This window comes from Mesorhizobium sp. M0227, from assembly GCF_040321855.1.
In the GTDB taxonomy this organism is placed as follows: domain Bacteria; phylum Pseudomonadota; class Alphaproteobacteria; order Rhizobiales; family Rhizobiaceae; genus Mesorhizobium.
Window position 1 is genome coordinate 1 of the sequence record NZ_JAMYSJ010000031.1, and the last position, 54,953, is coordinate 54,953.

Below are 54,953 nucleotides of genomic sequence, written 5' to 3' on the forward strand. Positions count from 1 at the left end.
GGAAGCCAGAGGCCTCCAACAGAGCATGTCACGCAAAGGCAATTGCCTCGACAACGCCCCAATGGAGAGCTTCTTTGCCATCCTCAAATCCGAGCTCTTCCATCCCGGAACCTTCGACACCGTTCAAAGCCTGGACGACGCCATCACGGACTACATCGACTATTACAACCACCGCCGCATCAAACTGAAACTGAAAGGGCTGGCCCCTGTGCAATACAGGAACCAGCCCTTAAACCTACCAACTCAATGAACCGTCCAACTTTATGGGGTCAGTTCATTTCCGGGGCTTTTTTCGACTTTCGTCAAGGTCAGTTCTTTCGGGGCAGTTGCGGCACGAGGCTGCGCTTGCCGCCGTCCTTGCCCTTGGCTTCGGGCTTCTGCGCCACCAGCTTCTTGGCCGCGGGCTTTTTCGTCACGGCCTTTCTGGGCTTCGTTGTTTCTTCCGGCTCTTCCTTCTTCGGCTTCACCGGCGCCTCGTCGGCGAGTGATTCGAGCTTCAGGCCGGTCTCGCCGGTTTCCTTCTTCTCGACGGTGACACGCACCGTGCCGCCCTTCTTGAGCTTGCCGAACAGCACCTCGTCGGCCAACGGTTTCTTGATGTGCTCCTGGATTACCCGGCCGAGCGGCCGCGCTCCCATGCGCTCATCATAGCCCTTGTCGGCGAGCCAGGCGATCGCATCCGCCGACAGGTCGAAGGTGACGCCACGCTCGGAAAGCTGGGCCTCGAGCTGCATGACGAACTTCTGCACCACCTGATGAATGACCGGCACCGGCAACGAGCCGAACGGGATGATCGCATCGAGACGGTTGCGGAATTCCGGCGTGAACAGCCGGTTGATCGCCTCGACATCGTCGCCTTCGCGCTTGGTCGAGCCGAAGCCGATCGCCGCGCGCTGCGCATCCGACGCGCCCGCATTGGTGGTCATGATCAGGATCACATTGCGGAAGTCGATCTGCTTGCCGTTGTGGTCGGTCAGCTTGCCATGGTCCATAACCTGCAACAGGATGTTGAACAGGTCCGGATGTGCCTTCTCGACCTCATCGAGCAACAGCACGCAATGCGGATGCTGGTCGACGCCGTCCGTCAAAAGACCGCCCTGGTCGAAGCCGACATAGCCGGGAGGCGCGCCGATCAGCCGCGAGACGGTGTGGCGTTCCATATATTCCGACATGTCGAAGCGGATCAGCTCGACGCCGAGCGACGCGGCCAACTGCTTGGCCACTTCGGTCTTGCCGACGCCGGTCGGGCCGGAGAACAGGTAGGAGCCGATCGGCTTCTCCGGTTCGCGCAGGCCGGCACGCGCCAGCTTGATCGCCGAGGTCAACGCGGTGATCGCGGTGTCCTGGCCATAGACGACGCGCTTCAGCTCGATATCGAGACCCTGCAGCACCTTCTCGTCATCGGCCGAAACCGTCTTCGGCGGGATGCGGGCCATGGTGGCGATCGTCGCCTCGATCTCCTTGATGCCGATCGTCTTCTTGCGCTTGGCTTCCGGAACCAGCATCTGCGAGGCGCCGGTCTCGTCGATCACGTCGATCGCCTTGTCCGGCAGCTTGCGGTCGTTGATGTAACGTGCCGACAGCTCCACCGAGGCCTTGATCGCCTCGTTGGTGAACTTCACCTTGTGGAACTCCTCATAATAGGGCTTGAGGCCCTTCATGATCTCGATGGCGTCCGCGATGGTCGGTTCGTTGACGTCGATCTTCTGGAAGCGCCGCACCAAAGCACGGTCCTTCTCGAAGAACTGGCGGAATTCCTTGTAGGTGGTCGAGCCGATGCAGCGGATCGCACCCGATGACAGCGCCGGCTTCAACAGGTTGGACGCATCCATGGCGCCGCCTGAAGTAGCCCCTGCGCCGATGACCGTATGGATCTCGTCGATGAACAGCACGGCACCGGGATAGTCCTCGAGTTCCTTGACGACCTGCTTCAGCCGTTCCTCGAAATCGCCGCGATAGCGCGTGCCGGCGAGCAGCGTGCCCATGTCGAGCGCGAAGATGGTGGCGTTGTGCAGCACTTCGGGAACGTCGCCCTCGACGATGCGCTTGGCCAGACCCTCGGCGATCGCCGTCTTGCCGACGCCGGGATCACCGACATAGAGCGGGTTGTTCTTCGAGCGGCGGCACAGCACCTGAATGGTGCGGTTGATCTCGGACTCGCGGCCGATCAGCGGGTCGATCTTGCCGGCCTTGGCCTTGTTGTTGAGATTGACGCAATAAGCCGTCAGCGCATCCTGCTGCTGCTTCTTCTTGCCGCCTTCCTCTTGTGGCTCGGCGCCGTTCTGGCCGCCCTGCTCGTCATCGGCACCGCGCGGCGAGCGTGTCTCCGATGCGCCCGGACGCTTGGCAATGCCGTGCGAGATGTAGTTGACCGCGTCGTAGCGGGTCATCTGCTGTTCCTGCAGGAAATAGGCGGCATGGCTCTCGCGCTCGGCGAAGATGGCGACGAGGACGTTAGCGCCCGAAACCTCCTCGCGGCCAGACGACTGCACATGGATCACCGCGCGCTGGATGACGCGCTGGAAACCGGCGGTCGGCTTGGAGTCCTCGTCGTAACCGGTGACGAGGTTGTCGAGCTCGGTGTCGATATAGGTGAGAACCGTGTGCTTGAGCTCATCGAGATCGACATTGCAGGCGCGCATGACGGCGGCCGCCTCGGTGTCGTCGATGAGCGCGAGCAGCAGATGTTCTAGGGTTGCATATTCATGGTGCCGCTCATTGGCGAGCGTCAGCGCCTGGTGAAGCGCCTTTTCCAGGCCTTGGGAGAAAGCCGGCATGTTACCTCACTTCTTCTCCATCACGCATTGCAGCGGATGCTGATTCTGTCGGGCGAAATCCATGACCTGGGACACTTTGGTCTCGGCCACCTCGAATGTATAGACCCCGCACTCGCCCACTCCATGATTGTGAACATGAAGCATGATGCGTGTGGCGGCTTCGCGATCCTTCTGGAAAAAACGCTCCAGCACGTGAACCACGAACTCCATCGGAGTGTAGTCGTCGTTGAGGATGAGGACCCGATAAAGGCTGGGCTTCTTGGTCTTGGTTTTGGTGCGCGTGATGACGGCCGTCCCACGGCCGGCCCCATTGCCGTTACCGTCGCCGTCTTGCATCCGCACCACTCGTCTCGTGGCAGTCAAACCGATCGTCACGTATTCCTGCCTCTTTCGATTCCCCATGCGAGTTCGACATGTAGGTGTTCGATGTACGATTTTAAGCCCTTCTGGTTAGCTGACAATATGGCTAGGTCACCAAACTTGGACGATTTTCGCAATCGTGAAGGGGCGCGAGGCTCTGGAACGGAAATTGACACGAAAAAGCCGGGCCGCGTTTCCGTGGCCGGGCTTTTTCTCGGGTTCAAAGGCTGAATCTGGGGTCACGTCAGGCGAAATCAGTTCGCCCGGGCAAAATTACTTTGCCTTGGCAACGATCGATTCGAATGGCTTGTAAGCTTCCTTGGCGAGTTCGGCATAGAGATCGCCGATCTTGGTGGCCTCGGCGACGAACGCCTCATAGGACTGCTTGGCGTAATCCGACTGGATCTCGATCGCCTTTTCCAGCGACTTGGCTGAAAACAGCTTCTCCACCGTGGCGCTGCCGGTTTCAAAACTCTTCTTGGTGTATTCACCAGCTTCGGTGGCAATCGCCTGCGCGCCCTTGGACAGCGACGCAAAGCTCTTCAATCCGGTGTCGGCGAACTCTTTGCCGTATTTGCTGAAGTCCTCATAGGTCTGGGTCATTTCACGATTCCCTTGACGGTTGAAGCGTCCTTCTTCGGGGCGCCCTTGTGCAATGCAAGATAATATATTGTGCGCCGCACAAAAGTCAAGATTTCGCGGGCTTGCGGACCCGCCTGCGCAGCCAATGGCTAAAAATCGAATAAAGAGAGCCACAAGCCCGAAGAAAATGGTGAACGCGGCGGTTACCATAAACGGATTGGTAACGCTGCGCCGGTAGCTTGGCCGGAAGCGAGGCAGGACCCTTTGCCGCCTCCAACGCAACGAAGAAATCCAAGGGAAGTACCAGTGCGTAAGGCGTTGTTGGGCATCGTTTCCAAATCTACCTCCCCTCTCAAAACGATGATGATCATCGCCCTGGCGATGACATTCGTTTTTGGCGACGTTGCCTCGTCGCTGGCGGCCAGGCAGGCGGCCATCGTCGTGGATGCCAAGACCGGCAAAGTGCTCTACTCCGCCGACGCCAACGGCAGGCGCTATCCGGCTTCGCTGACCAAGATGATGACGCTGTATCTGACCTTCGAAGCGATGGCGAAGGGCGAGATCAGCAGGAACACGCCAGTGGTGTTTTCCGCCAAGGCCTCCGCCGAGGCGCCGACGAAACTTGGCGTGAAGCCGGGCGGTTCCGTCACGGTCGAGACCGCGATCCTGTCGATCGTCACCAAGTCGGCGAATGACTCGGCCACCGCGCTCGGCGAAATGCTCGGCGGCAATGAAACCACTTTTGCCCGCATGATGACCGCCAAGGCGCGTGCGCTGGGGATGAACGGCACCGTGTTCCGCAACGCCAATGGCCTGCCCGACCCCGGCCAGTTCACCACCGCGCGCGACATGGCGACGCTCGGCATCGCGCTGCGCGAGCATTTTCCCCAGTATTACGGCTATTTCTCGCAGCGCTCCTTTCTCTATGGGCGCCAGCGCATCAACGGCCACAACCGTCTGCTTGGACGCATCAAGGGCGTCGACGGCATCAAGACTGGCTACACCCGCGCCTCCGGCTTCAACCTCGTCTCATCGGTTTCCGATGGCAATCGCCGCATCGTCGGCGTGGTCATGGGCGGCACCTCGGGCGGCAGCCGCGACAATCAGATGGCCAGCTTGATCAACACCTATCTGCCGAGGGCGTCGACTCGCGGTGGTGGCGATCTGGTCGCCAAGGCCGGTGGCAACAACCCGATCACCGCCCTTGCCAAGGTTCTCCTGCCCAAGCATGACGCTCCGACACCGGACGACAAGCCTGTCATAGCGCAGGACGATGTCACCGTTGCCGAGGACGCCACGGTCGCGGAAGACGATACCGCGCAGGCCGAAGAAGCAGCCCCCGTCGTCAAGACCAGAAAGGTCAAGACCGTCATCGTTTCAGCCCCCCAAGTCGCGACGGCCCAGGTTGTAGCGGCCTATGCCGAGCCGACGCCGGCGGCTGTCGACCCGGTCAACACCGCGTCGGTGCCTTCGGGTTGGGCCATTCAGGTCGCCTCGTCGCCCAAGCAGTCCGAGGCCCAGGCCTTTCTCGACAAGACCACCAAGCAGGCGCCCAAGGTGCTGGCGGACGCTTCCGGTTTCACTGTCGCCTTCGACAAGGATGGCGTCACCTACTACCGCGCCCGCTTCGGTGGCTTCGGTTCGAAGACCGCCGCCTGGAAGGCCTGTACCGCTTTGAAGAAGAAGAACATCGAGTGCTACGCCGTCCAGCAGTAGGACGGCGTGCAAGCCATCTCCCGGAAAAATTCTGCGTCGAAGGAGACTAGTTGTGATTGGAGAGCAAGACGTCCTTGGCTTCGTTAATCCGCGCCGCCAGGAAAGACGTGCCGCCGACATCGGGGTGCAGGCGCTGCATCAGGCGGCGGTGCGCCTTGCGGACATCCGCCGCGGCGGCCCCCGCTTCAAGACCAAGGACCTTGTAGGCCTCCTCCTTAGTCATGGCGCCCGGACCTGGCGCAACACCCAGCCCTTCGCCACCGTTCGTCTCAGCGTTTTTGCGCCAGACGGGAAATCTGCCGTCAAGATACGTCTCTAGCAGCTGTCGGCTCTCCGGATCGCCGGAGAGTTCGCGGTAGAGGTGTTGCAATTCCGCCAGCCCCATCGCGCCAAGCATCTTGCCTTCGTGGCGGCCAGCCAGGACCAGTCCTTCGAGGCCGCCGGTATCGTGATCGAGTTCCATTTCCAATGCCGCTGTGCGCACCGTCGAGCGTTTGCCCGGTGCAAGCCCGGCCGGCTGGCGTTTCATGCGCATGGAACCATACCAGGCAATTGCGCCGGTGAGAATCATGCCGCCGATGCCTTCCCGGCCGACCACAAGCACGGCGACGCCGACAAGTGCCAGAAGAGCCGGCCCGAGCGTTCGCAGCGTGCTCGCCAGTTTCGCCGGCTCGGCACGCAGAAAGATCGTCACCGCGCCGAGGAGCAGCAGAAGCAACGCTCCAAAAGCGATGATCGCGCCCATTATTTTCCGCCGCCCCGCAGATACTCGATCATCAGCCGGTCTTCCGGCCTGCCCCTGGCTTCGAGCGCCTTCAACCCGCCGGTCGCAAACACGGCGACGGCCGAAAGCAGTCCTGCCAGGGTCGCGGCAGCCCGCCGATCAAATCTAAACCAAGCCCCCTTGGACAGCCGCGCAATCTCTTTGAACGCCTTTTCTGCGCCGGAATCATGGCTTTCCTGAAACACGAAGACGGGAACGCCATGAAGGCCGAGGCTGCCGGCCTTTTCGGCCAGATCGTCGATATTCTCTTCCATCGCGTCGCCGATGTAGACCAGCGCATTGACCTTGGCGGCCGCCGTCTGTTTCAACGCATGCGTCAGGACCTTGCCGATCTGGGTGTGGCCGCTGCGGCATTCGATCCGCGTCATCAGCTGCTTCAAGGCATTGGTGTCGCTCACGAAAGCGGACGAACGGCACTCGCCGAGACCACGAAAATAAACCAGTTGCACGCTGAGGGTTCCGGCCTTGCCGACAGCGTCGAACATCTGGCCCTGCAGCTCACAAGCCAGATCCCAGGTCGGCTGGCGGCTCATTGTTGCGTCGAGAGCAAGGATCAGCCTGCCCGAATCGGTCGCCGACGCGGCAAGTGTCCTCGCCTGACGAATGAAGGCGTCGATCTCGCCGGCGTTGGATTGAGGCTTGATCGGCGCAGGATTGGTCCCCGCTGGCACAGGCTGCTTCTTATCGCTCATGAAAAACAAGATGTGGCGTTGCCACATCGCTTGCAAGCCCCACATCGGGCAGTGCAAAGGGCCAGGCGGTGATGCCACCTGGGGTCAGAGCAGACCGAGATCGGCCAGCTCGCGCCTGAGTTTCGGCGGCATCTCGATCAATCCGGCCTTGCCCTTACCCAGATCGAGCGGCGCGTCCGCCGGCTTCAGGTAGCGCCAGCCCTGAAAAGCCCGGCGTGGCTGCCAGTCGGTGCGTACAACCTCGGGGTCGAGTATCAGATGGCAACGGCCTATGCCTTCACTGTCGGTGAACGGCCGGATTTCGGTGATCAACTGGCGGCACTGCACATTGCCTTTGATCACCCAATAGAGCGAACCGCCATCGGTAACCTCGGCGCCGCGCGTCGGCATCATACGGGTGGTGTGATACTGCTCGACCGGCTCACCGGCGCGCCGCCGCTCGTCGAGGCGGAAGGCGATCCACTCTTCGAGATCCTCGACGCTGTCGCAGCCGACACAGAGTTTTATGAGATTGAGAGACATCGCTTAAGGTTAGTCCTGCACGCGAACGCGTCAACGACCGGATCGACTTCTCCACAGTAGCGGTTTAGGCCAGCCTTCAGCACTCCACGACGTTGACTGCAAGCCCGCCAAGGCTGGTTTCCTTGTACTTCTCGTTCATGTCGAGGCCGGTCTGGCGCATGGTCTCGATCGCCGCATCGAGCGGTACGAAATGGATGCCGTCGCCCTTGATGGCCAGTGACGCTGCCGTCACCGCCTTGACCGCGCCCAGCGCATTGCGTTCGATGCACGGCACCTGCACCAGCCCGCCGACCGGATCGCAGGTCATGCCGAGATGATGTTCGAGCGCGATCTCGGCGGCATTCTCGACCTGCTCGGGCGTGCCGCCCATGACGGCGCACAGGCCGGCCGCCGCCATCGCCGATGCCGAGCCGACCTCGCCCTGACAGCCGACCTCGGCGCCCGAGATCGACGCGTTGGTCTTGATGATGCCGCCAACGGCGGCAGCCGTCAGCAGGAAATCACGAATGCTCGGCTGGTCCGCCTCGGGATGGAAATGCAGCCAGTAGCGCAGCACCGCCGGCAGCGTGCCGGCAGCGCCATTGGTCGGCGCGGTGACGACGCGGCCGCCGGCGGCATTTTCCTCGTTCACGGCCATGGCGTAGATCGACAGCCAGTCATTGGCGAGCAAAGGATTGGGCTTGTTCTGCTGCCACTGCTCCTGCAGCTTATCGTGCAGCATGCGGGCACGGCGGCGCACCTTCAGCCCACCCGGCATGATGCCATCCTGCGACAGGCCACGGTCGATGCAGCCCTTCATGGCGCTCCAGATTCCGTCGAGGCCGGCGTCGAGCTCCTCGCGCGTCATCTGCGTCTCCTCGTTGACGCGTTTCATGTCGGCGATGGAAAGGCCGCTTTTGCCGGCCATGGCCAGCATCTCGACCGCATTCTTGAACGGATAAGGCACTTTCTTGCCTTCGGTTGTCACCGAACCTTTGGCTTTCATCCGCTGCAGTTCTTCTTCGGAAACCACGAAGCCGCCGCCGATCGAATAATAGATGCGCTTGAGCAGCAGGCGGCCGCCGGAATCATAGGCGTAGAACGCCATGCCGTTGGCGTGACCGGTGAGCGGCGTTTTGCGGTCCAGCACCAGATCGGTGGCCGGATCGAAGCGATAGGCGGGATGGCCGGGCGGCGAAATGCGCTTTTCGGCGGCGATGCGGCTGGCAATGCCATCGGCCTGGTCGGGATCGACCGTCTGCGGCGTCAGGCCGGCAAGGCCGAGCATGACGGCGCGATCACTGCCGTGGCCAATACCGGTGTAGGCGAGTGACCCGTGCAGACTTGCGCCAAGCCGATCGACCTTGACGCCCGCCGGACGCGGCCAGTCATTTCCCGCGACCTCGTCGAGAAACCGCGCAGCGGCTGTCATCGGCCCCATCGTGTGCGAACTCGAGGGTCCTATGCCGATCTTGAACAGGTCGAAAACCGAAAGGAACACGCGGCGTTGTCTCCTGGCGTCAGGTCGATGACTACATATAGGAATTCCCACGATGTTTCCGCTCTTTTGGAAATCGCGGCGCTGCACCCGCCGACCTTGTTTGCTCCGGCAGCGACATTGGTGCCTTATCGCTGTAGGCGGACATCGAAGCGATCGCGCTGAATGTGCTAAATTCAGGCCATGGGCGATTCCCTCGATCTTTCGACAGCCGATCTCGCGGCGCTGGCCTTCTTCCTCGTCGCGTGGCTGCTGCACACGTTCGCCTCCGACGGCAAGCTGGTCAGCCGCATGTCACTGACGACGGCGATGAATGCACAGCGGCAAGCCTGGATGCGGACCATGGCCGAGCGCGAGATCCGCATCGTCGATACCGCCATCATGAGCGGGCTGCAGCAAGGCACCGCCTTCTTCGCCTCCAGCTCGCTGATCGCCATCGGCGGCTGTTTTGCCCTGCTCGGCGCATCCGACCGGGTTCTTGAAGTGCTCAGCGACCTGCCCCTGGGTGGCGCGCCGTCGCGCGCGGCCTTCCAGATAAAGGTGTTCGGGCTGGTGCTGATCCTGGCGTTTTCGTTCTTCAAATTCGGCTGGGCGTACCGGCTGTTCAACTATTGCACGATCCTGATCGGCGCCGTGCCGATCCCGCATGGCGAAGCCTCACGCAATCCGGTCACCGAAACGGCGGTGTGGCGTGCGGCGCAAATGAACATGCTGGCCGGAAAGCACTTCAACTCCGGCCTGCGCGGCGTGTTCTTCTCGATCGGTTATCTCGGCTGGTTCGTCGACCCAATGGTGTTCGTGTTGTCGACGCTGTTGCTGCTGGCCGTTCTGGTGCGGCGCCAGTTCTTCTCGGCCGCCAGGCAGGCGGTGATCGGTCAGCCGCCTGGAAAAGGCTGATCGATCCGGCCTGACAGCCAGTAGGCAAAAAGCCCGATCCATTCGCGGATGGCCATGGTGGCGGCCTGCAGCGAATCGGCTGGATTGTCGCGGAACAGGCCGATGCCTTCTTTGCCCGAGGTGCGATAGTCGACCGGCCAGGGAACAGTCGCAAAGCCAGCCTTGTCGAACAGCGCCTTGGCGCGCGGCATATGGAAGGCCGAAGTCACCAGCAGCCAGGTCTCGCCGGGCTTCGGCGTTAGCAACTCCTTGGTGAAGACCGCGTTCTCATAGGTGTTGCGGGACTTGTTCTCCAGGATCAGACGATCGGCGGCCACGCCAAGCGCGGTGAGCAGGCGCGGCGCGGTTGCGGCATCGCCCTCGCCATCGAGAAACAACGCGCCGGTGCCGCCGGAGACGACCACCTTGGCGGTAGGAAAGCGCCGGGCCAGAACTGCGGTCTCGACCATCCGATCTCCGCTGCTGTTCAACTCATAGCCGCCGCGCGCCAGATTGATGGCGCCCTCGAAGCCGCCGCCGAGCACGACGATGCCGTCGACCTTTGCCGGCAGCGGCGGGCGCGCGAAGCGCTCTTCCAGCGGATTGAGCATCATGGCGCCGAGCGACGTCCACGCTGACAGCGCAAGGACCAGAAATGCCAGCACGCTGCCGGTAGCCGCCAGCCGCCGGCGCCCGATCATGGCCGCGAGCAATCCCGCCAGCAGCAGAAAGATCGCCAGGTTCAGCGGCTGGATGAAGAACCAAAAGATCTTGGACAGGTAGAAGAACATCGCTCACCCCATTGCAGCGCCGCGCGGGCGTGCGCGCTCAAAGGACGCTAACACTTTGATTTTGCGCAGGATCCTTCCGAAAATCGATTCGACTTTCAGGGCATGCGCTAGACGAGCGACGTCCCTACCACCACTTCTCCGGCTGGAACGTGCCTGCGGCCTGCTCGATGACGGCAGCGGTCTGGAACAGGGTTTCCTCATCGAACGGCCGGCCGATCAGCTGCAGGCCGAGCGGCAGGCCCTTGGCGTCGAGCCCGGCGGGCACAGCGATGCCCGGCAGGCCCGCCATGTTCACAGTGACGGTGAAGATGTCGTTCAGGTACATCTTGACCGGATCGGCAGCCATGTCCTCGTCGGCGATGCCGAAGGCGGCGGACGGCGTTGCCGGGGTCAGGATGACATCGACGCCGGCGGCGAAGACAGTCTCGAAATCCCGCTTGATCAGATTGCGCACCTTCTGCGCCTGCAGATAGTAGGCGTCGTAATAGCCGGCCGACAGCACATAGGTGCCGATCATGATGCGGCGCTTGACCTCGCGGCCGAAACCCGCGGCGCGGGTCTTCTCATACATGTCGACGATATCCTTGCCCGGCACGCGCAAGCCGTAGCGGACGCCATCATAGCGGGCGAGGTTGGACGAAGCCTCGGCCGGCGCCACGATGTAATAGGCGGGCAGCGCGTATTTCGTATGCGGCAGGGAAATGTCGACGATCTCGGCGCCGGCGTCCTTCAGCCAGGCAATGCCCTTCTGCCACAGCGCTTCGATCTCTTCGGGCATGCCGTCGACGCGGTATTCCCTGGGAATGCCGACCTTCATGCCCTTGATCGGCTTGCCGATCACCGCCTCATAATCCGGCACCGGCCGGTCGACCGACGTCGTGTCCTTCGGATCGACAGAGGCCATCGATTTCAACAGGATCGCGGCATCGCGTACGTCGCGCGCGATCGGGCCGGCCTGGTCGAGCGACGAGGCGAACGCGACGATACCCCAGCGTGAGCAGCGGCCATAGGTCGGCTTGATGCCGACCGTCCCGGTGAAGGCGGCCGGCTGGCGGATCGAGCCGCCAGTGTCCGTCGCGGTCGCGCCGGCGCACAGGAAGGCGGAGACTGCCGTGGCCGACCCGCCAGAAGAGCCACCCGGCACCAACTGCGCATTGTCCAGGCTGCGCACGGTCCTCGTGCCGCCGGCCGAAACGAAGCCGCCGTCGCCCTGATGCGTCGTGGGCATCACCGCAGTATCGAGGCGCGAGCGCCGCCACGGATTGATGACCGGGCCATAGTAGGACGTCTCGTTGGACGAGCCCATGGCGAACTCGTCCATGTTGAGTTTGCCGAGCATAACGGCGCCGTCGGCCCACAGATTTGACGTAACGGTCGATTCGTAGCGCGGCTTGAACCCGTCGAGCACATGGCTGCAAGCCTGCGTGTGGACGCCTTCGGTGCCGAACAGGTCCTTGATCCCCAACGGAATGCCTTCCAGCGCACCGCCCTCGCCCTTGACCAGCCTGGCGTCGGACGCCTTGGCCATGTCGCGCGCCTTGTCGCCGGTCACGGCGACATAGGCATTGAGCGCCGGATTGGCGCGCTCGATAGCGCCGAGATAGGCCTCGGTGATCTCGGTCGCGGTGATTTCCTTGTCGCGCAGCTTGGCGCGGGCCTGTGAAATCGTCAGCTGGGTCAGGTCGCTCATCAAAGGCTCTTTTCGTAAAACACCGACCACTCAGAATCGGGATAATCCAGCACCGGGCCGCAGCGCGAAAACCCGGCGCGTTCGTAGACTGTCCACGCCGCGGGATGACGATCGCCCGTCTCCAGCACCAGGCGCTTCAGCCCCTCGTTGCGCGCCAGCGATCCGACCCGCTCAACGATTTTCGCGCCGATCTTCTGCCCGCGATGCGACGGCCTGATATACATGCGCTTGACCTCGCCAATGGCGCCGTCATGACGCTTCAGCGCGCCGCAGCCAATGGCCAGGCCATTATCGCGGGCGATGAAAACCGTCGTGTCCTCACCGGCCATCTGCTCGACCGTCAAATGGTAGCAATGCTCCGGCGGCGTCAGTTCGAGCAAGGTCTCGTTGAGTTCCGTGACCAGCCTGCGCACGTCGTCCTGGAGCGGCTTCTCAATGGCGATCTCGATTGCCATCGGCCGACTTACTCCACGACCTTCGGCACGAGGAAGAAATTCTCTTCGGTCGCCGGCGCGTTAGCGACGATGTCGGCGGCCTTGCCGCCGTCGGTGACGACATCGCTGCGCTTCTTCATGTCCATCGGCGTTACCGAGGTCATTGGTTCGACACCGGAAACATCGACCTCGTTCAGCTGCTCGACGAAGCCCAGAATGGCGTTCAGCTCCCCGGTCATCCGTTCGGCATCTTCTTCGCTCACCGCGATGCGGGCGAGATGCGCGACGCGCTTCACTGTCTGAAGATCTACGGACATGTTTTTGCCTCGGGGAAAACCAGTTCGGGCTATAGCGGCGCCGCGCGCGCTGCGCAACATGCATCGTGCGAGAGACCAGGCTGTGCCGGCGGCCCGCTCGTGGGCCCTCAGAATACGTCTATGGCAGAGCAACGCCTTCGCACAGATAGTAGCTGCCGCTGTTGCCGCTTGCTTCGCTTTCGTCGTCGACGGGCCGAACCGACACGAGATCGATCTGCTTGGCGTTCATTTGCGTCACGGAGAGAACGTCGGGAAAGACATAACCCGGTTCCTGGCAGATGGCCGTCACCGCCCAGCTCGGCGAAGCCGTGGCCTTGCTGATCTGCAGAAACTCGCAATTGTATTCGACGCTCTGCAGGCCGTGCGCCGAAAGCACGATGTTGCCTGCGTCGATCAGCGTTTGCAGCGTGTCCTTTTTGGCCTGTTTGCAAAGCTCCTCGGATTGCAGGTAGACGCCCTCGATGAAATCATCCGCGGCGAGCGCGGGCGACGCCGCGACCAACATCGATACACAAAGAGATTTCCTCAAAGCCATGGTCTTATTCCGCTTTCGCCACGCCTAGATCGTAATCGTCTCACCGATATCAGGCAATGCCACCGTCACGCCGGACCCTTCCATGCCGGCCTCGAACTTGTCGGCGGTCGGATCGATCATCGGAAACGTGCCGAAGTGACAGGGAACCACGGTATCGAATTTGAAGAAGCGCCGGCAGGCAAGTGCAGCCACCGCGCCGCCCATGGTGAAACGGTCGCCGATCGGCACGATGCCGATCTTCGGTTCATGCAACTCGTTGATCAGCGCCATGTCGGAGAAGATGTCGGTGTCGCCCATGTGATAGAGCGTCTTGTCTTCCGGGAAATGCAGGACGAGGCCGCCCGGATTGCCGAGATAGGTGTTCTGGCCGCCCTCGCCGGGGAACGAGGATGAGTGCAGCGCCTGGACAAAAGTGGTGGTGAAGCTGCCGCAATCGACGGTGCCGCCGATGTTGCCCGGGTTGATCTTCTTGTCGCTGACCCCCTTGCCGACCAGATACATGCAGATCTCGAAATTGGCGACCAGCTGCGCGCCGCTTTTGCCGAGCACTTCCACGGCGCCGCTGATGTGATCGCTGTGGCCATGCGTCAGCAGCACATGCGTGATCCCCTCGGCCGGTCCCTCCCAGCCGCCCGTCCAGGACGGATTGCCGATCAGATAGGGATCGATGAGGATCTTGGCATCAGCGGTCTCGATGCGAAAGGCCGAGTGGCCGTACCAGGTCAGTTTCATGAATGCATTCCTCGATTTTTATCTTGCCAAAGGATAGAACGCCGATGGCCCCGAGATCAAAGGGTTACTTGTCCGCCACGCGTTTGACAAAACACCTGGTGGTGAAAGGCGAAGGACGGCCGGTGGGCATTATCACGATCGAAGAATTGCCGGCGCGGCTAACCGGCGGCAAGACGCTGGCGGGGCTTGACCTCGGCGACAAGACGATCGGCGTCGCGGTCTCGGACCAGAGGTTTTCCTTCGCCCATCCGCGCCCGGTCATCATGCGAAGGAAATTCTCGCTCGATGCGGCGGTGCTGCTCGCCTTGCTGCACAAGGAGAATGCCGGCGCGGTGGTGATTGGGCTGCCGATCAACATGGACGGTTCGGAAGGTCCGCGTGCGCAGAAATCACGCGCCTTCGTCCGCAACATGGCCCAGATAAGCGACCTGCCGTTCGTGCTCTGGGATGAGAGACTATCGACGGTCGCGGCCGAAAGGACGCTGATCGAGATGGATTTCTCGCGCCGCAAACGCGCCGGCAAGATCGATTCGGCGGCTGCCGCGTTTATTCTGCAGGGAGTTTTGGACCGGCTTCAGTCGCTCCACGCATCCGCTCGAACGGAACCGGACCCGCCCAGCGCTGTCTGACCCAGCCGGCGATTTCGCGGCGACGGCGGAAGGCCCAAAGCGCCATCAGCAGCAACCCGTCGAAGACGCACGTCTTCGCCACCATGCCGGGAATGATCGCCGGGTCGATGCCGAGCATCTGACCATAGAGCTGGAAGAAGAAGTCGTGCATCTGTCGGCTGAGCATCGTGTAGCCGAAATTGATGTCATTGGCCGACAGATAGAACCAGCCCCAGAAAATCGCCATCGGCGCCGCCCAGAATCCGAAGATGTAGCGCATCAGCGGCCTCCCCTGGGATGGGAGCCGGTCTTGGACACCGTTCGGCCTGATATGAGTGAAAGCAGCGAATTGTGGGCCGCGGCTTTTGCCATGCCGTGCGCGATGGCATGGATCTCGCTTTCGCCCGAAGCCGCTGTCGCAACCAAGGATCGCCGTTCGGCAAGCATGGCGACATAGGACGCCAGAAGTGCCGCCAGTTGCACGGCGACAGCCATGAACAGCCCGTTGATGCCTTGCGCGGCGCCACCGACGACGATCAGCGACAACACGCCGGACGCGCATATGAAGGCGATGCGGGCGACGCTGTCGGCGCCCGCGCTGGTCGCGTCGTTGACCAGGGCTTCGACAAAGGCCCAGAAAAACAGAACCGCGACGACAAGCAATGCGGTGGCGAGCGGCGCCACGACGACGAAATTGTCGAGGTCGACGAAGCGGGTACCCTCGATTGTAGTGCCCAGCACGCCGAGCGCCGCCGCCACACCCCGGTTTCCGTCGATGCAGATTAGCGCAAGCAGGGCGAAAACAATCGCCCAGTGCAAGGCCAGAAAAGAGGTCAGTACCTGTCGCATCGGTGTTCCTGCTTCGCAAAGCAAGAGACGGCCAATCTGAACCATTCCCTGCTTGCACTAGGACAGTGGGCCTTGCCGTCCGCCATCGCAATGGAAACCATTTGTTAAGGTTAACGGCGATTAGCCATACGCGTGAAGATGCCCGCCAACGCGTCAAAACTGTGGATGGCGCCGGTTTTTGCGATGCTCGCGGCTCAGTTCACCGGCGGATAGAGCGTGTCGATGATCATGCGTGCATCGTGGCGCGAATCGATCATGCCATAGGTGTTGCGCCATTGGCCGGCCAAACGCGTCTCGACGAAAGCGTCGGCGATCCGCCCTGCCCCCAGACGGCGCAATTCCGCCGCCGCAGCCGACAGCGCCAGCTGCTCGGTCAGCAGCCGGGCAGAACCTTCGTCGGTTGAGGCAACCTGCATCGCCGCCTTCAGCACGCCGATCGTGCCGCGTCCGCCGGCGCCGAGATCACGGTCGATGCCGGCCAGCACATCCTCGAACAGGCCGGGCGCACGGCCGAGCACGCGCAGCACATCAAGCGCCATGACATTGCCCGAGCCTTCCCAGATCGCGTTGACCGGGGCCTCGCGATAGTAGCGGGCGAGTGGCGCCTCCTCGACATAGCCATTGCCGCCGAGGCACTCCATAGTCTCATAGAGCAAAGGCGGCGCGATCTTGCAGACCCAGTATTTGACGACCGGCGTCATGGCCCGAGCAAACGCCGCCTCGCCGCGATCGCTGGCCGCCTCGTCGAAGGAGCGCGCCAACCGGAACGACAGCGCGGTGGCGGCGGCGACATCGAGCGCCATGTCGGCCAGAACGCGCTGCATCAACGGCTGCTCGATCAGGGTCGAACCGAACACCTGGCGATGGCGGGCGTGGTGAACGGCCTCGGCCAGGCCCGCGCGCATGATCGCCGACGATGCGATGGCACAATCGAGCCGGGTCAGGGTGACCATGTCCATGATCGTCTTCACACCGGCACCGGCTTCGCCGACCATCTCGCCGATAGCATTGACAAATTCGACTTCGGAGGAGGCGTTGGAACGATTGCCGAGCTTGTCCTTCAGCCGCTGAAAGCGGAAGCCGTTGCCCGAACCGTCACCGAGAACGCGCGGCACGAGGAAGCACGATAGTCCCTCAGGCGCCTGCGCCAGCACCAGGAAGGCATCCGACATCGGCGCGGACATGAACCATTTGTGCCCGTTCAGACGATAAAAACCGCTGCCGGCGCGTTCCGCCCTCGTCACATTGGCGCGCACATCGGTGCCGCCCTGTTTCTCGGTCATGCCCATGCCGAGGGTCAGCCCGGTCTTCTCGACCGGCGGTTTCTGGCTCTGGTCGTATTTGCGCGTCGTCACGCGCGGCGCCCATTCGCGAAACAGTTTCGGGCTGGCCATCAAGGCCGCCAGCGAAGCGTTGGTCATGGTGATGGGGCACAGATGCCCGGTCTCCAGCTCCGCCGTCAGATAAAACCGGGCGGCACGGACCTGATGGCGGCGGCCGATCTCGGTGTCGCCGTTCTCCCACACCGAGGAATGCAGCCCGTTGGCCACAGAGCGGCGCATCAAGGCGTGATAGGCGGGATGGAACTCGACCACGTCGATGCGCCGTCCCTGGCGATCATGCGTCCTGAGCTTCGGCGTCTCGACATTGGCGAGGCGCGCCAATTCCTGCGCCTCCTGCGTCAGCACAAAGCGGCCGAGACCATCGAGTTCCCGGCGCACCGGATCGGAAAAACGCTCCGCTAGCTGGATCAGCAACGGATCGCCCCGCCAGGCGTTGCCGCCCGTCAGCGGCGGCGGCTGGTTCGTCACGTCGTCGGTCACGCCCAATCCTTCTATCGTCAGAAAGCCACGAATCCGGGGCTGTCGGCTAGATATAGCCAAGCCATGCAGCGCGCGAGATGAAAATACCGGCCGATACAATCGGCTATCTACACGAAAAAATTGAGGAGAACGGCTACAATGCAAAGCTGGCGCTTGCAGCCGCAAAGTCTCCACCCTATAGCAGCGCCTTGAGATGACCGACGCTTCGTCCCCCTATCCTCATCGCCATCTTCTGGGCATCCGCGACCTTTCCCCCGCCGATATCGAGCTGTTGCTCGACAGGGCGGACCGGGCGGTCGCGATCTCGCGGCAGTCGGAGAAGAAAACCTCGACGCTGCGCGGTCGCACACAGATCAACCTCTTCTATGAAGCCTCGACGCGCACACAGTCGTCGTTCGAGCTTGCCGGAAAGCGGCTCGGCGCCGATGTCATGAACATGTCGGTGGCAAGCTCTTCGGTGAAGAAGGGCGAAACGCTCATCGACACGGCGATGACGCTGAACGCCATGCGGCCCGACATCCTGATCATCCGCCACCAATCGGCCGGTGCTGCCGCCCTTCTGGCGCAGAAGGTCGGCTGCTCCGTCGTCAACGCCGGCGACGGCGCGCATGAACACCCGACACAGGCGCTGCTCGATGCGCTGACCATTCGTCGCGCCAAGGGTCCGCTGTCGAAGCTCATCGTGGCAATCTGCGGCGACATCCTGCATTCGCGCGTGGCGCGTTCCAACATCATGCTGCTCAACGCGCTCGGCGCGCAGGTGCGCGTCGTCGCTCCGTCGACGCTGCTGCCCACCGGCATCGAGAAGATGGGCGTCATCGTAACCCGTTCGATGGCCGAAGGCCTCAAGGGCGCCGATGTGGTGATGATGCTGCGCCTGCAGCGCGAGCGCATGGAGGGCGCCTTCGTGCCTTCGGTCCGCGAATATTTCCGCTATTTCGGCCTCGATGCCGAGAAACTGAAGGCCGCCAAGGATGACGCGCTGGTGATGCATCCCGGGCCGATGAACCGCGGCGTCGAGATCGCCTCGGAAATCGCCGACGGTCCGCAAAGCGTCATCCAGGAACAAGTTGAAATGGGCGTCGCCGTGCGCATGGCGGTGATGGAAGCGCTTCTTGACCCGCGCCGTAATCAAGAGGGCCGCGGCGCATGAGCATAACGGTCTTTGAGCGCGCCCGCGTTGTCGACCCCTCGCGCGGCATCGATGAAGTCGGCGCCGTCTTCGTCGATGGCCGCAAGATCGTAGCCGCCGGCAAAGCAGCGCTGAACCAGGGCGCGCCCGAGGGCGCCACCGTTATCAACTGCGCCGGCAAGGCGATCATTCCAGGCCTGATCGACGGCCGTGTCTTCATCGGCGAACCGGGCGGCGAGCATCGCGAGACCATTGCGTCGGCAAGTGTCGCGGCGGCGGCCGGCGGCGTCACATCCATCGTCATGATGCCCGATACCGATCCGGTGATCGACAATGTGGCGCTGGTCGAATTCGTGCTGCGCACCGCCAAGGACACGGCCATCGTCAACGTCTTTCCGGCTGCGGCGATCACCAAGGGCCTCGACGGGCGCGAAATGACCGAGTTCGGCCTGCTGCGCGAAGCCGGCGCCGTCGCCTTCACCGATGGCCGCCACACCATATCGAGCGCGCTGGTGATGCGCCGCGCGCTGACCTATGCGCGCGACTTCGACGCCACCATCGTGCATGAGACGCAGGATGCGGACCTCGGTTCATCCGGCGTGATGAATGAAGGCCTCTACGCCAGTTGGCTCGGCCTCTCCGGCGTTCCGCGCGAAGCCGAATCCATCCCGCTGGAGCGCGATCTGGCCTTGGCCCGGCTGACGCGTGGTTCGTACCATGCAGCAAAGATCTCGACGGCGATGGCGGCAAACGCCATAACGCGTGCGAAAGCCGACGGCGCGACGGTGACGTCAGGCGTGGCGATCCACAATCTGTCGCTGAATGAAAACGATGTCGGCGAATACCGCACCTTCTTCCGCCTGACGCCACCTTTGCGCGCCGAGGAAGACCGGTTGGCGATGATCGAGGCGGTCAGGGACGGCACGATCGACATCATCGTCTCCTCGCATGATCCGCAGGATGTCGACACCAAGCGCCTGCCCTTCGCCGATGCGGCGGCCGGCGCCATAGGGTTGGAGACGCTTCTGGGCGCCGCACTGCGGCTCTACCACAATGGCGATGTGCCGTTGCTGCGGCTGATAGAAACCCTGTCCACCGCTCCCGCAAAACTGTTCGGCCTGCCCGGCGGCACGCTGAAGCCGGGCGCTGTCGCCGATCTTGCGCTTGTCGACCTCGACGGACCCTGGATCGTCAGCGAAAGCGGCATTCGTTCGCGGTCGAAAAACACCTGTTTCGAAGGCGCGCGACTGCAAGGCAAGGTCTTGCAAACGCTGGTTGCGGGCCGCACAGTGTTTTCCGCCTGAACCGGCCACGGCGCATCGCGCCTGATCCGGCCGAACTGGGGAAATGCGGGGGAAACAATGATTTACAGCCTCATCCCAGCGCTCGTGTTCGGCTATTTGCTTGGCTCGATTCCGTTCGGGCTCCTGCTCACCCGCGCGGCTGGCCTTGGCGATGTGCGCAAGATCGGCTCCGGCAATATCGGCGCCACCAACGTTCTGCGCACCGGAAACAAGGGCCTTGCCGCCGCGACGCTGCTGCTCGACGCGCTGAAGGGCACGGCCGCCGTGCTGATAGCAGGCCATTTCGCGCCTGACCTGGCGATCTGGGCCGGTCTCGGCGCCTTTCTCGGTCATCTCTTCCCGGTCTGGCTCGGTTTCAAGGGCGGCAAGGGCGTCGCCACCTATCTCGGTGTGCTGATCGGCCTTTCCTGGCAGGTGGCGCTGATCTTCGCCGTCGCCTGGCTGGTGATGGCATTCCTCTTCCGGTATTCCTCGCTTGCGGCGCTGACAGCGGCGGTCATCGTGCCGATCGCCCTCCATGTCCTGAGCACACCGCAGAATGCGGCCTTGTTCGTGCTGATGAGCATCATCGTTTTCATCAAGCACCGGGAAAACATTTCACGCCTGCTTGCCGGCACCGAGGGCAAGATCGGAGCCAAGGGGTGAGCGAGCCTGCCGCCGTCGTGAGTGGGCCGGCCGCCGGGCCGCGTCTCAGCGACCGGCAGCGGCTGAGCTGGCTGCGGCTGATCCGCACCCAGAATGTCGGCCCCGCATCCTTTCGCGACCTCATCAACCGTTTCGGTTCGGCCGAGGTGGCGCTGGAGATATTGCCGGAACTGATGATTTCGGGCGGCGCCATCCGGATCGCTCGCATCCCTTCCGTTGCCGAAGCCGAGGCGGAACTGGAACTAGCCGGAAAGGCCGGCGCCCGCTTTGTCGGGATCGGTGAGACAGACTACCCACCCCTGTTGCGCAACATGGACCATCCGCCGCCCCTGCTGGCGGTAAAGGGCAACGCAGCTGTTTTCCGGCTGCCGGGTGTCGCCATCGTCGGGGCACGCAACGCGTCGCTGGCCGGCATCAAGATGGCACGCATGCTGGCAGCCGACCTCGGCCGCGACGGCTACGCAATCGTCTCCGGCCTGGCGCGCGGCATCGACACCGCGGCGCATCAGGGCAGTCTTGCGACCGGCACGATCGGCGTCCTGGCTGGCGGTCTCGACCTGCCTTACCCGCCTGAAAATGCCGGCCTGTGCGAGGAAATCGCCGAGCGTGGCGCCATCATTTCGGAGATGCCGTTCGGCTGGCAGCCGCGCGCCCAGGATTTTCCGCGCCGCAACCGCCTTGTTGCGGGTGCGGTCCTTGGGCTGGTGGTGGTCGAGGCAGCGCAACGCTCCGGCTCCCTGATCAGCGCCAGGCTTGCCGGCGAAATGGGCCGGCTGGTCTTTGCCGTGCCGGGCTCACCGCTCGATCCACGCGCCGCCGGTACCAACGGCCTGCTCAAGGATGGTGCCACCCTGGTCACCGAGGCATCGGATATTTCCAGGGCGATCGCCCCGCTGACCGGCATGCGGGCGCCCGACGTGCCGCCGTTCGAAGAGCCGCCCGACTTCTCGGCCACACCACCGCCCGGCGAAAGCGACCGCGCCCGCGTCATCGAGGCGCTCGGCCCGACGCCAGTGGCGGTCGACGAGATCATCCGCCACACCGGCCTGCACCCGGCCCAGGTCTTCATGGTGCTGCTGGAACTCGACCTCGCCGGCCGGCTCGAACGCCACGCCGGCGCCAATGTTTCGCTGGTGTTCGGGGAGCCTTCGGTCTGACGCTGTTCGCATTTTCGCGCCGCCGAACTCCTTCGAGAAGCTCGGCGAGGATGGCCTTTTCAGCCGGCTTTCCGCTTTGCCGCGCCTGTGCTCATCTGTTCGACGCCAAGACCGGCCGGCGGATTGTAGGGCAAAGGTCTGATATCCCGAGGCAAAGGTCTCAAGCAAAAGTTGGCTCTTGCCACTCGCGTCCGTTGGCACCAATCTCGCTCAGCCGCTCATCGGTGGATGTCGGCATGACAGGATCTTGCCATGACACGCGATCAGATGCTCGCCCACCTTCGATCCGCCGACGCGGTCGCGCGCGAGGCGGCGGCGCATGGGCATCATCCGTTTGGTTGCGTGCTGGTCGGGCCGGACGATCGGGTGCTGATGCGGCAAGGCAATCTCGACACGGTGCGCCACGCCGAGACGGAGCTCGCCCGGCGCGCCGCGGCAGCCTACGAGCCGGAGTTCTTATGGCAATGCACGCTGGTCTCAACCGGTGAGCCCTGCGCGATGTGCACCGGAACGCTCTACTGGGCGAATATCGGCCGGCTGGTCTACGGCTTCGAGGAGACCGAGCTGCTGGCGCTCACCGGGGATCACGCAGAGAATCCGACGATGAGCCTCTCTTCGCGCACCGTCCTCGACTCCGGCCAGAAAAAGATCGAGGTCTTTGGCCCCTTCCCCGAAATCGCCGACGAGATGCTCGCACCGCACCGCGCTTTCTGGAAGCGTTGACGGCTTCCCCACCGGTTGTGGTGTGCCCTTCCCGAGAGATGGGTGACAGTTTATCGCGTGGATTTGGTGAGCGCGATGGGATTCGAACCCATGACCTACTGATTAAAAGTCAGTTGCTCTACCGGCTGAGCTACGCGCTCCCGCGGGCGAAAGGCGGCCCTCGAAATTGCGCGGAACATAGGGAGAGTGCCTCGACCGGTCAACCGGAAAAAGAGGGCTCGCAAACACGGGCGGCTTCGCCCTGTCGCGACACTTGCCAGCCGCGCCATCGGTGGGAGAACAGCCAAGGGAACACTGGCATTTCTGCCCGACAGCGGCATCCAGTCTGGGGAACAATTGTATGCGCCGCTCGTTTTCCCGGCACAGGGACGTCCGCCAAACTATCGAGGAGAAGACCAATGAACAGAATCACAACGAGCCTGCTGGCGGCCACTCTCTCCGTCACATTCGTTGCGGCGGAGGCGGTGTCCGTTAATGCCCAACCGAACTATGTGCCGCAATCCCAGGTCGCGGTGCCGGATGTGCAGACAGTCCAGTACCGGGAGTGGCGTAAGGACCGCCACAATCGCAATTTTTCGCGTGACCGCAGTTTTTCGCGTGACCGCAATTTTTCCCGCAATCGCGGCGCATATTGGAACGGCCATCGGGGCTATCGCGAATATCGCCCCGGCTACCGTCGTCACGGCGATTATTGGTTCCCGCTTGCCGCCTTCGCTACTGGCGCGCTGATTACCGGCGCAATCATCAACAACGAAAACAACCGCGTCTACGGAGGCAACGCCCACGTCCAATGGTGCTACGACCGCTATCGCAGCTACCGTGCTTCGGACAACACGTTCCAGCCGAATTACGGCCCTCGCAAGGAGTGCCGTTCGCCTTACTGATCAAGGCGCGTTTAAGTAGCTGAGATGCGTTAGTGGAGCTCGCGCCGGCAACGGCGCGGGCTTTTGATCCTTTGGCCGGAAGACGAACAGTTGCCGTCAGCTTGCCCAGTTGATGCTCTTGAGCATCAGATAAAAGCCACCGCCGTCCTCTCTGCTGGGACAACGATAGATACCCAACCCATTGCAGATACGGGCCATCACCGCACTGAGTTCCCAACCAACCACTTCCAGCGCATTGTCCGCATCCGTCGCATAGGCTTGGGCCAGTTCGTCGATGCCATTCTGCTCCCCGAAGGATCGGACTAGCTTTGCATCGCTGAGGAGCTCGCTGGGCAGGCTGGAATTTGCCCAAGCCCACAGCCAGTTTCCGGCCTCCGTGCTCGTTGAGCCGACAATCTGGATTTCGGTAACGACCTTGGCGACCCCGTCTTGCGAGAACAGAAGCGTTCCGGCCGTCAGGTCATAGTCATAGCGCAACCAGCTACCGAGGTGGAGATCTTTTTTCAAGCGTGCATTCTTGGCCTTCAGCTGTTCGATAGCCTCGTCGCGCCAAGCAGGATACCAATCTGGCTGCATTCCTCGCGCCCCATCACCCGCCACTGATGGCTGTTTATGACACGCTGAGCGTCCTGCGCACAGCATCGCGCCAACCAGCGAGCTTAGCTGCGCGCACGGAGCCATCCATGTCCGGCTTGAAGCGCCGTTCGAGTGCCCAACTCTTCGCAAACTTCTTTGCATCCGGCCAAACGCCAGCTTTCGAGCCGGCCAGCCAGGCTGCACCGAGCGCGGTCGTCTCGAGAATGGTCGGGCGGTCGACCGGCGCATCGAGGATGTCGGCCAGCCGCTGCATGGTCCAGTCCGACGCCACCATGCCGCCATCGACACGCAGCACTGTCTTGGCCGAAGCGCCTTTCCAGTCCTTGCGCATGGCGTCGAGCAGGTCGCGTGTCTGGTAGGCGACGGATTCGAGCGCGGCGCGGGCAAACTCCGCCGGTCCTGAATTGCGCGTCAGTCCGAAAATCGCACCGCGTGCCTCGGCGTCCCAATGCGGCGCGCCGAGCCCGACGAAGGCCGGCACCAGATAGACGTTTTGGGTCGGATCGGCTTCATCAGCCAGTTTGCCGCTCTGTTCGGCCTTGCCGATCACCTTGATGCCATCACGCAGCCATTGCACCGCAGCACCGGCAATGAAGATCGAGCCCTCCAGCGCGTAAGTCGTCTTGCCGTTCAGCCTGTAGGCAATGGTGGTCAAGAGCCGGTTCTTCGAACGCACCAGGTCGCTGCCTGTGTTGAGGAGCGCAAAACAGCCGGTGCCGTAGGTCGATTTCATCATGCCTGGCTCGAAGCAGGCCTGGCCGATGGTTGCCGCATGCTGGTCGCCGGCGACACCGAGGATTCTTATCTCGGCGCCAAAGAGATTTTTCTCCGTGATTCCATAGTCATCGGCGCAGTCCTTCACCTCGGGAAGCATTTCTACCGGGATGTTGAGGATCGACAGCAACTCGTCGTCCCAGGCATTCTCAGCGATATTGTAGACCAGCGTGCGCGAGGCGTTGGTGGCGTCCGTTGCGTGGACCTTGCCGCCGGTCAGCCGCCAGATCAAAAAGCTGTCGATGGTGCCGGCGAGCAATTCGCCCTTCTCGGCGCGTTTTTTCGCGCCTTTCACCTTGTCCAACATCCAGGCGATTTTGGTGCCGGAAAAATAGGGATCGAGCAGCAGGCCGGTCTTGCGGGTGAACTTTTTCTCCAACCCTTGCTTCTTGAGTTTCTGGCACAGCGGCGCGGTGCGCCGGTCCTGCCAGACAATGGCATTGTGGATCGGCTTGCCGGTCGCCCTGTCCCAGATGACCACGGTTTCGCGCTGATTGGTGATGCCGATCGCGGCCACGTCGGAAGCATTCCGGCCGGCCTTCTTCAGCGCCGCCTTCACGGTCGACACCACACTCGCCCAGATATCCTCGGGATCGTGCTCGACCCAGCCGGAGGCCGGATAGTGCTGGGCGAATTCCTTTTGCCCACTGCCGGCGACCTTCATCTCGCCGTCGAACAGGATCGCCCGGGTCGAAGTCGTGCCCTGGTCGATGGCAAGGATATATCCGGTCATTATGCCTCCCCGCTTTGTCTTTTACACAAACAGGGGAGACGGCAAGATGCCGCCTCCCCCAATGTCACACGGGCGCAGACGCCCGCTTAGAACAGTCTTACTTTTGCCAGCTCTTCACCAGCTCGTCGTAATTGATGGTGACCGGCTTTTCCTTCTCGTTCTCGATCTTCAACTGAGGAGCGAGATTGCCCTTCTTGACCGCGTCGGCGTTCCAGTAGGCGAGGTCATGCTCTTCGGCCATCTTCGGGCCGATATCGCCCTGGATGCCGGCCTTTTCCAGGCGTTCCATGACCTTTTCCTGCTCAGAGCAAAGCGAGTCCATCGCCTCCTGTGCCGTCTTGGCACCCGACGACGCATCGCCGATCGCCTGCCACCAGAGCTGTGCCAGCTTCGGATAGTCCGGAACGTTCGTTCCGGTCGGCGACCACTGAACACGGGCCGGCGAGCGGTAGAACTCGATCAGGCCGCCGAGCTTCGGAGCGCGTTCCGTGAAGCTCTTGTCCTGGATCGTCGACTCGCGGATCAGCGTCAGGCCGACATGGCTCTTCTTCACGTCGACCGTCTTCGATACGACGAACTGCGCATAGAGCCAGGCGGCCTTGGCGCGATCGTCAGGCGTGGACTTGAGAAGCGTCCATGAACCCACGTCCTGGTAGCCGAGCTTCATGCCGTCCTTCCAGTAGACGCCATGCGGCGAGGGAGCAAAGCGCCATTTCGGGGTGCCGTCCGCGTTCACGACCGGCAGCCCTTCCTTGACGAAGGAGGCGGTGAAGGCGGTGTAGGTGAACATCTGCTGCGCGACCGTGCCCTGCGACGGGACGGGGCCGGATTCGCCGAACGTCATGCCTTGGGCTTCCGGCGGCGCATAGGCCTTCAGCCAATCCAGGTACTTCTGGATCGAATATACGGAAGCCGGGCCGTTGGTGTCGCCGCCGCGCGCGACGCACGAGCCGACAGGCTGCGACTTCTCGTTGACCTTGATGCCCCATTCGTCGACCGGAAGACCGTTCGGCAGGCCCTTGTCGCCATTGCCGGCCATGGACAGCCAGGCATCGGTGAACCGCCAGCCGAGCGAGGGGTCCTTCTTGCCGTAGTCCATGTGGCCATAGACCTTCTTGCCGTCGATTTCGCGGCCGGTGAAGAACTCGGCGATGTCCTCATAGGCCGACCAGTTGACCGGAACGCCGAGGTCGTAGCCGTACTTGGCCTTGAAATCGGCCTTGTTCTTCTCGTCGTTGAACCAGTCGTAGCGGAACCAGTAGAGATTCGCGAACTGCTGGTCGGGCAGCTGGTAGAGGTCGCCGTCCGGAGCGGTCGTGAACTTGGTGCCGATGAAGTCGGCGAGGTCGAGGTTGGGATTGGTGACATCCTTGCCCTCATTCGCCATCCACTTGGTCAGGCTGCGCGCCTGCTGGTACCGCCAGTGGGTGCCGATCAGGTCGGAGTCGTTGACGTAGGCGTCGTAAATGTTTTCGCCCGACTGCATCTGCGTCTGCAGCTTCTCGACGACATCGCCTTCGCCGATCAGGTCGTGAGTGATCTTGATGCCGGTGATCGCGGTGAAGGCGGGCGCCAAGACCTTGGACTCATAGCTATGCGTATCGATGGTCTCGGAGACCACCTTGATGTCCATCCCGGCGAAAGGCTTCGCGGCATCGATGAACCATTGCAATTCGGCTTCCTGGGCGCCGCGATCGAGCGTCGACAAGTCCTTGATTTCGGTATCGAGGAAAGTCTTGGCTTCGTCCATTCCGGCATAGGCCTGGCCTGCTCCCCAGAGCAGGACAAGCGCAGTCGTTGATGTTAAAAATTGCCTTCGCATTTCGTTCCTCCACTTTTCAAGTTTCAAGTGCGATCTGGAGCGGCCGTCGGCACGCGGTCGCTCCAACAGTTTCCCCCTCTATACGTAGCGGAACACGCCGACGGCGTAGACTACGGAGAGAGCGAGAGCCCACCACAGGTTGGGTCCGACAAGACCCAGCCAAGCGAGATGGATAAAGGCGCTGCCGAGCAGCGAAACAAAGAGGCGGTCGCCGCGCGTCGTCTCGAAGCGCAGGAGGCCGACCCGGGGATTGCCGCCAGGCGAGGCGTATTCCCAGACCGCCATGCCACAGAGCAGTACCAGGATCGTGATGAAAAAGATCGCCGTTGGCAGCGTCCATGCCATCCAGGTGAGGTTCATGGTCATACCCTCCCTAGGGCAAAGCCCTTGGCGATGTAGTTGCGGACGAACCAGATCACGAGCGCGCCTGGAAGGATGGTGAGCACGCCGGCGGCGGCCAGCACGCCCCAGTCGAGCCCGGAGGCCGAGACCGTACGCGTCATGATCGCCGCGATCGGTTTGGCGGCCGTCGTGGTCAAGGTGCGCGCGATCAGCAGTTCGACCCATGAGAACATGAAGCAGAAGAAGCAGGCCACGCCGACGCCGCTTGCGATCAGCGGCATGAAGATTTTCAGGAAGAAGCGCGGGAAGGAATAGCCATCGATATAGGCGGTCTCGTCGATCTCCTTCGGCACGCCGGACATGAAACCCTCGAGGATCCAGACCGCCAGCGGCACGTTGAACAGGCAGTGCGCCAGCGCCACCGCGATATGCGTGTCGATCAGCCCGAACGCCGAATAGAGCTGGAAGAACGGCAGCGCGAACACTGCCGGCGGCGCCATGCGGTTGGTCAACAGCCAGAAGAAGAGGTGCTTGTCGCCGAGGAACCGGTAGCGCGAGAAAGCGTAGGCCGCCGGCAGCGCCACCGAAACCGAGATCACCATGTTCATGACGACATAGATGATCGAATTGATGTAGCCCTTGTACCAGGACGGGTCGGTGAAGATCACGATGTAGTTGGCCAGGGTCGGGCTCTTCGGCCACAGCGAAAACGCGCCCAGAATCTCCTGATTGGTCTTGAAGCTCATATTGACCAGCCAGTAGATCGGCAGCATCAGAAAGATGATGTAGATCGTTGGCACCAACCACCAGAACCGGGATTCTTCGCCGCGCCGGCGCATCAGCCGCGCAAGCTGGTCCTGCGACAATGTGCTGGCGAGCCCGTCCGAAACCGCCGTCTCACGCACTCGGTCCTGCCTCGTCGTTCCTTCGTTGGCGCCGCTCATCTCAGCGCTCCGCATCGACATTGGTCATGACGGTGTAGAACACCCAAGACAGCAAAAGGATGATCAGGAAGTAGATGATCGACATGGCGGCCGCCGGCCCGAGATCGAACTGACCGATCGCAATCTTGACCAGGTCTATCGACAGGAACGTCGTCGAATTGCCAGGGCCTCCGCCCGTGACGACGAACGGCTCGGTGTAGATCATGAACGAGTCCATGAAGCGCAGCAGCACTGCAATCAGAAGCACGCGGTTCATCTTCGGCAGCTGGATGTAGCGGAACACTGCCCAGCGTGAGGCGCCGTCGATCTTGGCCGCCTGGTAGAAAGCATCGGGGATCGAGACCAGTCCGGCGTAGCAGAGCAGAACGACGAGGCTTGTCCAGTGCCATACGTCCATCAGGATGACCGTCACCCAGGCATCAGTCGGATCGTTGACGTAGTTGTAGTCGAAGCCGAGCGCCGACAGCGTGTAGCCGAGCAGGCCAATGTCGATGCGGCCGAATACCTGCCAAATCGTGCCGACGACGTTCCACGGGATCAGCAGCGGCAGAGCCATCAGCACCAGGCAGACTGGCACGCCCCAGCCTTTCTTGGGCATGTTAAGAGCGATGAAGATGCCGAGCGGAATCTCGATGGCGAGGATGGTTGCGGAAAAGATCAGGTTGCGGACCATCGACAGCCAGAAGCGTTCCGACTCCAGGATTTCGGTGTACCAGTCCGAGCCGTTCCAGAAGAAGACGTTGTTTCCGAACGTGTCCTGCACCGAATAGTTGACCACCGTCATCAGCGGGATCACCGCCGAGAACGCCACCAGCAGAAGAACCGGCAGCACCATAAACCAGGCCTTGTTGTTCCAGGTCTTCTCCATCTAGGCCTCCATCTCGACACGCCAGGAATCGGCATAGATGTTGATGCCGGCCGGGTCGAACCGCACCTTCGGATCGGCGGGCAGGGTCTCGTCCTCACCGATCACGGCAGAAATATCGCGGCCTTCGAGCTTGGCGCGCACCACCTTGTGGCGGCCGAGATCCTCGACCTTGCTGACCTGCACGGCCATGCCTTCGCGGCCGAGCCGGACATATTCGGGACGGATGCCGAGCTCGACGGCGCCGCTGCCTGCCTTTGGCGCGCCCGGCAGTTCGATGCGCTGCGAGCCGAGTGTCGCCGTCTTGCCGTCGATCGCCACCGGCATGACGTTCATGCCCGGCGAGCCGATAAAATAACCGACAAAGGTATGGCGTGGCCGTTCGAACAATTCGGCCGGTGTGCCGATCTGCACGATGCCGCCATCATACATGACCACGACCTGCTCGGCGAAGGTCAGCGCCTCGGTCTGGTCGTGGGTCACATAGACCATGGTGTAGCCAAAGCGGCGGTGCAACTGCTTCAGCTGCGAGCGCAGCACCCACTTCATGTGCGGATCGATGACGGTCAGCGGCTCGTCGAACAGGATGGCGTTGACGTCGGAGCGCACCAGCCCGCGGCCGAGCGAGATCTTCTGCTTCTGGTCGGCGGTCAGGCCCCTCGCCTTCTTCTTCGCCCAGGACGCCAGATCGATCATCTCCAACGTCTCGCGAACCTTGCGGTCGACATCGGCTTCCGGCACGCCGCGGTTGCGCAGCGGGAAGGCCAGATTATCGTAGACGGTCATGGTGTCGTAAATGACCGGGAACTGGAACACCTGCGCGATGTTGCGCTCCTGCGTCGATAAATTGGTCACGTCCTTGCCGTTGAACAGCAACTGGCCGTGCGAGGGGTGCAACAATCCCGAAATGATGTTGAGCAGCGTGGTCTTGCCGCAACCGGAGGGCCCGAGCAGCGCATAGGCGCCGCCGTCCTCGAAGACATGATGCACTTCCCGCAGCGCGAAATCGGCATCTTTCTGCGGGTTCGGCAGGTAGGAATGTCGGACATGGTTGACGTCGATGCGTGCCATCTCTTTGCCCTCAAGCCGCCAGCTTCGACGCAGTCACGGCGCTGCCGTGCTCGTCGAAAACCATGATGTGGCGCGGATCGATGAACACCTCGACCACCTCGTCTGGCTCGAAATGCCTGATACCATGGGTCAGCATGACCCAGCGCGCATCGGCGAAATCGAGATGGATGAAGCTCTCCGATCCGGTGATCTCGGTGATCGTCACCTTGGCACGCACCGGCACCGCCGCCGCATTGGGCCGCTCGAGCGACAAGTGGTGCGGCTGAAAACCGATCGTATAGATGGCGTCGGCAATGCCGGAGAGTTCGGCCGGCACCGGTAGGTTCACGCCGCCCTCGAGCAGGAAATCCCGACCCTTCTTGGCGAGCACGATGGTGTTAAGCGGCGGATCGGAAAACGTCCTGGCTGTCACCAGATCTACCGGCTTGCGGAACACCTCGATGGTCGGTCCGAACTGGGTGATCTTGCCTTGCGAAAGCGTCGCCGTGTTGCCGCCAAGCAGCAGGGCCTCGTGCGGCTCGGTGGTGGCGTAGACGAAGATGGTGCCGGCGGCGGCGAATATCCTGGGCAATTCGGCGCGCAGTTCCTCGCGCAATTTGTAGTCGAGATTGGCGAGCGGTTCATCGAGCAGGACCAGGCTGGCGTTCTTGACGATGGCGCGCGCCAGTGCGGTGCGCTGCTGCTGGCCGCCGGACAGGCTGAGCGGCGTGCGGTCGAGATAGGGTGTCAGCTTGAGAAGTGCGGCGGCTTCACCTACCTGGCTGTCGATCCTGGCCTGCTCGATGCCGGCTACCCGCAGCGGCGAAGCGATGTTCTCATAGACGGTCATCGCCGGATAGTTGATGAACTGCTGGTAGACCATGGCGATCTTGCGCTTCTGCACCGGCACGCCGGTGACATTCTGACCGTCGAACCAGATCGAACCGGAGGTTGGCACATCGAGGCCGGCCATCAGCCGCATCAAGCTGGTCTTGCCCGAAAGCGTCGGTCCGAGCAGGACGTTGAGCGAGCCGTGCTGGAGCGTCAGCGACACGTCGCTTATATGCTCGACCGCACCGACCGTCTTGGTGACGTTTCTCAGTTCCAGCATGACGCCTCCTCCCAGGCCTTCCGCATCAGCTCAAACCCCTCTTCATTCGGCAGCCGCGACATGGCGCCGGCTTATGCCGCGCATGAATTCATCGAGCGCCGCCACCTGCTCGCGGCTGAGATGCAGACCGCGCTTGGTCCGGCGCCACAATACATCTTCTGATGTGACGGCCCATTCGTTTTGAACGAGATAGCGCACCTCGGCCTCATAGAGATCGGCGCCGAAGTTGCGGCCGAGATCGACGTTCGATTTGGCCAGCCCCAACAGCATCCTCGCGCGGGTTCCATAGAGCCGGGTCAACCGGCGAGCCAGGCGCGCGTCGAGGAATGGATAAGCGGTTTTCAATTTCGCCACTTCGGCATCGAAACCGGTGGCCGGGAAATCGCCGCCCGGCAGTGGCGCGTTTGCCGTCCACGGCTTGCCGCGCTTGCCGAGAAAACCCTCGATCTTTTCCAGCATCGATTCCGACAGCCGGCGATAGGTGGTGATCTTGCCGCCGAAGGCGTTGACGATCGGGGCGGCGCCCTCGCCGCCATCGGCCTTGAGCACATAGTCGCGCGTCGCTTCCTGCGCCTTGGAGGCGCCGTCATCATAGAGCGGACGGACGGCCGAATAGGTCCAAACGATGTCCGAGCGCTTGACGGGTTGGGCGAAATATTCGCTTGCCGCGGCGCAGAGATAATCGATCTCGGTGTCGCTGATCTTCACGTCATGCGGATCGCCGGGATAATCCTGGTCGGTGGTGCCGATCAGGGTGAACTCTTCCTCATAGGGAATGGCGAAGATGATGCGGCCATCCTTGTTCTGGAAGAAATACGCGCGTGGATCGTCGAACTTCCTGGCGATGACAATGTGGCTGCCCTGCACGAGACGAACATTGTGCACATCGTTGAGCCCGACGACGCCGGACAGCACATGATCGACCCAGGGGCCGGCGGCATTGACCAGCAGTCGCGCCTTGATCTCCTCGGTCTCGCCGGTCTGCAGATCCTCGATCTGGATTGCCCACAGGCCGTTTTCGCGGCGCGCGCCGGTCACTTTCGTGCGGGTGCGAACCGTGGCGCCGCGGTCGGCGGCATCACGTGCGTTCAGCGCCACCAGCCGCGCGTCATTGACCCAGCCATCAGAATATTCGAAGGCCTTCTTGAACAGCGGCTTCAAAGGCTTACCGGCCGGATCCCTGGCCATGTCCAGCGTCCGGGTCGCGGGCAGCAATTTGCGCCCGCCAATGTGGTCGTAGAGGAAGAGACCGAGCCTGATCAGCCAGGCCGGGCGCAGGCCCTTGGCATAGGGCAGCACGAAGCGCATTGGCCAGATGATGTGCGGCGCGTTCTTCCACAAAACCTCGCGCTCCATCAGCGCCTCGCGCACCAGGCGGAATTCGTAGAATTCGAGGTAGCGCAGGCCGCCATGGATCAATTTGGTCGAACCCGAGGAGGTTCCGCTGGCGAGGTCGTTCATCTCGGCGAGAAACACGGAAAAGCCACGACCGACGGCATCACGGGCAATGCCGCAGCCATTGATGCCGCCACCTATGACGAAAATGTCACGGATCGGAGATGCGTCCACAATTCCTCCAACGATTTCGCATTGCACCATTTTTGGGCTTTTACGAAACCGTGTCGGAATTATTTCGAAATGATAACGAATGTCAAACGAAATATCGCGAGCGCGTGATATCGGGTGAAAACCGCCTAGGCGAGCGACGTCTCGATCAGCTGAACCTCGGCGTCCTGGCAGATCTTGCGCACTGACGGGATGTCGCAACGATCGGTGATGAAGGTGTTGACCTGCGACAGATGGCCGATGCGCACCGGTGCGGTTCGCTCGAATTTGGTCTGGTCGGAAACCAGGATGACATGCCTTGCATTGGCGATGATCGCCTGCGCCACCTTGACCTCGCGAAAATCGAAATCGAGCAAGGCGCCGTCATGGTCGATGGCGGATGCACCGATCACCGCGTAGTCGACCTTGAACTGCCTGATGAAGTCGACCGCCGCCTCGCCGACCACACCGCCATCGGACCCGCGCACGACACCACCCGCAATCACCACCTCGATCGACGGATATATCCGCATCCTATTGGCAACATTGATGTTATTGGTGATGACCATGAGACCGTTGTGATCGAGCAACGCCTTGCTGACCGACTCTGTCGTGGTGCCGATGTTGATGAACAGCGAGGCATTGTCGGGAATCAACCTGGCGGCCGCACGGCCGATCGCCTCCTTTTCGTCGGCGGCGATCTTGCGTCTCGCCTCATACTCCATGTTCTCGATGCCGGAGGGGTACAGCGCGCCGCCATGGATGCGCGAGAGCAGCCGCTGGTCGCACAAATCGTTGAGATCCTTGCGTATGGTCTGCGGCGTCACATTGAAGTGGGTGGCCAGATCATCTACCAGCACGCGGCCATGATCCTTGGCCATCTGGATAATCTCGGCATGGCGTGGCGACAGATACATGGGGCAACCTCCCGTTTTCGTTTTTCTTGTCTATAGTCGAAAACGAAATCGATGGAAAGGCATAAGCCGGCTAACGAAATCAGCGATCCAGGCCACGTGCTACTTCAGTAATGACGACAAAAGCCGCATCGACATCGGCGGCGGTCGCCTCGAACTGTCCGACCTGGAACCGGATTGCGATCCTGTCGTCGACCCTCGTCTGCGTCAGGTAAATACGGCCATCGTCATTGATCGCATTGACCAGGCGCAGATTGTGCTCGTCCGCATCGGTTGCGGTCTTGTGTCGGAACGAGAACAACGACAGCATCGGTTCGCTGACGATCTCGAAATCCGGCTCCCTTGCCAGCCGCGCCGCCAACCCTTCGCTCCACCCGACATGATTGCGGATCATCGTGCGCAGATTTTCCAGGCCATGGGCGCGCAGCAGGAACCACAATTTCAGCGCGCGGAAGCGCCGGCCAAGCGGCACCGACCATTCGGAATAGTTGATGATGCCGTCATGACCGTGCGTCTTCAGATAATCCGGCTTGATGGCCAGCGTCCTGACATGGCTCTCGGGATCGCGCAGGAACTGGATCGAGCAGTCGAACTGCGCGCCCAGCCATTTGTGCGGATTGAAGACGATCGAATCGGCGCCTTCGACGCCTGTCCAGAAATGCCGATACTCCGGACAGATCATCGCCGATCCCGCCCATGCGGCGTCGACGTGAAGATAAAGCCCATGCCGCCGTGCGACCTCGACAACCGCTGCAATGTCGTCGGTGCCGCCGGTGCTGGTGCCGCCTACGCAAGCGATGATGCCGGCCGGCTGCATGCCGGCTTCCAGGTCGGCGGCGATTGCCGCCTCGAGTGCTGCCGTGTCCATGGCGCGAAAGCGGCCGCCGACCGGAATGCGCACGAGATTGTCCTCGCCGATGCCGGACACCCAGATCGCCCGGTCGATCGACGTGTGCACCTGATCGGAGGAATAGATGCGCAGCCGCGCCTGCCCTGCCAGGCCTTGTTTGTTGCCTTGCCAATCGAGCGCCCGCTCGCGCATGGTCAGCACCGCGGCCAGTGTCGCCGACGAGGCTGAATCCTGGATCACCCCGGAAAACCCTTCGGGCAGGCCGAGCGCCTGGCGCATCCAGTCGACGGTGCGCGTTTCGAGTTCGGTCGCCGCCGGCGACGTTTGCCAGAGCATGCATTGCGCGGCCATCGCCGAAACCAGATATTCCGCCACCACCGAGACCGGCGCCGCATTGGCCGGGAAATAGGCGAAGAAACGCGGATGCTGCCAATGCGTCATTCCCGGCAGGATCTTCTCTTCGAAGTCGGCGAAGATCCGGTCCATCGGTTCGGCGTCTTCGGGCGGCGAAACCTCAATGCTTCCAGAAATGGCGCCGGGTTCTACCAGTGGCCGCACGGGGCGGTCGCGCAGATTGTTGCGATAGTCAGCGCCCCAGTCGGCGGCGCGCCGCGACCATTGCCGGAAATCATCGTTGTTCATCCTGTCCTCCCGACATGATCGACCGCCACCATCCATCGCGGCTGGCCTCCTTATTAATTAACGCGTGAAATATATGCAACCAGCAACGGATGCCGCACGCCTCAGCCGGGGAAATCCGGCAGGCTGGCAAAGGCCGTCTTCAGCGCATTCGACCAGCCGTCGGAGATCGTGCGGTAGTACTGGTCATCCTGGCCGATCCGCTTCTTCAATCCGACCTTGAAGGCGTCCTTCTCCAGGAAGAGCAGGTCGAGCGGCAAGCCGACGGACAGGTTCGACTTCAACGTCGAATCGAACGACACCAAAAGCAGCTTCACCGTCTCGGCCAGGCTCATCGTCCTTTCGTAGGCGCGGATGATGATCGGCTTGCCGTATTTGGTCTCGCCGATCTGGAAAAACGGCGTGTCATCGGTCGATTCGATGAAATTGCCTTCGGGATAGATCATGAACAGGCGCGGCTCGCTGCCCTTGATCTGACCGCCGAGGATGAAGGACGCATTGAAATAGGAATCCGCCTTTTCGCCAGCGGGTGACGAATTGGCGATGACCTCCTTGACCGTGTCACCAACAATGCGGACCGTTTGGTACATCGACGGCGTTTCGAGCACCGTAGAATGCCTTTCGGAGATCGCCTTGGTGCGCTCGTCGAGCAGGCTGACCACGGCCTGCGTCGTCGCCAGATTGCCCGCCGACATCAAAACGATGACACGCTCGCCCGGCTCTTCCCAGACATGCATCTTGCGAAAGGTGGAGATGGAATCCATGCCTGCATTGGTGCGCGTGTCCGACATGAACACGAGCCCGCGGTCGATCTTCAGGCCAACGCAATAGGTCATGGAATCTCTTCTAGAGCAATTCCAGGAAAAGTGTGAAGCGGTTTTCCGTGCGGAATTGCGTTAAAACAAGGGGATAGAGCGGTTCGGCGTTCCTTGAAACGATGAATCGCTCGGCAGCAATCGTGCGGAGGATTACTGCTCCACCGTGACGGTGACCGCAAGCCGTTCTTCCGCCTGTCCCAGCCGAATTCCCGACACCGGCGTGGCGTCGCGGTAATCGCGGCCCGTTGCCACCTTTACATAACGCTCGTCGGGTGAAATGCCATTGGCGGCATCAAAGGCAACCCAGCCGAGACCCGAGACATGCGCTTCGGCCCAGGCATGGCTGGCCGCCTGCTCGACCGTGGCATCCAGCATCAGATAGCCGCTGACATAGCGAGCTGGAAAGCCCATGGCGCGGGCGGCGGCGGCAAAGATATGGGTATGATCCTGGCAGACCCCGGTCTTGAGCGCCAAGGCTTCCTCCGCCGGCGTCGTCGCGTTGGTGGTGCCGGGCGTGTAGGCGACGCGTTCGCCGATGATGGCCATCAGCCGGTGCAGCCTTTCAATGTCGCTGCCCTTGCCGACCGACGCGGCGAGATCGCGAACACCGCTGCCGATCGTCGTCAATGGTGTCTCATGGCTGTACAGCCAGAGCGGCGTAAAGCCCTGGTGTGGTCCCGAGACACCCGCGGTGTCGCGCGTCACCACTTCGCCTGATGCTTCCACAGTGATGAAGTCGCGCTCGCCCTCGACGCTCAACAGCCTTGTGTCGTTGCCGAAATGGTCGACGAAGCGGACCTCTTCGCGCGCGCCTTCGATCGCCAGAGCCCAGGACAGAACAGTCTGCGTCGATCCGCTGACCGGAAGCAACCGCAGCCGCTGCAACAGATAGTGCACCGGCGCATCGTAGCGGTATTCGGTCCGATGGGTGATCTTCAGCCGCATGCATCTATTCCGTTTGTGAGCACGATCTCCGGACAAACGGTTTCCATTTGTCTGAGAAAACCGGCTCCACCTTTCGGGACCATGCTCAATTGAACCGATAATCTTGTGCGATCTCTTCGCCCAGCTTGGTGTTGTCGCGAATGAAATTGGCCAGGAATTCATGCAGGCCGGCGTCGAATATGCCCTTGATCGACCCGGCTCTCAGCATTGTCTGCGTCTTCTCGGCCGTTGCGTGGCAGGCATGGCGTTCGCCGTAATCGTCGCCGAGGAATTTCAGATGCTCCGACAGGAAGCGATAGCAGAACATCAGCGAGCGCGGCATACGAACGTTGAGGATCAGATAATCGGCAATGTTGGTCGGCTTGTAATCGGCATCGTAGACCCAGCGATAGGAGCGATGCGCCGAGACCGAACGCAGGATCGATTCCCACTGATAATTGTCGAGCGTCGAGCCGACCCAGGAGATCGACGGCAGCAGCACATAATATTTCACGTCGAGGATGCGCGCCGTGTTGTCCGCGCGCTCGACATAAGTGCCGAGCTGCGAGAAGTCGAAGATCTCGTTGCGCAGCATGGTGCCGTAGAATGAGCCGCGGATCAGCGCCGTCTCGCGCTTGATGGCGTCGAGCACGCTGGGCAGGTCGCGCTCGTCGATCGGCCTGGCCAGCATCCGCTTCAGCGACATCCAGGCTTCGTTGATGCTTTCCCAGGTTTCGCGCGTCAGCGCGGTACGCACCATGCGGGCATTGTTGCGGGCCGTCTCGATCGACGCCATCGTGCTCGACGGGTTCGACGTGTCGCGCAACAGGAAGTCGGCGACATTGGCGGCGGTATAGTCAGAATATTTCTGGCTGAAGGTGACGTCGGAACCGGCGCTGAGCAGCACCGAACTCCACTCTTCCGAGGCGCTCTGCGTGCGGGTCAGCGCCATGCGCAGGCCGGCATCGACCAAGCGCGCCATGTTTTCCGCCCGCTCGATATAGCGGTTCATCCAATAGAGCCCGTTGGCGGTGCGGCCTAAAAGCATTGAATTGGCCCCTCGGGCTAGTGAGTAGGGAATAGGCAGTAGGGAATAGTAAGAGTTTGAATCTCAATGGAATATGGCATTTCCCTGTCCTCTGCTTCCACTACTGCCTGCTGCCTGCTGCCTACTGCCTAATTCCTTACTCACTCACTTCAATCATCCAGCACCCACGTATCCTTCGTCCCGCCGCCCTGCGAGGAATTGACCACCAGCGAGCCTTCCTTCAGCGCGACGCGGGTCAGCCCGCCGGGCACGATCTGGATGCGGTCGGAGACCAGCACATAAGGCCTGAGATCGACATGGCGCGGCGCCAACCCCTTTTCCGTCAGGATCGGGCATGTCGACAGCGCGAGCGTCGGCTGGGCGATGTAATTCGAAGGTTTTGCCTGGAGTTTCTTGGCAAACGTCTCGCATTCCTTCTTGGTTGCTGCCGGCCCAACCAGCATGCCGTAGCCGCCGGAACCGTGCACTTCCTTGATCACCAGTTCGTCGATGTGTTCGAGCACGTATTTCAGGCTGTCCGGCTCCGAGCAGCGCCAGGTTGGGATGTTGCCCAGGATCGCCTTGCGGCCGGTGTAGAATTCGATGATCTCGGGCATGTAGGAATAGATCGCCTTGTCGTCGGCAATGCCGGTGCCCGGCGCGTTGGCGATGGTGATGTTGCCGGCCCGATAGACATCCATGATGCCGGGTATGCCAAGTGCGGAGTCCGGCCGGAAGGTCAGCGGGTCGAGGAAGGAATCATCGACGCGGCGGTAAAGCACATCGATCTGCTTGTAGCCTTCGGTCGTGCGCATCGCGACATGCCCGTCGACGACCCGCAGATCCTGGCCTTCGACCAGTTGCACGCCCATCTGGTCGGCGAGGAAGGCGTGTTCGAAATAGGCGGAGTTGAAACTGCCGGGCGTCAGCACCGCAATGGTCGGCGCACCCTTTGTGCTTTGCGGCCGCACCGCCGCCAGCGACTGGCGCAGAAGCTGAGGGTAGTTTTCCACCGGCCGCACCTTGATCTTCTGGAACAGCTCGGGGAACAGCTGCATCATCGTCTCGCGGTTCTCCAGCATATAGGAGACGCCCGACGGTGTGCGCGCATTGTCCTCCAGCACGTAGAATTCGTCCTCCGAGATGCGGACGATGTCGACGCCGATGATATGGGTGTAGACGCCGGCCGGCGGCCTGACCCCGATCATCTCCGGCAGGAAGGCCTCGTTCCTGGCGATCAATTCCCTGGGGACGCGCCCTGCGCGCAGGATTTCCTGGCGATGATAGATGTCGTCGAGGAAGGCGTTCAGCGCCTGCACGCGCTGCTCTATGCCCTGCGTGAGGCGCCGCCATTCATTGCCTGAAATGATGCGGGGAACGATGTCGAACGGGATCAGCCGCTCGGAGGCTTCCTGCTCGCCATAAACGGCGAAGGTGATACCGGTCTTGCGGAAGACGCGTTCGGCGTCCTGCATCTTCTCGGTCAACCTGGCTGGGTCCTGCTCCTTCAGCCAGCGATCATAAGCCGAATACGGTCTTCTCAATCCGGAGACTTCCGGAAGCATTTCATCGAACGCTGCCAATCGCATACTCCCCTGTGACGCCATTTCACTGGCGTCGCCGGAGAAAATCAAGCGCAATCGGTGATTTGGGAGATACGGGCGATCAGTATGTTGCGCCTGCCTAAAATTGAGGCAGGTGAAATATGACCTTGGTCAGCCTTTGCCTCGTGCCCGGGCAAATGCGTTTGCCAGCTAGAAAGCGCGGAACGTGACGACGGTGAACGTGTCCTTGATGCCGGGGAGAATCTGCACCTTTTCGTTGACGAAATGGCCGACGTCTTCCTCGTCGTCGACGTAGAATTTGGCGAGCAGATCGTAATTGCCGGCGGTGGAGTAGATTTCCGAGGCGATCTCGGCATCGGCAAGCGCGCTGGCAACCTCATAGGATTTGCCGAGCTCGCATTTGATCTGCACGAAAAACGCCTTCATGGCTTCGTCCCGCTAAACGTCCAAGTCCAGCGGCCCTTCTGGCAGACTGGAGGCGGGCTTTCAAGCGCTGGAATCCGTACTCAGCCGGCCCAGGCCTGGGCTGCAACCTCCCGCAGCCCCTACACCAGCATGCAACCTGCCGCCGATCGCCAGCGATTATTCGCAATCGCTGAAACCGCGATGCGCTGCCAAGCGTATGTTATGATGCGTCTTCGGACAGCACCATTTTTGAGGGAAGATATTTCGCGGGATAACGGAGACAGGCCATGCGCCACGCCTTTTTCGCAATCGCAGTCGTTCCATTCCTCTTTGTGTCGTCGGCATTGGCAGGCGATGCCGAGATCAAGGCAGGCCAGTCCGTCATTGATGGCCAGTTGAAGGCCCTCATCGCCAATGACGGCGCCACCGCCTACAGCTTCGCCGCCCCGAATGTGAAGCGTATCTTCCCGACCGTCGACGCCTTCATGAACATGGTGACAAACGGCTACCCGCCGGTGCGCAAGCCGCAAACCTATTCCTTCGGCAAGGTCGAGGAGACGGCTCCGGGTTCGATTGTCCAGCAAGTACTGATCGTCGGTCCCGACGGCAAGGACTACGAGGCGGTTTACACGTTGCAGCAACAGCCCGACGGCACGTTCCAGATCACCGGCTGCAGCCTGCGCGCCTCCAATTCGCTCAGCACTTGAGGCCTCACAGCAACGGGATATCGCCCCTCTCCCAGCCCTCGGTGATTTCCGCGCCGCGCGCCTCGAAGGTGCCGGCCTCGATCGCAGCGCGGATGTCCTGCATCAGTTTCTGGTAGTAGGACAGGTTGTTCCAAGTCAAAAGCATGGCGCCGAGCGCCTCTTGCGAGCGCACCAGATGGTGGAGATAGGCGCGTGAGTAGTCCCGGGCCGCCGGGCAGTCGCTCTCCTCGTCCAATGGACGCGGATCATCGGCATGGCGGGCGTTGCGCAGATTGACCTTGCCGCGCCTGGTATAGGCAAGACCATGGCGGCCGGCCCGCGTCGGCATTACGCAGTCGAACATGTCGATGCCGCGCGCCACCGATTTCAGGATATCGTCAGGCGTGCCGACGCCCATCAGATAGCGCGGCTTGTCCGCTGGCAATTCCGGACAGGTGATGTCGAGCATTTCGAGCATCACCGCTTGCGGCTCGCCGACGGCCAGGCCGCCAACCGCGTAGCCCTTCAGCTCCATCGCGCTCAGCGCCTGCGCCGAACGCACCCTGAGCGCTGCGTTGTCGCCGCCTTGCACGATGCCGAACATCGCCTTGCCCGGCTGATCGCCGAACGCCGTCTTGCAGCGCTCGGCCCAACGCAGCGACAGCTCCATGGCGCGCTCGATCTCCTTCATCTCGGCCGGCAGCGCCGTGCATTCGTCGAGCTGCATCTGGATGTCGGAATCAAGCAGTCCCTGGATCTCGATCGACCGCTCCGGCGACATCTCGTAGGCAGCGCCATCGATATGCGAACGGAAGGTGACGCCCTTTTCGGTCAGCTTTCTCAGCTTCGACAGCGACATCACCTGGAAACCACCGCTGTCGGTCAGAATCGGATGCGGCCAGCGGGCGAACTCGTGCAGGCCACCGAGCCGCGCGACGCGCTCGGCGCCGGGCCGCAGCATCAGATGATAGGTGTTGCCCAGGATGATGTCGGCGCCGACACCGCGCACCTGGTCCATATACATCGCCTTGACGGTGCCGCCGGTGCCGACCGGCATGAAGGCCGGCGTGCGGATTTCGCCGCGCGGCATGTCGATCACGCCGCGTCGCGCCTTGCCGTCGGTTGCCAGAACCTTGAAGCTGAACGGCTTAGCCATTGAATTCCTTGTCGTGGACCGGGGCGTCCGGCGCCTGATTGTCAAGCGACTGGCGGTAGTGGATGCCGCGCATGGTGGAATCGCGGTGCTGGCGAATGCCCGCGCGCAGTTTTTTCACTTCCGCGACCAGCGCATCACGGTCAAAGGCTTGCAGATCATCGTCCATCGCTCGTCTCCGCTCGGAAAAGCAGGCTTGCGTCGCCATAGGAATAGAATCTGTAGCGGCTCTCGATGGCATGCGCATAGGCCGCGCGCATCGTGCCGAGGCCGCTGAAGGCCGAGACCAGCATGAACAGCGTCGAGCGCGGCAGATGGAAATTGGTCATCAGCACGTCGGCGGTGCGAAAACGGTAGCCGGGCGTGATGAAGATATCGGTCGGACCGGACCACGCAGCCAGAGTACCGTCCTCACGCGCCGCACTCTCCAGCAGACGCAGCGAGGTCGTGCCGACAGCGACGATGCGCCCGCCCCTTGCTCTTGCGGCATTCAGGGCGTCCGCAGTGGCTTCGCTGACCGAACCGGTCTCGGCATGCATCTTGTGGTCGGCGGTATCGTCCGCCTTCACCGGCAGGAACGTGCCTGCGCCGACATGCAAGGTGACGAAGCGGCGTTCGATGCCCTTGCTGTCAAGCGCTGCAAAAAGCTCCGGCGTGAAATGCAGGCCCGCTGTCGGAGCCGCAACGGCGCCTTCCTCGCTTGCATAGATGGTCTGGTAGTCGGCCCGGTCGCGTTCGTCGTCGTCGCGTTTCGAGGCGATGTAGGGCGGCAGCGGAATGTGGCCGACCGCGTGCAGCGCCTCGTCGAGGAACGGCCCCGACAGATCGAAGTCAAGCAGCGCTTCGCCGCCCTCGCCTTTCTCGATCACCGTGGCGTCGAGCTGACCGAGGAAACAGGAATTGCCGTCATGGCCGAAATGGATACGGTCGCCGGCTGCGATGCGCTTGCCCGGCCGCATGAAGGCCAGCCAGCGGTCCGGCGCCATGCGCATATGCAGCGTGGCTTCGACCTGCGCCGTCGCCTCACCCCGCCGCCGGATGCCTTTGAGCTGCGCTGGAATGACCTTGGTGTCGTTGAACACCAGCACGTCGCCGGCCCTGAGCAACGATGGCAGGTTGCCAACCGTCCGGTCGTCGAGCGCCTCGCCCGGCTTGACCACCAGCATCTTGGCGCTGTCGCGCGGCTCCGCCGGGCGAAGCGCGATGCGCTCCTCCGGCAAATCGAAGTCAAAGAGATCGACGCGCATCAGTAGAGCCGGACGAGCAGCGCTCCGACCAGCAGCAGCACCGCGCCGGCGATGCGACCGAGCGAGATTTCACGCACCGCGACGCCGAGGAAGCCGATGCGGTCGATGAGCATGCCGGCCAGCAACTGGCCGGCGACCAGAAACGCCATCAGCGCGGCCGCACCCATGCGTGGCGTGAGAATCGTCGACAGCGTGACATAGAAACCGCCCAGCATGCCGCCGGCCACGAACAGCCAGGGCGCCGGCGCCTTCCAGTCGAGCGAGATGCCCTGCAGCTTCACCACCGTGACGGAAATAATGCCGAGCACGATCGCGCCCGACAGGAACGAAAACGCAGCCGCCGCGACCGGGAGGCCCAGGCCGCGCGCCAGTTGCGAATTGATCGGCGCCTGAATGGCAATGAAGGCGCCGGACAGGATGCCGAGAAGCGACCAGACGACGCCCATCATTGTCGTTTGCCCTTACTTGACGTCGGCCGCGACCTTCAGCGAGACGATCTTGTCGGGATCCTGCACCGGCTCGCCGCGCTTGATCTTGTCGACATTGTCCATGCCTTCGATGACCTGGCCCCAGACCGTGTACTGACGATTGAGGAAGGCGGCATCGTCGAAGCAGATGAAGAACTGCGAATTGGCCGAGTTCGGGTTCTGCGAACGGGCCATCGAGCAGGTGCCGCGAGCATGGTTGGCGTTGGAGAATTCAGCCTTCAAATCCGGCTTTTCAGAGCCGCCCATGCCCGCGCGGGACGGCGCGAAGGAATGCTTGCTGGAATTGCCGAACTTGACGTCGCCGGTCTGCGCCATGAAACCCTCGATAACGCGGTGGAAGACCACGCCGTCATAGGCGCCTTCCCTGGCCAGTTCCTTGATGCGGGCGACATGGCCCGGCGCCAGGTCGGGGAAAAGTTCGATGACCACATTGCCCTTGGTCGTTTCCATGATGAGCGCGTTCTCGCGGTCCTTGATTTCGGCCATGTCAGATATCCTTTTTCAGAAAAACAGAGTTATTCGACAATTTACTTGTCGGCGGCGATGCGCACCTTGATCATCCGGTCGGGATCGGTGACCGTGCCGTTGTCCGCCTGGTCGCCCTTCTTGATGTGATCCACCAGTTCCATGCCGCTGACGACATTGCCGACGATCGTGTACTGGCCATCGAGGGGCGGTGCCGGAGCGAACATGATGAAGAACTGCGAATTGGCCGAATTGGGGTCCTGCGAGCGGGCCATACCGACCACGCCGCGCTTATAATGTTCGGTCTGTGAGAATTCGGCGGGCAGGTCGGGCAGGTCGGAACCGCCGGTGCCAACGGCCTCGGCGCTGAAACCCTTTTTCATATTGCCGAACTTGACGTCGCCGGTCTGCGCCATGAAGCCGTCGATGACGCGGTGGAAGGCGACGTTGTCATAGGCGCCTTGGCGCACCAGCTTCTTGATCTGCTCGACATGCTTTGGCGCCAGATCGGGCCTCAGCGCAATGGTGACGTCGCCGTCCTTCAGCGTGATGATCATTGTGTTTTCCGGGTCGGCGGCGAAAGCCGAGACCGACGCAGCCACAAGACCGGCGAGCACGACAAGGAACGAGGCTAGCTTTTTCAGCTGCATGGTTTTCTCCGAAAACTTACTTCTTGAACTTGGCTGTGAGCGCGCCGGCAACCGCCGCCGGCACGAAGGGGCGAATGTCGCCGCCCATCGAGGCAATCTGGCGGACAAGTGTGGCGGTAATGGTGCGTACCGAAGGACTGGCGGGCAGAAAAACCGTCTGCAGTTCAGGCGCCATGGTCTCGTTCATGCCGGCCATCTGCATCTCATAGTCGAGGTCGGTGCCGTCGCGCAGGCCGCGGATCATGATCGAGGCGCCGTGCTTCCTGGCGGCGTCGATGACCAGCCCGTCGAAGGCGACGACCTTGATGCGGGCACCATCGCTGCCGAATTCCGTCTTCGTCGCCGTCTCGATCAGCTTCACCCGCTCCTCGAAGGAAAACAGCGGCTGCTTGCCCGGATGGATGCCGATCGCCGCATAAACGATATCGGCCACGGCCAGCGAGGCCTTCAGCACATCGAGATGGCCGTTGGTCAGCGGGTCGAAGGAGCCGGCATAGAGGGCGATGCGTTCAGTCATGGCTGGTGCTTCTAATGCATGATCCCAAAAAGTGGAAACCGGTTTTTGCGGACAAACGGTTTTTCGTTTGTCCTAGAGATCATGCTCAAATGAAAGCTGGAGCCTGTTCCATCTTCCGTCCATCAAGATGGAACAGGCTCTAGCGAGCCTCTCTCGCAAAGGCAAATCCGATCGGCGCGCCGGCCATGAACCTTTTCCGGCACATGAACGACAGATGAACACGCTGATCACGAAGCCTTCACGCAGCGTTCACTAGGTTGCACCTTAATAAGATGAAACCAAAATCCCATCTATCCGTTGTTAGGCGCAGGAGAACACGCACATGCTGATCTACATGCTCGCCACCGCAATGACCGTCGCCATGCTGATCGCCACCGTCTTTGGGCTGCATCACGAGGCACAACGCATCCGCGTCAAGGCAAACACCAAGCGCTTCGAAGGCTTCGGCCCGCGCAAGCCATATCGTCACTAGATAAAGCCTGATTTGCTGCTGCGCCGGCCAACTGGCCGGCGTTGCCATGTCAAAACCTGGGTGCCGGACTTAGTCCGTACCCTCCGGACCGGCGTCAGGCGCCGGAGCGGCATCGGGACCGCCCTCGACCGTCTCGTCGCTTTCTTCGTCCGCTTGCGGTTCCGATATCCGCTCGACCGAAACCACCTTTTCACCTTCAGCCGTGTTGAAGATGGTCACGCCCTTGGTGGCGCGGCTGGCGAAACGGATGCCGTTGACCGGCACCCGGATGACGGTGCCGCCGTCCGACACCAGCATGATCTGGTCGTCATTGCCGACCGGGAACGTCGCCACCAGCCTGCCAATCTCGGCTGCCTTCGACACGTCGGTGGCGCGGATGCCTTTGCCGCCGCGTCCAGTCAGCCGGAAATCATAAGACGACGAACGCTTGCCGTAGCCGAACTCGGTCACCGTCAGCACGTATTGTTCGTGCGCCTTGAGCTCTTCGTATCGGCTTTCGGAAAGCTCCGTCTCCTCGCCGATCTCCTCATTGGTCAGCGCGATCTCTTCCTCTTCGCCGGCCGTTTCTGTGGCAAGACGCCGCTCCACCGCCGCGCGCTTCAGGTAAGCGGCGCGTTCCGCCGGCGAAGCATCGACATGCTCTATCACCGACATCGAGATGATGCGGTCGGTCTCGGCCATGGTTATGCCACGCACGCCGACCGAATTGCGGCTCTGGAAGACGCGCACGTCGCCGACGGAGAAGCGTATGCACTGGCCGGAACTGGCGGTCAGCAGCACGTCGTCCTTGTCGGTGCAGGTCTCGACGCCGAGGATCTCGTCGCCTTCTTCCTCCAGCTTCATGGCGATCTTGCCATTGCGGTTGACCTGGACGAAGTCGGATAGATCGTTGCGGCGCACGGTGCCACGTGTGGTGGCGAACATCACGTAGAGTTCGCTCCAGCTGGCCTCGTCCTCGGGCAGCGGCATGATGGTGGTGATGCGCTCGCCCTGCTCCAGCGGCAGCATGTTGATCAGCGCCTTGCCGCGTGATTGCGGATTGCCGATCGGCAGCCGCCAGACCTTTTCCTTATAGACGATGCCGCGCGAGGAAAAGAACAGCACCGGTGTATGGGTGTTGGCGACGAACAGCCGGGTGACGAAATCCTCTTCCTTGGTCGACATGCCGGAGCGGCCCTTGCCGCCGCGGCGCTGCGCCCGGTAGAGCGACAGCGGCACACGCTTGATGTAGCCGGAATGGCTCACCGTCACGACCATGTCCTCGCGCTGGATCAGATCCTCGTCTTCCATGTCCGAACCGCCGTCGGTGAGTTCGGTGCGGCGCGGCGTGCCGAACTCGTCGCGCACGGCGGCAAGCTCGTCCTTGACGATCTTCTGGACACGCGCTCGGGACGACAAAATGTCCAGATAATCAATGATTTCAGCGCCGATCGTGTTCAACTCGTCGGCGATCTCGTCGCGGCCGAGCGCGGTCAGGCGCTGCAGGCGCAGTTCGAGGATGGCGCGCGCCTGTTCCTCTGACAGATTGTAGGTGCCGTCTTCATTGATCCGATGACGCGGGTCATCGATCAGGAGGATCAGAGATTCCACGTCGCCAGAGGGCCAGCGCCGCTCCATCAACTGCTCACGCGCTGTCTGCGGATCCGGAGCGGTGCGGATCAGTTTGATGATCTCGTCGATATTGGCGACGGCGATGGCGAGACCGACCAGCACATGGGCGCGGTCGCGCGCCTTGCGCAGCAGGAATTTTGTCCGCCTTGTGATCACCTCCTCGCGGAAGGCGACGAACGCCTTCAGCATATCGGTCAGGTTCATCACTTCCGGTTTGCCGCCATTCAGTGCCACCATATTGGCGCCGAAAGAGGTCTGCAGCGGCGTGAAGCGATAGAGCTGGTTGAGGATGACGTCGGCAACGGCGTCGCGCTTCAACTCGATGACGACGCGGTAGCCCTGGCGGTCGCTCTCGTCGCGGATATCGGAAATGCCCTCGATACGCTTGTCGCGCACCAGTTCAGCCATCTTCTCGATCATCGACGATTTGTTCACCTGGTAGGGAACTTCGGTGATGATGATCGACTCGCGGTCATTGCCGCGCTGTTCGATGTTGACCTTGCCGCGCATGACGATGGAGCCACGGCCGGTCGAATAGGCGTTGTAGATGCCCGAACGGCCAAGCACGATGCCGCCGGTCGGGAAATCCGGTCCCGGAATGATCTCCATCAACGCCGGCAGGTCGATCGCCGGATTGTCGATTAGGGCAATGGCGCCGTTGCAGATTTCGCTGAGATTGTGCGGCGGGATGTTGGTCGCCATGCCGACGGCGATGCCGCCCGAGCCGTTGACCAAAAGGTTGGGAAACCGTGCCGGCAGAACCTTCGGTTCGCTGCCCGACGCGTCATAAGTGTCCTGGAAATCGACTGTATCCTTGTCGATATCCTCCAGGAGCTCGTGCGCGACCTTGGTCAGGCGCGCTTCCGTGTAGCGCATCGCCGCAGGCGGATCGCCGTCGATCGAGCCGAAATTGCCCTGCCCGTCGATCAACGGAACGCGCAGCGACCAGTCCTGTGCCATGCGCACCAAGGCATCATAGATGGAGGCGTCGCCATGCGGATGGTATTTACCCATCACGTCGGCGACAGGACGCGCCGACTTCACATATTTGCGGTTCCAGTGGTAACCGCTCTCATGGGCGGCGAAGAGAATGCGGCGATGCACCGGCTTGAGGCCGTCGCGCACGTCCGGCAGCGCACGGCTGACGATGACGCTCATGGCGTAATCGAGATAGGAGCGCTGCATCTCCTCGACGATGGATATCGGCTCGATGCCGGTGGGGCCGCCGTCGGCGCCGCGCGGTGTCTTCTGGTCGGTCAAATCGGATCACAATCTAATCAGGAATCACTTGGTGCTTATATAGGAAGCAAGCCCGAAACTCCAACCTTCACGGCACTTTTCCAGTGTCATTTTTGATGGTAATTTCAAATGGATACCGCTGATTGCGACGATATGGCCAAGGCGGTTTTCGCCGCCCTCTCGCAAAAGCCTGCGTGTGTGCCTTTGCGGGCACGGGGCCGATTCACGAAGCAGAAACGGCCTGTGCGCCACGGCGGCTGCGATACTGGCCCGGCGTCTCCCCCATGATCCGCCGAAAACGACGATTGAAGGTCGACAGATCGTTGAAGCCGGCCTCGAAGGCGATCGCCGAGACCGTATCGTTCGACATGCGTAGCCGCACCGCGGCCCTGTGCAACCGGAGCTTGAGCAGGAACTGATAGGGCGTCATGCCCGCGACCTGCCGGAAAATGCGCAGGAAATGATACGGACTGGTCGCCGTCTCATCGGCAAGTGCTGAAAGCGAGACCGGCCCATCGGCGTCCAGTTCGATCCGCCGCACTGCCTCGGCTACCCGTTTCTGATCGCGGCGGCTCGGCGCGCGCCTGACATGCGTGGCTCCGGCGGCAGCCGTCGCGGCGGCACCGGCTATGCGCAGGGAAAGTTCCTCGAAGGCATCCAGGTCGGCAGTCTCGCGCGCGGCTTCCGCCTCGGCCAGCAGTGGCGCCAGCACCGGCAAAGGCGGCAGGCGCGGTGTGGCGAAGGCCAGCTTCCTGGCGCCCGGCACGCCAGCCACGATCCGTTCCAGGTAGGACGGCCCGAAATGAAACGACAGGCAACGGTCGCCGCTGCCATGTTCATGCCCGCACTCGTAACATGTGCCGGGATTGCCGAGCAGGAGGGCGCCGGGCGCCAGCATTGCCGTACCTTGTTGCGCGCGGTAGCGGAACGTGCCGCTGGTGACGGCGGCCACACAGAAATCCTGATGAGCTTCCTCGAACGGCCGATCGCCAGCGCCGGCCGAGCAGATCACGTCCGTCACGCGCCAGCCGGGGCCGGATGCAAGCGTATGCGTTGTCGCTGTCATGGACGAAATATAGCAATTTTTCCCAAGCCCAGAACCCCATCACCGCCTACTCCCTCCCAGTCTCCTGACAAGAAGAGGCCACAACCATGTTCGATCAATCCTCGTTTGCCGAAGCCCTGCATAGCCCCGGACCGATCGAAGGGCTTGCCGAAAAACTGAGCCTTTACGGCCGCTTCGTCGGCGCCTGGACTTTCAACGCCTCGCGCCATCTCGAGGACGGTACGGTGCTGACAGGGCGTGGCGAGGTGCATTTCGGCTGGGTGCTGGAAGGCCGGGCGATTCAGGACGTGTGGATCCTGCCCGCGCGGGACACTGGTTCCCAGCCTTCGCTCGGCAAATGGACTTTTTATGGCACGACGCTGCGCGTCTATGATCCCGGCGCGGATGCCTGGCACATCTTCTGGAGCGACCCGCGCAACCAGTATTTCAGCCGCCAGCTCGGCCGCGCCGAGGGTGACACGATCGTGCAAGTGGGCGCCGACGGCATCGGCAGTTCAGTACGCTGGAGCTTTTCACGCATCACCGAAAACTCCTTCCGATGGCTGGGCGAACGCTCGCAAGACAATGGCGCGACATGGCGGCTGGAAGTCGAGTTCCTGGCGCGCCGAGAGGTTTGATCGCCGAGGAATGCAGCAGCAGCCCAGAATAAAAGCGTCGCGATCCTTTGCGCCGGCATCAACCACTTTCCCGCTGACAGTTCCCACCGACCGGGCTTTGCTCTACCAATATTCTGTCCGGGCACGGCCCGGCGGGAGGGTCAGAGATGCCGAGTTTCGACAGCCTGTTCAACGCCTTCGTCACCATTCTCGTGACCATCGATCCGCCTGGCCTGGCGCCACTGTTCCTGGCCGTAACGCGCGGCATGAACCGCGAGGAGCGCCAGCAGGTTTCCGTCCGTGCCTCGATCATCGGCTTCCTGGTGATGGCGCTGTTTGCGGTTGCCGGCGCATCGATCCTGTCGGTGTTCGGCATAACGTTGCCGGCCTTCCGCGTCGCCGGCGGTTTCCTGCTGTTCTTCATTGCCTTCGAGATGGTGTTCGAGCGCCGGCAGGACCGTAAGGAGAAGATCGGCGACGTCGCCATCACCAAGGACATGATCCACAACATCGCCGCCTTCCCGCTGGCGATCCCGCTGATCGCCGGCCCCGGCGCGATTTCGGCGACGGTGCTGCTTTCCGGTTCATTTCAGGGATTTGCCGCGCAGGCCGCCCTGGTGGGCATCATCTTCGTCTGCCTCGCCATCACCTATCTGGTGTTCGTGCTGTCGGAACGCATCGACCGCATCCTCGGCCAGACTGGTCGTTCGATCCTGACCCGGCTGCTTGGCGTCATCCTGGCGGCACTGGCCGTGCAATTCGTGGCCGATGGCATCAAGGCGCTGATGGCGGGGTAACGCGACGAGCTGCCGCCGAAGCCGGCCCTATTTCACAGTCGTGTCGATCACTTCGAAATCGTGGGTAATCGTCGCGGTCTTGGCCAGCATCGCAGACGCCGAGCAATATTTTTCGATCGAAAGGTCGATCGCGCGTTTCACCTTGTCGCTGGAGAGTGCCCTGCCCTTGACGACGAAATGCATATGGATGCGTGTAAAAACCCTGGGCTCGGTTTCGGCCCGGTCGGAGTCGAGTTCGACGACGCAGTCCTCGACCGCCTCGCGGCCTTTTTCGAGGATATGCACGACATCATAGGCCGAACAGCCACCGGTGCCGATCAGCACCAGCTCCATCGGGCTTGGACCCGGCGTCTTGCCTTCCGATCCGTGCGCTGTTCCGAGCACGACCTTGTGACCGCTGCCGGATTCCCCGACGAAGGTGCGCTCCTCGACCCACTTTACGCGTGCTTTCACCGAACTCGTCCTTTCACCGTATTTCCTTGATCGGCCCGGTCAACCTCAATCATGATGCAAAACCCCGAAAGTCCATGAATGACTCTCGGGGCACTGTGTCTGACATAACTGTTGCGATCAGAACGGGATTTCGTCATCCAATTCGCGCGACGAACCGCCACCGCCGCCGCTCTTGGCACCGCCACCACCGCGATTGAAGCCTTCGCTCGGGCTGGACTGGCCGAAATCGGAACCACGGCTGCTGCCGCCACCGGTATAGCCGCCGACCTGACCGCCCTCGCCCTGTCCGCGTGCGTCTAGCATCTGCAGCTCACCGCGGAATTTCTGCAGCACGACTTCCGTCGTGTACTTGTCGGCACCGGTCTGGTCCTGCCATTTGCGCGTCTGCAACTGGCCCTCGACATAGACCTTCATGCCCTTCTTCAGATACTGCTCCGCCACCTTGGCGATGCCCTCATTGAAGATGACGACGTTGTGCCACTCGGTTTTTTCCTTGCGTTCGCCGGAATTCTTGTCGCGCCAGCTTTCCGATGTGGCGATGCGGATGTTGACGACCGGTTCACCCGAATTCAGGCGACGGATTTCGGGATCCGCGCCGAGATTGCCGACCAGAATGACCTTGTTGACGCTACCCGCCATGATATTTCTCCGCGCTCATCCGAAACAAATTTTTGTCGCAGCACCTTACAGGTTGCAGGCGATCGCCGCTTGCCATGGCTGCCTTTACCCACAAGGTTTTTGTTCCCTTTTCGTTCTTATCCGCATCGCTGTTTATTGTCAAGGAATGGCAGCAATGCCGAAGCCGATCATATGGGCTCGAAAAGACCGCTTGCCAAATCGATAAGTATGCACTTATGCTTTTGGCATGATCGAAGCAGAGATTTTTCGCGCACTGGCCGACCCGACGCGCCGCGCCGTCTTTGAGCGGCTGGCCGCCGGCGAGATGAGCGTGTCGGAATTGCGCACCGGGATGACGGTGTCGCAGCCCGCGGTGTCGCAGCATCTGGCGGTGCTGCGTGGCGCCGGGCTGGTGGTCGAGCGGCGAGCCGGCCGCAACGCCTATTACCGCGCCGATCCGCAGGGGCTCGCCCCCTTGCTCTCCTGGATCGAACGCTACCGGACCTTCTGGCCGGAACGCATCGAAAGGCTGAAGGCGGTTTTGAAGGACATGGATCAATGAAGAAGGCGGGATCAACGACCAACAACGGTCAAAGCGACGCCCCGGATGCGCTCGAGTTCGAGTACGAGCTTGCCGAGCCGCCGGAAAAGGTATGGCGGGCCCTGACCGTACCGGAATTGCTGGCCGCCTGGATGATGCCGAACGACATGAGACCCGAGATCGGCAACCGTTTTGCCTTCGCCGGAACGGGCGCGTCGATCGAATGCGAAATCCTCGACGCCGATCCCGAGAAGCTGCTGCGCTATTCCTGGCGGGAGCAGCCAGGCGACGCCGCGCGGCAGGATCCGCTCGACAGCCCATTGGACAGCATTGTCACCTTCACACTTGCCCGAACCGTTTCCGGCGGCACGCATCTGCGTGTCGTCCATGACGGCTTTGCCCGCAAGGCCATGCCTGCCGTCGCCATGGCAGGCGCCGGCTGCCGGGTTTCGCTCGGTGCAAACAGGTCATCTAAGCCAATCGCCGCAAACACGCCTCGCCTCCTGCTTCGCGCGGCCTGAAAACAAAACGGACGGAGAGAGATAATGAGCGGTGTTGCCAGTCTGGTGCCGATGGTTATCGAGCAATCGAGCCGCGGCGAGCGCGCCTTCGACATCTTTTCGCGGCTGCTGCGCGAGCGCATCATCTTCATCAACGGTGAGATCAACGACGACATCTCGGCGTTGGTCTGCGCGCAGCTTCTGTCGCTGGAATCGGACAATCCCGACAAGGAGATCTCGCTCTACATCAACTCGCCGGGCGGCGTGGTCACCAGCGGCTTCGCCATCTACGACACAATGCAATACATCAGCTGCCCGGTGTCGACCGTATGCATGGGCTTTGCCGCATCGATGGGCTCGTTCCTGCTGATGGCAGGCACACCGGGGCGCCGAATTTCCCTGCCGAACGCCACCATCCTGCTGCACCAGCCGCTGGGCGGCTTCCAGGGCCAGGCCTCCGACATCCAGCGCCATGCCGAGCGCATCGGCCGGACGAAACGGCACATGGCCGAACTCTACGCGCAGCATTGCGGCCGCAGCTATGAAGAGGTCGAGCGCACGCTGGACCGCGACCACTTCATGACCGCCCGCGAGGCCCAGGCATGGGGCATCGTCGACCATGTTTTCGACACGCGAAAAAAGGCGGCGTGAGCCAGGGCCGGATCGGAGTACGTCCGGCTGTCGAAGATTTGACGATGCCGGTCTGGTTCCATCGGCGGCGCGCCACTATAGTCTTGGGATGACCGACACTCATCAGTCCAGATCATTGCACCGCGTCATCGCCGTTATAGCGCTCGCCATTGGGGGCCTCACCAGCGGCGCGGCACTTGCCGAAGACAGTTCGCCGTCAACGCAAAAAGGCGCCCTGCCCGGCGTAACCGGTGACTACCGCATCGCCAAGCCGGCTCCGGAGTCCGACGACGCGTTTCCCGGCAACGGCCAGTTCAAGATCGGCGATACGGATGTCAGGATTTCCGGCAGCATCACCGTCGATGTCGGCGCCGGCTCGATCGGGCCGCCGCGCCACTGACAGTCTGTCGGCGCGTGCTGCGTTGCGCCAAACAGACAATCCGCACATGAAAACGGCCCCGCCGTGCTTTGCGCAAACGGACGGGGCCTTTTTGGATCTCAAATCCAATCTCTACCGGGAGTGTACTGCCGGCATTTGATTTCGGATGCAACGCGGCGTTCAACCGACGATCCGACTAACAGTCTCTGATTTTTACGGGGATATGGCAGGTCACGGTTTGTCGGGTGGCGAAAACGCTAAACCCTGGCACTTATGCCTGCCGCCGCTCCAGTAACAACTGGAACCCTATGGGACGATCCGGTGGCGTCATAGCTCCGCTCCTTTGTCCATTGCGACGTTGTCGTCACGAAGCACAAATCGCAAATGCCTGCGGCGTCTCGCAGGCCGCCTTTGGGCGGCGAGGCCATCGAAAGACGGCCGTCTTCGTTGACTGCTGGAGACTGCTCCCGTCAGCTGGTGGCGTCAACCATCAATAGCCGGTTACCGAAA

The 54,953-nt window shown here is 61.9% G+C and carries 61 protein-coding genes and 1 tRNA gene; 18 read left to right on the forward strand and 44 right to left on the reverse strand.

Going from position 1 to position 54,953, the window contains the following annotated elements:
• The coding region (locus tag NKJ00_RS27680) for an IS3 family transposase (protein ID WP_352632014.1) at window positions 1-250 on the forward strand (250 nt) is incomplete at its 5' end.
• 58 nt (window positions 251-308) lie between these two features.
• On the opposite strand, the gene clpA is transcribed toward NKJ00_RS27680, so the two are convergent.
• From clpA to NKJ00_RS27695, 3 genes are all read right to left on the reverse strand, one after another.
• Window positions 309-2,777: an ATP-dependent Clp protease ATP-binding subunit ClpA gene (gene clpA, locus NKJ00_RS27685; protein WP_023812949.1), complete on the reverse strand. Its 2,469-nt coding sequence runs from the start codon at window positions 2,775-2,777 to the stop codon at window positions 309-311.
• A gap of 6 nt (window positions 2,778-2,783) precedes the next feature.
• Complete coding sequence (gene clpS / locus NKJ00_RS27690; protein WP_023812950.1) at window positions 2,784-3,113, reverse strand: ATP-dependent Clp protease adapter ClpS; 330 nt, start codon at window positions 3,111-3,113, stop codon at window positions 2,784-2,786.
• A 297-nt stretch (window positions 3,114-3,410) separates the two neighbouring features.
• The gene (locus NKJ00_RS27695; RefSeq protein ID WP_013531776.1) at window positions 3,411-3,740 is read right to left on the reverse strand and encodes a phasin family protein; all 330 of its coding nucleotides are present in this window, start codon (window positions 3,738-3,740) and stop codon (window positions 3,411-3,413) included.
• Between the two features lie 285 nt (window positions 3,741-4,025).
• Here NKJ00_RS27695 and NKJ00_RS27700 point away from each other — a divergent pair, with 285 nt between their 5' ends.
• Window positions 4,026-5,435 (forward strand): SPOR domain-containing protein, encoded by a 1,410-nt coding sequence (locus tag NKJ00_RS27700; RefSeq protein WP_352632015.1) that lies wholly within the window; start codon window positions 4,026-4,028, stop codon window positions 5,433-5,435.
• Window positions 5,436-5,481: 46 nt separating this feature from the next.
• Here the strand turns inward: NKJ00_RS27700 and NKJ00_RS27705 are convergent, their stop codons facing one another.
• The 4 genes from NKJ00_RS27705 to NKJ00_RS27720 form a co-directional block, all read right to left on the reverse strand.
• Window positions 5,482-6,180, reverse strand: coding sequence for a DnaJ domain-containing protein (locus NKJ00_RS27705; RefSeq protein ID WP_023812952.1), 699 nt, complete (start codon window positions 6,178-6,180; stop codon window positions 5,482-5,484).
• Complete coding sequence (locus NKJ00_RS27710) at window positions 6,180-6,911, reverse strand: hypothetical protein (protein ID WP_023812953.1); 732 nt, start codon at window positions 6,909-6,911, stop codon at window positions 6,180-6,182. The genes NKJ00_RS27705 and NKJ00_RS27710 overlap by 1 nt, the downstream gene beginning before the upstream one ends.
• An 84-nt stretch (window positions 6,912-6,995) precedes the next feature.
• Window positions 6,996-7,433, reverse strand: coding sequence for a DUF1489 family protein (locus NKJ00_RS27715; RefSeq protein WP_013531780.1), 438 nt, complete (start codon window positions 7,431-7,433; stop codon window positions 6,996-6,998).
• Between the two features lie 76 nt (window positions 7,434-7,509).
• Complete coding sequence (locus tag NKJ00_RS27720; protein WP_127295570.1) at window positions 7,510-8,913, reverse strand: L-serine ammonia-lyase; 1,404 nt, start codon at window positions 8,911-8,913, stop codon at window positions 7,510-7,512.
• 180 nt (window positions 8,914-9,093) lie between these two features.
• Between NKJ00_RS27720 and NKJ00_RS27725 the strand changes: the two genes are divergently transcribed.
• Window positions 9,094-9,807 carry a DUF599 domain-containing protein gene (locus NKJ00_RS27725; protein ID WP_027161543.1) on the forward strand — a complete coding sequence of 238 codons (714 nt, stop codon included), beginning with the start codon at window positions 9,094-9,096 and terminating at the stop codon, window positions 9,805-9,807.
• On the opposite strand, the gene NKJ00_RS27730 is transcribed toward NKJ00_RS27725, so the two are convergent.
• From NKJ00_RS27730 to NKJ00_RS27755, 6 genes are all read right to left on the reverse strand, one after another.
• A complete protein-coding gene (locus NKJ00_RS27730) occupies window positions 9,786-10,577 on the reverse strand; it encodes a YdcF family protein (protein ID WP_352553072.1) in 792 nt (263 codons plus the stop codon). The two genes, NKJ00_RS27725 and NKJ00_RS27730, sit on opposite strands and share 22 nt — an antisense overlap.
• Window positions 10,578-10,701: 124 nt before the next feature.
• Window positions 10,702-12,267: an amidase gene (locus tag NKJ00_RS27735; protein WP_023812956.1), complete on the reverse strand. Its 1,566-nt coding sequence runs from the start codon at window positions 12,265-12,267 to the stop codon at window positions 10,702-10,704.
• The gene (locus NKJ00_RS27740) at window positions 12,267-12,722 is read right to left on the reverse strand and encodes a GNAT family N-acetyltransferase (RefSeq protein ID WP_352612921.1); all 456 of its coding nucleotides are present in this window, start codon (window positions 12,720-12,722) and stop codon (window positions 12,267-12,269) included. The genes NKJ00_RS27735 and NKJ00_RS27740 overlap by 1 nt, the downstream gene beginning before the upstream one ends.
• Before the next feature lie 8 nt (window positions 12,723-12,730).
• Window positions 12,731-13,018, reverse strand: coding sequence for an Asp-tRNA(Asn)/Glu-tRNA(Gln) amidotransferase subunit GatC (gene gatC / locus NKJ00_RS27745; protein ID WP_023812958.1), 288 nt, complete (start codon window positions 13,016-13,018; stop codon window positions 12,731-12,733).
• 118 nt (window positions 13,019-13,136) lie between these two features.
• Entirely contained in the window at window positions 13,137-13,553 is a 417-nt protein-coding gene (locus tag NKJ00_RS27750; protein WP_352553071.1) for a hypothetical protein, read from the reverse strand.
• A 24-nt stretch (window positions 13,554-13,577) separates the two neighbouring features.
• Window positions 13,578-14,285 (reverse strand): metal-dependent hydrolase, encoded by a 708-nt coding sequence (locus NKJ00_RS27755; protein WP_352553069.1) that lies wholly within the window; start codon window positions 14,283-14,285, stop codon window positions 13,578-13,580.
• A gap of 122 nt (window positions 14,286-14,407) precedes the next feature.
• On the opposite strand from NKJ00_RS27755, the gene ruvX reads away from it, so the two are divergent.
• The gene (ruvX, locus tag NKJ00_RS27760) at window positions 14,408-14,914 is read left to right on the forward strand and encodes a Holliday junction resolvase RuvX (protein WP_352612923.1); all 507 of its coding nucleotides are present in this window, start codon (window positions 14,408-14,410) and stop codon (window positions 14,912-14,914) included.
• Here ruvX and NKJ00_RS27765 read toward each other — a convergent pair.
• The 3 genes from NKJ00_RS27765 to NKJ00_RS27775 form a co-directional block, all read right to left on the reverse strand.
• The gene (locus NKJ00_RS27765; protein ID WP_023812962.1) at window positions 14,832-15,173 is read right to left on the reverse strand and encodes a DUF6105 family protein; all 342 of its coding nucleotides are present in this window, start codon (window positions 15,171-15,173) and stop codon (window positions 14,832-14,834) included. The genes ruvX and NKJ00_RS27765 overlap by 83 nt on opposite strands.
• Complete coding sequence (locus NKJ00_RS27770) at window positions 15,173-15,742, reverse strand: hypothetical protein (protein WP_352612925.1); 570 nt, start codon at window positions 15,740-15,742, stop codon at window positions 15,173-15,175. The genes NKJ00_RS27765 and NKJ00_RS27770 overlap by 1 nt, the downstream gene beginning before the upstream one ends.
• 194 nt (window positions 15,743-15,936) lie before the next feature.
• A complete protein-coding gene (locus tag NKJ00_RS27775; RefSeq protein ID WP_023812964.1) occupies window positions 15,937-17,565 on the reverse strand; it encodes a DNA alkylation response protein in 1,629 nt (542 codons plus the stop codon).
• A 193-nt stretch (window positions 17,566-17,758) separates the two neighbouring features.
• Here NKJ00_RS27775 and NKJ00_RS27780 point away from each other — a divergent pair, with 193 nt between their 5' ends.
• The 5 genes from NKJ00_RS27780 (at window position 17,759) to NKJ00_RS27800 (ending at window position 22,526) form a co-directional block, all read left to right on the forward strand.
• Window positions 17,759-18,718, forward strand: a complete 960-nt coding sequence (locus NKJ00_RS27780) for an aspartate carbamoyltransferase catalytic subunit (protein WP_127411308.1) — start codon at window positions 17,759-17,761, stop codon at window positions 18,716-18,718.
• Complete coding sequence (locus tag NKJ00_RS27785) at window positions 18,715-20,001, forward strand: dihydroorotase (protein ID WP_352612929.1); 1,287 nt, start codon at window positions 18,715-18,717, stop codon at window positions 19,999-20,001. The genes NKJ00_RS27780 and NKJ00_RS27785 overlap by 4 nt, the downstream gene beginning before the upstream one ends.
• 57 nt (window positions 20,002-20,058) lie before the next feature.
• A complete protein-coding gene (plsY, locus tag NKJ00_RS27790) occupies window positions 20,059-20,646 on the forward strand; it encodes a glycerol-3-phosphate 1-O-acyltransferase PlsY (RefSeq protein ID WP_352612931.1) in 588 nt (195 codons plus the stop codon).
• Between the two features lie 17 nt (window positions 20,647-20,663).
• Complete coding sequence (gene dprA, locus NKJ00_RS27795) at window positions 20,664-21,803, forward strand: DNA-processing protein DprA (protein WP_023812967.1); 1,140 nt, start codon at window positions 20,664-20,666, stop codon at window positions 21,801-21,803.
• Window positions 21,804-22,055: 252 nt separating this feature from the next.
• Complete coding sequence (locus NKJ00_RS27800) at window positions 22,056-22,526, forward strand: nucleoside deaminase (RefSeq protein ID WP_352612933.1); 471 nt, start codon at window positions 22,056-22,058, stop codon at window positions 22,524-22,526.
• A 64-nt stretch (window positions 22,527-22,590) separates the two neighbouring features.
• On the opposite strand, the gene NKJ00_RS27805 is transcribed toward NKJ00_RS27800, so the two are convergent.
• A tRNA-Lys gene (locus NKJ00_RS27805) sits at window positions 22,591-22,666 on the reverse strand.
• 258 nt (window positions 22,667-22,924) lie between these two features.
• Here NKJ00_RS27805 and NKJ00_RS27810 point away from each other — a divergent pair.
• The gene (locus tag NKJ00_RS27810; protein ID WP_023812969.1) at window positions 22,925-23,410 is read left to right on the forward strand and encodes a BA14K family protein; all 486 of its coding nucleotides are present in this window, start codon (window positions 22,925-22,927) and stop codon (window positions 23,408-23,410) included.
• Window positions 23,411-23,506: 96 nt separating this feature from the next.
• Here NKJ00_RS27810 and NKJ00_RS27815 read toward each other — a convergent pair whose 3' ends face one another.
• The 16 genes from NKJ00_RS27815 to NKJ00_RS27890 all read right to left on the reverse strand — a co-directional run bounded on the left by NKJ00_RS27815 (window position 23,507) and on the right by NKJ00_RS27890 (window position 40,356).
• On the reverse strand, window positions 23,507-23,986 hold the full coding sequence (locus NKJ00_RS27815) for a DUF6882 domain-containing protein (protein ID WP_128303598.1): 480 nt from the start codon (window positions 23,984-23,986) through the stop codon (window positions 23,507-23,509).
• A 34-nt stretch (window positions 23,987-24,020) separates the two neighbouring features.
• The gene (gene glpK / locus NKJ00_RS27820; protein WP_352612934.1) at window positions 24,021-25,514 is read right to left on the reverse strand and encodes a glycerol kinase GlpK; all 1,494 of its coding nucleotides are present in this window, start codon (window positions 25,512-25,514) and stop codon (window positions 24,021-24,023) included.
• Window positions 25,515-25,611: 97 nt separating this feature from the next.
• A complete protein-coding gene (locus tag NKJ00_RS27825; RefSeq protein ID WP_023812972.1) occupies window positions 25,612-27,336 on the reverse strand; it encodes an ABC transporter substrate-binding protein in 1,725 nt (574 codons plus the stop codon).
• Window positions 27,337-27,414: 78 nt separating this feature from the next.
• Window positions 27,415-27,696, reverse strand: coding sequence for a DUF2160 domain-containing protein (locus NKJ00_RS27830; RefSeq protein WP_023812973.1), 282 nt, complete (start codon window positions 27,694-27,696; stop codon window positions 27,415-27,417).
• Between the two features lie 2 nt (window positions 27,697-27,698).
• Window positions 27,699-28,622: a carbohydrate ABC transporter permease gene (locus tag NKJ00_RS27835; protein ID WP_027036701.1), complete on the reverse strand. Its 924-nt coding sequence runs from the start codon at window positions 28,620-28,622 to the stop codon at window positions 27,699-27,701.
• Between the two features lies 1 nt (window position 28,623).
• Window positions 28,624-29,490: a carbohydrate ABC transporter permease gene (locus NKJ00_RS27840; protein WP_023812975.1), complete on the reverse strand. Its 867-nt coding sequence runs from the start codon at window positions 29,488-29,490 to the stop codon at window positions 28,624-28,626.
• Window positions 29,491-30,558: an ABC transporter ATP-binding protein gene (locus NKJ00_RS27845; protein ID WP_023812976.1), complete on the reverse strand. Its 1,068-nt coding sequence runs from the start codon at window positions 30,556-30,558 to the stop codon at window positions 29,491-29,493.
• Between the two features lie 10 nt (window positions 30,559-30,568).
• Window positions 30,569-31,648, reverse strand: coding sequence for an ABC transporter ATP-binding protein (locus NKJ00_RS27850; RefSeq protein ID WP_352612936.1), 1,080 nt, complete (start codon window positions 31,646-31,648; stop codon window positions 30,569-30,571).
• Between the two features lie 42 nt (window positions 31,649-31,690).
• The gene (glpD, locus tag NKJ00_RS27855; protein WP_023812978.1) at window positions 31,691-33,217 is read right to left on the reverse strand and encodes a glycerol-3-phosphate dehydrogenase; all 1,527 of its coding nucleotides are present in this window, start codon (window positions 33,215-33,217) and stop codon (window positions 31,691-31,693) included.
• A 125-nt stretch (window positions 33,218-33,342) separates the two neighbouring features.
• Window positions 33,343-34,110, reverse strand: a complete 768-nt coding sequence (locus NKJ00_RS27860; protein ID WP_352632017.1) for a DeoR/GlpR family DNA-binding transcription regulator — start codon at window positions 34,108-34,110, stop codon at window positions 33,343-33,345.
• 79 nt (window positions 34,111-34,189) lie between these two features.
• Entirely contained in the window at window positions 34,190-35,599 is a 1,410-nt protein-coding gene (locus NKJ00_RS27865) for a pyridoxal phosphate-dependent decarboxylase family protein (protein WP_352612938.1), read from the reverse strand.
• Between the two features lie 101 nt (window positions 35,600-35,700).
• Window positions 35,701-36,432 (reverse strand): proteasome-type protease, encoded by a 732-nt coding sequence (locus NKJ00_RS27870; RefSeq protein WP_023812981.1) that lies wholly within the window; start codon window positions 36,430-36,432, stop codon window positions 35,701-35,703.
• 132 nt (window positions 36,433-36,564) lie between these two features.
• Window positions 36,565-37,359, reverse strand: a complete 795-nt coding sequence (locus NKJ00_RS27875; RefSeq protein WP_023812982.1) for a transglutaminase family protein — start codon at window positions 37,357-37,359, stop codon at window positions 36,565-36,567.
• Window positions 37,360-37,444: 85 nt separating this feature from the next.
• Window positions 37,445-38,386, reverse strand: coding sequence for an alpha-E domain-containing protein (locus NKJ00_RS27880; RefSeq protein WP_023812983.1), 942 nt, complete (start codon window positions 38,384-38,386; stop codon window positions 37,445-37,447).
• 149 nt (window positions 38,387-38,535) lie between these two features.
• Window positions 38,536-39,948 carry a circularly permuted type 2 ATP-grasp protein gene (locus NKJ00_RS27885; protein ID WP_023812984.1) on the reverse strand — a complete coding sequence of 471 codons (1,413 nt, stop codon included), beginning with the start codon at window positions 39,946-39,948 and terminating at the stop codon, window positions 38,536-38,538.
• Window positions 39,949-40,119: 171 nt separating this feature from the next.
• A complete protein-coding gene (locus tag NKJ00_RS27890) occupies window positions 40,120-40,356 on the reverse strand; it encodes an Lrp/AsnC family transcriptional regulator (protein ID WP_010909609.1) in 237 nt (78 codons plus the stop codon).
• 266 nt (window positions 40,357-40,622) lie between these two features.
• Here NKJ00_RS27890 and NKJ00_RS27895 point away from each other — a divergent pair, with 266 nt between their 5' ends.
• The gene (locus tag NKJ00_RS27895) at window positions 40,623-41,042 is read left to right on the forward strand and encodes a DUF4864 domain-containing protein (RefSeq protein ID WP_128303592.1); all 420 of its coding nucleotides are present in this window, start codon (window positions 40,623-40,625) and stop codon (window positions 41,040-41,042) included.
• 4 nt (window positions 41,043-41,046) lie between these two features.
• Here the strand turns inward: NKJ00_RS27895 and tgt are convergent, their stop codons facing one another.
• The 7 genes from tgt to coaD form a co-directional block, all read right to left on the reverse strand.
• Window positions 41,047-42,177, reverse strand: a complete 1,131-nt coding sequence (tgt, locus tag NKJ00_RS27900) for a tRNA guanosine(34) transglycosylase Tgt (protein WP_128303591.1) — start codon at window positions 42,175-42,177, stop codon at window positions 41,047-41,049.
• Window positions 42,170-42,343: a hypothetical protein gene (locus NKJ00_RS27905; RefSeq protein ID WP_023812988.1), complete on the reverse strand. Its 174-nt coding sequence runs from the start codon at window positions 42,341-42,343 to the stop codon at window positions 42,170-42,172. The genes tgt and NKJ00_RS27905 overlap by 8 nt, the downstream gene beginning before the upstream one ends.
• Window positions 42,333-43,421, reverse strand: a complete 1,089-nt coding sequence (gene queA / locus NKJ00_RS27910) for a tRNA preQ1(34) S-adenosylmethionine ribosyltransferase-isomerase QueA (protein ID WP_023812989.1) — start codon at window positions 43,419-43,421, stop codon at window positions 42,333-42,335. Before queA ends, NKJ00_RS27905 begins: the two co-directional genes overlap by 11 nt.
• A complete protein-coding gene (locus tag NKJ00_RS27915; RefSeq protein WP_023812990.1) occupies window positions 43,421-43,870 on the reverse strand; it encodes a DMT family transporter in 450 nt (149 codons plus the stop codon). Before NKJ00_RS27915 ends, queA begins: the two co-directional genes overlap by 1 nt.
• A gap of 12 nt (window positions 43,871-43,882) precedes the next feature.
• Window positions 43,883-44,395 (reverse strand): peptidylprolyl isomerase, encoded by a 513-nt coding sequence (locus NKJ00_RS27920; protein WP_023812991.1) that lies wholly within the window; start codon window positions 44,393-44,395, stop codon window positions 43,883-43,885.
• Window positions 44,396-44,436: 41 nt separating this feature from the next.
• On the reverse strand, window positions 44,437-44,931 hold the full coding sequence (locus NKJ00_RS27925; RefSeq protein WP_245273275.1) for a peptidylprolyl isomerase: 495 nt from the start codon (window positions 44,929-44,931) through the stop codon (window positions 44,437-44,439).
• Between the two features lie 109 nt (window positions 44,932-45,040).
• Window positions 45,041-45,541 (reverse strand): pantetheine-phosphate adenylyltransferase, encoded by a 501-nt coding sequence (gene coaD / locus NKJ00_RS27930; RefSeq protein WP_023812993.1) that lies wholly within the window; start codon window positions 45,539-45,541, stop codon window positions 45,041-45,043.
• Between the two features lie 322 nt (window positions 45,542-45,863).
• On the opposite strand from coaD, the gene NKJ00_RS27935 reads away from it, so the two are divergent.
• Window positions 45,864-46,013, forward strand: coding sequence for a hypothetical protein (locus NKJ00_RS27935; RefSeq protein ID WP_352632020.1), 150 nt, complete (start codon window positions 45,864-45,866; stop codon window positions 46,011-46,013).
• 69 nt (window positions 46,014-46,082) lie between these two features.
• Here NKJ00_RS27935 and gyrA read toward each other — a convergent pair whose 3' ends face one another.
• Complete coding sequence (gene gyrA, locus NKJ00_RS27940; RefSeq protein WP_352632022.1) at window positions 46,083-48,884, reverse strand: DNA gyrase subunit A; 2,802 nt, start codon at window positions 48,882-48,884, stop codon at window positions 46,083-46,085.
• A gap of 202 nt (window positions 48,885-49,086) precedes the next feature.
• Window positions 49,087-49,929 (reverse strand): helix-turn-helix transcriptional regulator, encoded by an 843-nt coding sequence (locus NKJ00_RS27945; RefSeq protein ID WP_352632024.1) that lies wholly within the window; start codon window positions 49,927-49,929, stop codon window positions 49,087-49,089.
• An 86-nt stretch (window positions 49,930-50,015) separates the two neighbouring features.
• On the opposite strand from NKJ00_RS27945, the gene NKJ00_RS27950 reads away from it, so the two are divergent.
• Window positions 50,016-50,546, forward strand: a complete 531-nt coding sequence (locus NKJ00_RS27950; RefSeq protein ID WP_352632026.1) for a hypothetical protein — start codon at window positions 50,016-50,018, stop codon at window positions 50,544-50,546.
• Between the two features lie 146 nt (window positions 50,547-50,692).
• Window positions 50,693-51,322 carry a MarC family protein gene (locus tag NKJ00_RS27955; RefSeq protein WP_023670949.1) on the forward strand — a complete coding sequence of 210 codons (630 nt, stop codon included), beginning with the start codon at window positions 50,693-50,695 and terminating at the stop codon, window positions 51,320-51,322.
• Between the two features lie 27 nt (window positions 51,323-51,349).
• Here the strand turns inward: NKJ00_RS27955 and NKJ00_RS27960 are convergent, their stop codons facing one another.
• Window positions 51,350-51,775, reverse strand: a complete 426-nt coding sequence (locus NKJ00_RS27960) for an OsmC family protein (RefSeq protein ID WP_023812998.1) — start codon at window positions 51,773-51,775, stop codon at window positions 51,350-51,352.
• Between the two features lie 117 nt (window positions 51,776-51,892).
• Entirely contained in the window at window positions 51,893-52,414 is a 522-nt protein-coding gene (locus tag NKJ00_RS27965) for a single-stranded DNA-binding protein (RefSeq protein WP_127270744.1), read from the reverse strand.
• A gap of 226 nt (window positions 52,415-52,640) precedes the next feature.
• On the opposite strand from NKJ00_RS27965, the gene NKJ00_RS27970 reads away from it, so the two are divergent.
• From NKJ00_RS27970 to NKJ00_RS27985, 4 genes are all read left to right on the forward strand, one after another.
• Window positions 52,641-52,955: an ArsR/SmtB family transcription factor gene (locus NKJ00_RS27970; protein WP_013531836.1), complete on the forward strand. Its 315-nt coding sequence runs from the start codon at window positions 52,641-52,643 to the stop codon at window positions 52,953-52,955.
• Window positions 52,952-53,455, forward strand: a complete 504-nt coding sequence (locus NKJ00_RS27975) for an SRPBCC family protein (RefSeq protein WP_352612947.1) — start codon at window positions 52,952-52,954, stop codon at window positions 53,453-53,455. The genes NKJ00_RS27970 and NKJ00_RS27975 overlap by 4 nt, the downstream gene beginning before the upstream one ends.
• 24 nt (window positions 53,456-53,479) lie before the next feature.
• A complete protein-coding gene (locus NKJ00_RS27980) occupies window positions 53,480-54,085 on the forward strand; it encodes an ATP-dependent Clp protease proteolytic subunit (protein ID WP_127295901.1) in 606 nt (201 codons plus the stop codon).
• Window positions 54,086-54,173: 88 nt separating this feature from the next.
• Window positions 54,174-54,464: a hypothetical protein gene (locus tag NKJ00_RS27985; RefSeq protein ID WP_352612949.1), complete on the forward strand. Its 291-nt coding sequence runs from the start codon at window positions 54,174-54,176 to the stop codon at window positions 54,462-54,464.
• Window positions 54,465-54,953: the final 489 nt, after the last annotated feature.

Coding starts and splice junctions, on each gene's coding strand:
- NKJ00_RS27920 (WP_023812991.1), bottom strand. CDS start 44,395: ATGGCCGAAATCAAGGACCGCGAGAACGCGCTCATCATGGAAACGACC.
- NKJ00_RS27925 (WP_245273275.1), bottom strand. CDS start 44,931: ATGATCATCACGCTGAAGGACGGCGACGTCACCATTGCGCTGAGGCCC.
- NKJ00_RS27860 (WP_352632017.1), bottom strand. CDS start 34,110: ATGTATCTGTCGCCACGCCATGCCGAGATTATCCAGATGGCCAAGGAT.
- NKJ00_RS27955 (WP_023670949.1), top strand. CDS start 50,693: ATGCCGAGTTTCGACAGCCTGTTCAACGCCTTCGTCACCATTCTCGTG.
- NKJ00_RS27975 (WP_352612947.1), top strand. CDS start 52,952: ATGAAGAAGGCGGGATCAACGACCAACAACGGTCAAAGCGACGCCCCG.
- NKJ00_RS27915 (WP_023812990.1), bottom strand. CDS start 43,870: ATGATGGGCGTCGTCTGGTCGCTTCTCGGCATCCTGTCCGGCGCCTTC.
- coaD (WP_023812993.1), bottom strand. CDS start 45,541: ATGACTGAACGCATCGCCCTCTATGCCGGCTCCTTCGACCCGCTGACC.
- NKJ00_RS27970 (WP_013531836.1), top strand. CDS start 52,641: ATGATCGAAGCAGAGATTTTTCGCGCACTGGCCGACCCGACGCGCCGC.
- NKJ00_RS27870 (WP_023812981.1), bottom strand. CDS start 36,432: ATGACCTATTGCGTTGGCCTGAAGATCGACCGCGGGCTCGTGTTCATG.
- NKJ00_RS27800 (WP_352612933.1), top strand. CDS start 22,056: ATGACACGCGATCAGATGCTCGCCCACCTTCGATCCGCCGACGCGGTC.
- NKJ00_RS27835 (WP_027036701.1), bottom strand. CDS start 28,622: ATGAGCGGCGCCAACGAAGGAACGACGAGGCAGGACCGAGTGCGTGAG.
- queA (WP_023812989.1), bottom strand. CDS start 43,421: ATGCGCGTCGATCTCTTTGACTTCGATTTGCCGGAGGAGCGCATCGCG.
- clpS (WP_023812950.1), bottom strand. CDS start 3,113: ATGCAAGACGGCGACGGTAACGGCAATGGGGCCGGCCGTGGGACGGCC.
- NKJ00_RS27950 (WP_352632026.1), top strand. CDS start 50,016: ATGTTCGATCAATCCTCGTTTGCCGAAGCCCTGCATAGCCCCGGACCG.
- NKJ00_RS27825 (WP_023812972.1), bottom strand. CDS start 27,336: ATGCGAAGGCAATTTTTAACATCAACGACTGCGCTTGTCCTGCTCTGG.
- NKJ00_RS27705 (WP_023812952.1), bottom strand. CDS start 6,180: ATGGGCGCGATCATCGCTTTTGGAGCGTTGCTTCTGCTGCTCCTCGGC.
- NKJ00_RS27780 (WP_127411308.1), top strand. CDS start 17,759: ATGACCGACGCTTCGTCCCCCTATCCTCATCGCCATCTTCTGGGCATC.
- NKJ00_RS27845 (WP_023812976.1), bottom strand. CDS start 30,558: ATGGCACGCATCGACGTCAACCATGTCCGACATTCCTACCTGCCGAAC.
- NKJ00_RS27865 (WP_352612938.1), bottom strand. CDS start 35,599: ATGAACAACGATGATTTCCGGCAATGGTCGCGGCGCGCCGCCGACTGG.
- plsY (WP_352612931.1), top strand. CDS start 20,059: ATGATTTACAGCCTCATCCCAGCGCTCGTGTTCGGCTATTTGCTTGGC.
- NKJ00_RS27770 (WP_352612925.1), bottom strand. CDS start 15,742: ATGCGACAGGTACTGACCTCTTTTCTGGCCTTGCACTGGGCGATTGTT.
- NKJ00_RS27985 (WP_352612949.1), top strand. CDS start 54,174: ATGACCGACACTCATCAGTCCAGATCATTGCACCGCGTCATCGCCGTT.
- NKJ00_RS27710 (WP_023812953.1), bottom strand. CDS start 6,911: ATGAGCGATAAGAAGCAGCCTGTGCCAGCGGGGACCAATCCTGCGCCG.
- NKJ00_RS27890 (WP_010909609.1), bottom strand. CDS start 40,356: ATGAAGGCGTTTTTCGTGCAGATCAAATGCGAGCTCGGCAAATCCTAT.
- NKJ00_RS27715 (WP_013531780.1), bottom strand. CDS start 7,433: ATGTCTCTCAATCTCATAAAACTCTGTGTCGGCTGCGACAGCGTCGAG.
- NKJ00_RS27785 (WP_352612929.1), top strand. CDS start 18,715: ATGAGCATAACGGTCTTTGAGCGCGCCCGCGTTGTCGACCCCTCGCGC.
- gatC (WP_023812958.1), bottom strand. CDS start 13,018: ATGTCCGTAGATCTTCAGACAGTGAAGCGCGTCGCGCATCTCGCCCGC.
- NKJ00_RS27895 (WP_128303592.1), top strand. CDS start 40,623: ATGCGCCACGCCTTTTTCGCAATCGCAGTCGTTCCATTCCTCTTTGTG.
- NKJ00_RS27730 (WP_352553072.1), bottom strand. CDS start 10,577: ATGTTCTTCTACCTGTCCAAGATCTTTTGGTTCTTCATCCAGCCGCTG.
- NKJ00_RS27980 (WP_127295901.1), top strand. CDS start 53,480: ATGAGCGGTGTTGCCAGTCTGGTGCCGATGGTTATCGAGCAATCGAGC.
- NKJ00_RS27735 (WP_023812956.1), bottom strand. CDS start 12,267: ATGAGCGACCTGACCCAGCTGACGATTTCACAGGCCCGCGCCAAGCTG.
- NKJ00_RS27765 (WP_023812962.1), bottom strand. CDS start 15,173: ATGCGCTACATCTTCGGATTCTGGGCGGCGCCGATGGCGATTTTCTGG.
- NKJ00_RS27750 (WP_352553071.1), bottom strand. CDS start 13,553: ATGGCTTTGAGGAAATCTCTTTGTGTATCGATGTTGGTCGCGGCGTCG.
- NKJ00_RS27840 (WP_023812975.1), bottom strand. CDS start 29,490: ATGGAGAAGACCTGGAACAACAAGGCCTGGTTTATGGTGCTGCCGGTT.
- NKJ00_RS27810 (WP_023812969.1), top strand. CDS start 22,925: ATGAACAGAATCACAACGAGCCTGCTGGCGGCCACTCTCTCCGTCACA.
- NKJ00_RS27935 (WP_352632020.1), top strand. CDS start 45,864: ATGCTGATCTACATGCTCGCCACCGCAATGACCGTCGCCATGCTGATC.
- NKJ00_RS27740 (WP_352612921.1), bottom strand. CDS start 12,722: ATGGCAATCGAGATCGCCATTGAGAAGCCGCTCCAGGACGACGTGCGC.
- NKJ00_RS27850 (WP_352612936.1), bottom strand. CDS start 31,648: ATGCTGGAACTGAGAAACGTCACCAAGACGGTCGGTGCGGTCGAGCAT.
- NKJ00_RS27880 (WP_023812983.1), bottom strand. CDS start 38,386: ATGCTTTTAGGCCGCACCGCCAACGGGCTCTATTGGATGAACCGCTAT.
- glpK (WP_352612934.1), bottom strand. CDS start 25,514: ATGACCGGATATATCCTTGCCATCGACCAGGGCACGACTTCGACCCGG.
- tgt (WP_128303591.1), bottom strand. CDS start 42,177: ATGGCTAAGCCGTTCAGCTTCAAGGTTCTGGCAACCGACGGCAAGGCG.
- NKJ00_RS27965 (WP_127270744.1), bottom strand. CDS start 52,414: ATGGCGGGTAGCGTCAACAAGGTCATTCTGGTCGGCAATCTCGGCGCG.
- NKJ00_RS27875 (WP_023812982.1), bottom strand. CDS start 37,359: ATGCGGCTGAAGATCACCCATCGGACCGAATACCGCTACGATGCGCCG.
- NKJ00_RS27830 (WP_023812973.1), bottom strand. CDS start 27,696: ATGAACCTCACCTGGATGGCATGGACGCTGCCAACGGCGATCTTTTTC.
- NKJ00_RS27945 (WP_352632024.1), bottom strand. CDS start 49,929: ATGACAGCGACAACGCATACGCTTGCATCCGGCCCCGGCTGGCGCGTG.
- NKJ00_RS27755 (WP_352553069.1), bottom strand. CDS start 14,285: ATGAAACTGACCTGGTACGGCCACTCGGCCTTTCGCATCGAGACCGCT.
- NKJ00_RS27905 (WP_023812988.1), bottom strand. CDS start 42,343: ATGGACGATGATCTGCAAGCCTTTGACCGTGATGCGCTGGTCGCGGAA.
- NKJ00_RS27815 (WP_128303598.1), bottom strand. CDS start 23,986: ATGCAGCCAGATTGGTATCCTGCTTGGCGCGACGAGGCTATCGAACAG.
- NKJ00_RS27725 (WP_027161543.1), top strand. CDS start 9,094: ATGGGCGATTCCCTCGATCTTTCGACAGCCGATCTCGCGGCGCTGGCC.
- clpA (WP_023812949.1), bottom strand. CDS start 2,777: ATGCCGGCTTTCTCCCAAGGCCTGGAAAAGGCGCTTCACCAGGCGCTG.
- NKJ00_RS27695 (WP_013531776.1), bottom strand. CDS start 3,740: ATGACCCAGACCTATGAGGACTTCAGCAAATACGGCAAAGAGTTCGCC.